At 69.6% G+C, this 54,455-nt stretch carries 57 protein-coding genes and 4 pseudogenes (1 of these 61 running past the window's edge); 35 read left to right on the plus strand and 26 right to left on the minus strand.

Translation table 11 applies throughout. The features are described 5' to 3' along the window. Both ACIBCM_RS18430 and ACIBCM_RS18435 read left to right on the plus strand, forming a co-directional pair. A pseudogene (locus ACIBCM_RS18430) lies at positions 1 to 202 on the plus strand (IS630 family transposase); the annotation flags it as partial. Between the two features lie 25 nt (positions 203 to 227). Further along, positions 228 to 1,178 carry a pentapeptide repeat-containing protein gene (locus ACIBCM_RS18435; RefSeq protein WP_399244434.1) on the plus strand — a complete coding sequence of 317 codons (951 nt, stop codon included), beginning with the start codon at positions 228 to 230 and terminating at the stop codon, positions 1,176 to 1,178. A gap of 1,053 nt (positions 1,179 to 2,231) precedes the next feature. Here the strand turns inward: ACIBCM_RS18435 and ACIBCM_RS18440 are convergent. Both ACIBCM_RS18440 and ACIBCM_RS18445 read right to left on the minus strand, forming a co-directional pair. Next, positions 2,232 to 2,793 (minus strand): annotated as a pseudogene (locus ACIBCM_RS18440) (DUF2637 domain-containing protein); the annotation flags it as partial. A gap of 118 nt (positions 2,794 to 2,911) precedes the next feature. Next, entirely contained in the window at positions 2,912 to 3,742 is an 831-nt protein-coding gene (locus tag ACIBCM_RS18445) for a DUF4231 domain-containing protein (protein ID WP_399244436.1), read from the minus strand. A gap of 278 nt (positions 3,743 to 4,020) precedes the next feature. On the opposite strand from ACIBCM_RS18445, the gene ACIBCM_RS18450 reads away from it, so the two are divergent. After that, the gene (locus ACIBCM_RS18450) at positions 4,021 to 4,485 is read left to right on the plus strand and encodes a hypothetical protein (protein ID WP_399244438.1); all 465 of its coding nucleotides are present in this window, start codon (positions 4,021 to 4,023) and stop codon (positions 4,483 to 4,485) included. A 252-nt stretch (positions 4,486 to 4,737) separates the two neighbouring features. On the opposite strand, the gene ACIBCM_RS18455 is transcribed toward ACIBCM_RS18450, so the two are convergent. The 7 genes and pseudogenes from ACIBCM_RS18455 to ACIBCM_RS18485 all read right to left on the minus strand — a co-directional run bounded on the left by ACIBCM_RS18455 (position 4,738) and on the right by ACIBCM_RS18485 (position 13,080). Further along, positions 4,738 to 5,172: a hypothetical protein gene (locus ACIBCM_RS18455; protein WP_399244440.1), complete on the minus strand. Its 435-nt coding sequence runs from the start codon at positions 5,170 to 5,172 to the stop codon at positions 4,738 to 4,740. Beyond that, the gene (locus tag ACIBCM_RS18460) at positions 5,169 to 7,337 is read right to left on the minus strand and encodes a hypothetical protein (RefSeq protein WP_399244442.1); all 2,169 of its coding nucleotides are present in this window, start codon (positions 7,335 to 7,337) and stop codon (positions 5,169 to 5,171) included. The genes ACIBCM_RS18455 and ACIBCM_RS18460 overlap by 4 nt, the downstream gene beginning before the upstream one ends. Beyond that, a complete protein-coding gene (locus ACIBCM_RS18465; RefSeq protein WP_399244444.1) occupies positions 7,334 to 9,214 on the minus strand; it encodes a hypothetical protein in 1,881 nt (626 codons plus the stop codon). The genes ACIBCM_RS18460 and ACIBCM_RS18465 overlap by 4 nt, the downstream gene beginning before the upstream one ends. After that, entirely contained in the window at positions 9,211 to 10,674 is a 1,464-nt protein-coding gene (locus ACIBCM_RS18470; protein ID WP_399244446.1) for an integrase, read from the minus strand. Before ACIBCM_RS18470 ends, ACIBCM_RS18465 begins: the two co-directional genes overlap by 4 nt. Before the next feature lie 46 nt (positions 10,675 to 10,720). Continuing rightward, positions 10,721 to 10,882 (minus strand): annotated as a pseudogene (locus tag ACIBCM_RS18475) (DUF2637 domain-containing protein); the annotation flags it as partial. 346 nt (positions 10,883 to 11,228) lie between these two features. Continuing rightward, complete coding sequence (locus ACIBCM_RS18480; RefSeq protein ID WP_399244447.1) at positions 11,229 to 12,017, minus strand: DUF3558 domain-containing protein; 789 nt, start codon at positions 12,015 to 12,017, stop codon at positions 11,229 to 11,231. Between the two features lie 190 nt (positions 12,018 to 12,207). Continuing rightward, on the minus strand, positions 12,208 to 13,080 hold the full coding sequence (locus tag ACIBCM_RS18485) for a DUF3558 domain-containing protein (protein WP_399244449.1): 873 nt from the start codon (positions 13,078 to 13,080) through the stop codon (positions 12,208 to 12,210). 399 nt (positions 13,081 to 13,479) lie between these two features. Between ACIBCM_RS18485 and ACIBCM_RS18490 the strand changes: the two genes are divergently transcribed. Then, positions 13,480 to 14,682: an RtcB family protein gene (locus tag ACIBCM_RS18490; RefSeq protein ID WP_399244450.1), complete on the plus strand. Its 1,203-nt coding sequence runs from the start codon at positions 13,480 to 13,482 to the stop codon at positions 14,680 to 14,682. 291 nt (positions 14,683 to 14,973) lie between these two features. Here the strand turns inward: ACIBCM_RS18490 and ACIBCM_RS18495 are convergent, their stop codons facing one another. After that, a complete protein-coding gene (locus tag ACIBCM_RS18495) occupies positions 14,974 to 15,768 on the minus strand; it encodes an SDR family NAD(P)-dependent oxidoreductase (protein ID WP_399244452.1) in 795 nt (264 codons plus the stop codon). A gap of 307 nt (positions 15,769 to 16,075) precedes the next feature. Then, positions 16,076 to 16,411 (minus strand): YnfA family protein, encoded by a 336-nt coding sequence (locus tag ACIBCM_RS18500; protein WP_399244456.1) that lies wholly within the window; start codon positions 16,409 to 16,411, stop codon positions 16,076 to 16,078. A 65-nt stretch (positions 16,412 to 16,476) separates the two neighbouring features. On the opposite strand from ACIBCM_RS18500, the gene ACIBCM_RS18505 reads away from it, so the two are divergent. After that, complete coding sequence (locus tag ACIBCM_RS18505) at positions 16,477 to 17,103, plus strand: hypothetical protein (RefSeq protein ID WP_399244458.1); 627 nt, start codon at positions 16,477 to 16,479, stop codon at positions 17,101 to 17,103. 287 nt (positions 17,104 to 17,390) lie between these two features. Next, positions 17,391 to 17,879: a MarR family winged helix-turn-helix transcriptional regulator gene (locus tag ACIBCM_RS18510; RefSeq protein ID WP_399244460.1), complete on the plus strand. Its 489-nt coding sequence runs from the start codon at positions 17,391 to 17,393 to the stop codon at positions 17,877 to 17,879. Between the two features lie 273 nt (positions 17,880 to 18,152). Here the strand turns inward: ACIBCM_RS18510 and ACIBCM_RS18515 are convergent, their stop codons facing one another. The 4 genes from ACIBCM_RS18515 to ACIBCM_RS18530 form a co-directional block, all read right to left on the minus strand. Further along, positions 18,153 to 18,887 carry a Mut7-C RNAse domain-containing protein gene (locus ACIBCM_RS18515; RefSeq protein WP_399244462.1) on the minus strand — a complete coding sequence of 245 codons (735 nt, stop codon included), beginning with the start codon at positions 18,885 to 18,887 and terminating at the stop codon, positions 18,153 to 18,155. 12 nt (positions 18,888 to 18,899) lie between these two features. Beyond that, the gene (locus ACIBCM_RS18520; RefSeq protein ID WP_399244464.1) at positions 18,900 to 19,745 is read right to left on the minus strand and encodes an NAD(P)H-binding protein; all 846 of its coding nucleotides are present in this window, start codon (positions 19,743 to 19,745) and stop codon (positions 18,900 to 18,902) included. A gap of 748 nt (positions 19,746 to 20,493) precedes the next feature. Next, on the minus strand, positions 20,494 to 21,033 hold the full coding sequence (locus ACIBCM_RS18525) for a GNAT family N-acetyltransferase (protein ID WP_399244466.1): 540 nt from the start codon (positions 21,031 to 21,033) through the stop codon (positions 20,494 to 20,496). A 246-nt stretch (positions 21,034 to 21,279) separates the two neighbouring features. After that, positions 21,280 to 22,191: a DUF6597 domain-containing transcriptional factor gene (locus tag ACIBCM_RS18530; protein WP_399244468.1), complete on the minus strand. Its 912-nt coding sequence runs from the start codon at positions 22,189 to 22,191 to the stop codon at positions 21,280 to 21,282. Positions 22,192 to 22,255: 64 nt separating this feature from the next. Between ACIBCM_RS18530 and ACIBCM_RS18535 the strand changes: the two genes are divergently transcribed. Continuing rightward, positions 22,256 to 22,834 (plus strand): TIGR03086 family metal-binding protein, encoded by a 579-nt coding sequence (locus tag ACIBCM_RS18535; protein WP_399244470.1) that lies wholly within the window; start codon positions 22,256 to 22,258, stop codon positions 22,832 to 22,834. Positions 22,835 to 23,416: 582 nt separating this feature from the next. Here the strand turns inward: ACIBCM_RS18535 and ACIBCM_RS18540 are convergent. Continuing rightward, positions 23,417 to 23,947, minus strand: a complete 531-nt coding sequence (locus tag ACIBCM_RS18540) for a GNAT family N-acetyltransferase (protein ID WP_399244472.1) — start codon at positions 23,945 to 23,947, stop codon at positions 23,417 to 23,419. 367 nt (positions 23,948 to 24,314) lie between these two features. Beyond that, positions 24,315 to 24,884, minus strand: a complete 570-nt coding sequence (locus ACIBCM_RS18545; protein ID WP_389266795.1) for a hypothetical protein — start codon at positions 24,882 to 24,884, stop codon at positions 24,315 to 24,317. Between the two features lie 273 nt (positions 24,885 to 25,157). Between ACIBCM_RS18545 and hemL the strand changes: the two genes are divergently transcribed. The 7 genes from hemL (at position 25,158) to ccsB (ending at position 33,165) form a co-directional block, all read left to right on the plus strand. Further along, complete coding sequence (gene hemL, locus ACIBCM_RS18550; protein ID WP_399244881.1) at positions 25,158 to 26,510, plus strand: glutamate-1-semialdehyde 2,1-aminomutase; 1,353 nt, start codon at positions 25,158 to 25,160, stop codon at positions 26,508 to 26,510. Continuing rightward, a complete protein-coding gene (locus tag ACIBCM_RS18555; RefSeq protein WP_399244474.1) occupies positions 26,507 to 27,193 on the plus strand; it encodes a histidine phosphatase family protein in 687 nt (228 codons plus the stop codon). Before hemL ends, ACIBCM_RS18555 begins: the two co-directional genes overlap by 4 nt. A gap of 301 nt (positions 27,194 to 27,494) precedes the next feature. Continuing rightward, the gene (locus ACIBCM_RS18560) at positions 27,495 to 28,742 is read left to right on the plus strand and encodes a hypothetical protein (RefSeq protein WP_399244476.1); all 1,248 of its coding nucleotides are present in this window, start codon (positions 27,495 to 27,497) and stop codon (positions 28,740 to 28,742) included. A gap of 77 nt (positions 28,743 to 28,819) precedes the next feature. Next, positions 28,820 to 29,425, plus strand: coding sequence for a TlpA family protein disulfide reductase (locus ACIBCM_RS18565; protein WP_399244478.1), 606 nt, complete (start codon positions 28,820 to 28,822; stop codon positions 29,423 to 29,425). A 7-nt stretch (positions 29,426 to 29,432) separates the two neighbouring features. After that, entirely contained in the window at positions 29,433 to 30,209 is a 777-nt protein-coding gene (locus ACIBCM_RS18570; protein WP_399244480.1) for a cytochrome c biogenesis CcdA family protein, read from the plus strand. Positions 30,210 to 30,214: 5 nt separating this feature from the next. Further along, a complete protein-coding gene (locus tag ACIBCM_RS18575; RefSeq protein WP_399244483.1) occupies positions 30,215 to 32,083 on the plus strand; it encodes a cytochrome c biogenesis protein ResB in 1,869 nt (622 codons plus the stop codon). Continuing rightward, positions 32,080 to 33,165 carry a c-type cytochrome biogenesis protein CcsB gene (gene ccsB, locus ACIBCM_RS18580; protein ID WP_399244485.1) on the plus strand — a complete coding sequence of 362 codons (1,086 nt, stop codon included), beginning with the start codon at positions 32,080 to 32,082 and terminating at the stop codon, positions 33,163 to 33,165. Before ACIBCM_RS18575 ends, ccsB begins: the two co-directional genes overlap by 4 nt. Before the next feature lie 75 nt (positions 33,166 to 33,240). Here the strand turns inward: ccsB and ACIBCM_RS18585 are convergent, their stop codons facing one another. Continuing rightward, complete coding sequence (locus ACIBCM_RS18585) at positions 33,241 to 33,450, minus strand: hypothetical protein (protein ID WP_399244488.1); 210 nt, start codon at positions 33,448 to 33,450, stop codon at positions 33,241 to 33,243. Positions 33,451 to 33,712: 262 nt separating this feature from the next. Continuing rightward, positions 33,713 to 34,159 (minus strand): ATP-binding protein, encoded by a 447-nt coding sequence (locus tag ACIBCM_RS18590; protein ID WP_399244490.1) that lies wholly within the window; start codon positions 34,157 to 34,159, stop codon positions 33,713 to 33,715. 154 nt (positions 34,160 to 34,313) lie between these two features. On the opposite strand from ACIBCM_RS18590, the gene ACIBCM_RS18595 reads away from it, so the two are divergent. From ACIBCM_RS18595 to ACIBCM_RS18625, 7 genes and pseudogenes are all read left to right on the plus strand, one after another. Next, positions 34,314 to 35,186, plus strand: coding sequence for a Scr1 family TA system antitoxin-like transcriptional regulator (locus ACIBCM_RS18595; protein WP_399244492.1), 873 nt, complete (start codon positions 34,314 to 34,316; stop codon positions 35,184 to 35,186). Next, positions 35,183 to 35,488, plus strand: coding sequence for a DUF397 domain-containing protein (locus tag ACIBCM_RS18600; RefSeq protein WP_399244494.1), 306 nt, complete (start codon positions 35,183 to 35,185; stop codon positions 35,486 to 35,488). Before ACIBCM_RS18595 ends, ACIBCM_RS18600 begins: the two co-directional genes overlap by 4 nt. Positions 35,489 to 35,643: 155 nt before the next feature. Beyond that, positions 35,644 to 35,784: an albusnodin family lasso peptide gene (locus ACIBCM_RS18605; RefSeq protein WP_399244497.1), complete on the plus strand. Its 141-nt coding sequence runs from the start codon at positions 35,644 to 35,646 to the stop codon at positions 35,782 to 35,784. 354 nt (positions 35,785 to 36,138) lie between these two features. After that, positions 36,139 to 36,882: pseudogene (locus ACIBCM_RS18610) on the plus strand (asparagine synthase-related protein); the annotation flags it as partial. A gap of 154 nt (positions 36,883 to 37,036) precedes the next feature. Continuing rightward, positions 37,037 to 37,498, plus strand: coding sequence for an asparagine synthase-related protein (locus ACIBCM_RS18615; protein WP_399244499.1), 462 nt, complete (start codon positions 37,037 to 37,039; stop codon positions 37,496 to 37,498). Then, positions 37,495 to 38,100: a lasso peptide biosynthesis B2 protein gene (locus ACIBCM_RS18620; protein WP_399244883.1), complete on the plus strand. Its 606-nt coding sequence runs from the start codon at positions 37,495 to 37,497 to the stop codon at positions 38,098 to 38,100. Before ACIBCM_RS18615 ends, ACIBCM_RS18620 begins: the two co-directional genes overlap by 4 nt. A gap of 14 nt (positions 38,101 to 38,114) precedes the next feature. Further along, entirely contained in the window at positions 38,115 to 38,681 is a 567-nt protein-coding gene (locus ACIBCM_RS18625; protein WP_399244501.1) for a GNAT family N-acetyltransferase, read from the plus strand. Between the two features lie 688 nt (positions 38,682 to 39,369). Here the strand turns inward: ACIBCM_RS18625 and ACIBCM_RS18630 are convergent. Next, a complete protein-coding gene (locus tag ACIBCM_RS18630) occupies positions 39,370 to 39,561 on the minus strand; it encodes a hypothetical protein (protein WP_399244503.1) in 192 nt (63 codons plus the stop codon). A gap of 105 nt (positions 39,562 to 39,666) precedes the next feature. On the opposite strand from ACIBCM_RS18630, the gene ACIBCM_RS18635 reads away from it, so the two are divergent. Together ACIBCM_RS18635 and ACIBCM_RS18640 are read left to right on the plus strand one after the other, a co-directional pair. Beyond that, complete coding sequence (locus ACIBCM_RS18635) at positions 39,667 to 40,083, plus strand: hypothetical protein (protein WP_399244505.1); 417 nt, start codon at positions 39,667 to 39,669, stop codon at positions 40,081 to 40,083. Then, on the plus strand, positions 40,080 to 40,274 hold the full coding sequence (locus ACIBCM_RS18640; RefSeq protein ID WP_399244506.1) for a helix-turn-helix transcriptional regulator: 195 nt from the start codon (positions 40,080 to 40,082) through the stop codon (positions 40,272 to 40,274). The genes ACIBCM_RS18635 and ACIBCM_RS18640 overlap by 4 nt, the downstream gene beginning before the upstream one ends. 552 nt (positions 40,275 to 40,826) lie before the next feature. Here ACIBCM_RS18640 and ACIBCM_RS18645 read toward each other — a convergent pair. After that, positions 40,827 to 41,480, minus strand: coding sequence for an NADPH-dependent F420 reductase (locus tag ACIBCM_RS18645; RefSeq protein ID WP_399244508.1), 654 nt, complete (start codon positions 41,478 to 41,480; stop codon positions 40,827 to 40,829). A gap of 89 nt (positions 41,481 to 41,569) precedes the next feature. Between ACIBCM_RS18645 and ACIBCM_RS18650 the strand changes: the two genes are divergently transcribed. Beyond that, positions 41,570 to 41,944, plus strand: coding sequence for a winged helix-turn-helix transcriptional regulator (locus ACIBCM_RS18650; protein ID WP_399244510.1), 375 nt, complete (start codon positions 41,570 to 41,572; stop codon positions 41,942 to 41,944). Between the two features lie 194 nt (positions 41,945 to 42,138). Here the strand turns inward: ACIBCM_RS18650 and ACIBCM_RS18655 are convergent, their stop codons facing one another. Then, on the minus strand, positions 42,139 to 42,573 hold the full coding sequence (locus tag ACIBCM_RS18655; protein WP_399244512.1) for a hypothetical protein: 435 nt from the start codon (positions 42,571 to 42,573) through the stop codon (positions 42,139 to 42,141). A gap of 273 nt (positions 42,574 to 42,846) precedes the next feature. Here ACIBCM_RS18655 and ACIBCM_RS18660 point away from each other — a divergent pair, with 273 nt between their 5' ends. From ACIBCM_RS18660 to ACIBCM_RS18670, 3 genes are all read left to right on the plus strand, one after another. Continuing rightward, positions 42,847 to 43,050 (plus strand): hypothetical protein, encoded by a 204-nt coding sequence (locus ACIBCM_RS18660; RefSeq protein WP_399244514.1) that lies wholly within the window; start codon positions 42,847 to 42,849, stop codon positions 43,048 to 43,050. After that, positions 43,050 to 43,583 carry a GNAT family N-acetyltransferase gene (locus ACIBCM_RS18665; protein ID WP_399244516.1) on the plus strand — a complete coding sequence of 178 codons (534 nt, stop codon included), beginning with the start codon at positions 43,050 to 43,052 and terminating at the stop codon, positions 43,581 to 43,583. The genes ACIBCM_RS18660 and ACIBCM_RS18665 overlap by 1 nt, the downstream gene beginning before the upstream one ends. A 179-nt stretch (positions 43,584 to 43,762) precedes the next feature. Next, positions 43,763 to 44,257, plus strand: coding sequence for a hypothetical protein (locus ACIBCM_RS18670; protein ID WP_399244518.1), 495 nt, complete (start codon positions 43,763 to 43,765; stop codon positions 44,255 to 44,257). Between the two features lie 101 nt (positions 44,258 to 44,358). On the opposite strand, the gene ACIBCM_RS18675 is transcribed toward ACIBCM_RS18670, so the two are convergent. Then, a complete protein-coding gene (locus tag ACIBCM_RS18675) occupies positions 44,359 to 44,643 on the minus strand; it encodes a hypothetical protein (RefSeq protein WP_399244520.1) in 285 nt (94 codons plus the stop codon). Positions 44,644 to 45,100: 457 nt separating this feature from the next. On the opposite strand from ACIBCM_RS18675, the gene ACIBCM_RS18680 reads away from it, so the two are divergent. Then, positions 45,101 to 46,045 (plus strand): DMT family transporter, encoded by a 945-nt coding sequence (locus ACIBCM_RS18680; RefSeq protein ID WP_399244521.1) that lies wholly within the window; start codon positions 45,101 to 45,103, stop codon positions 46,043 to 46,045. On the opposite strand, the gene ACIBCM_RS18685 is transcribed toward ACIBCM_RS18680, so the two are convergent. After that, positions 46,042 to 47,019, minus strand: a complete 978-nt coding sequence (locus ACIBCM_RS18685; RefSeq protein ID WP_399244523.1) for a LysR family transcriptional regulator — start codon at positions 47,017 to 47,019, stop codon at positions 46,042 to 46,044. The genes ACIBCM_RS18680 and ACIBCM_RS18685 overlap by 4 nt on opposite strands. 23 nt (positions 47,020 to 47,042) lie before the next feature. Then, a complete protein-coding gene (locus ACIBCM_RS18690) occupies positions 47,043 to 47,420 on the minus strand; it encodes a PLD nuclease N-terminal domain-containing protein (protein WP_399244525.1) in 378 nt (125 codons plus the stop codon). Positions 47,421 to 47,509: 89 nt separating this feature from the next. On the opposite strand from ACIBCM_RS18690, the gene ACIBCM_RS18695 reads away from it, so the two are divergent. From ACIBCM_RS18695 to ACIBCM_RS18705, 3 genes are all read left to right on the plus strand, one after another. After that, positions 47,510 to 48,961, plus strand: coding sequence for a menaquinone biosynthesis decarboxylase (locus tag ACIBCM_RS18695; RefSeq protein ID WP_399244527.1), 1,452 nt, complete (start codon positions 47,510 to 47,512; stop codon positions 48,959 to 48,961). Between the two features lie 292 nt (positions 48,962 to 49,253). Further along, a complete protein-coding gene (gene mqnP, locus ACIBCM_RS18700; RefSeq protein WP_399244529.1) occupies positions 49,254 to 50,174 on the plus strand; it encodes a menaquinone biosynthesis prenyltransferase MqnP in 921 nt (306 codons plus the stop codon). Positions 50,175 to 50,182: 8 nt separating this feature from the next. Then, the gene (locus tag ACIBCM_RS18705) at positions 50,183 to 50,779 is read left to right on the plus strand and encodes a Uma2 family endonuclease (protein ID WP_399244531.1); all 597 of its coding nucleotides are present in this window, start codon (positions 50,183 to 50,185) and stop codon (positions 50,777 to 50,779) included. 16 nt (positions 50,780 to 50,795) lie between these two features. Here the strand turns inward: ACIBCM_RS18705 and ACIBCM_RS18710 are convergent, their stop codons facing one another. Continuing rightward, a complete protein-coding gene (locus ACIBCM_RS18710; RefSeq protein WP_399244885.1) occupies positions 50,796 to 51,413 on the minus strand; it encodes a rhomboid family intramembrane serine protease in 618 nt (205 codons plus the stop codon). 117 nt (positions 51,414 to 51,530) lie between these two features. On the opposite strand from ACIBCM_RS18710, the gene ACIBCM_RS18715 reads away from it, so the two are divergent. The 4 genes from ACIBCM_RS18715 to ACIBCM_RS18730 form a co-directional block, all read left to right on the plus strand. Beyond that, positions 51,531 to 52,217, plus strand: a complete 687-nt coding sequence (locus tag ACIBCM_RS18715) for a UbiX family flavin prenyltransferase (RefSeq protein WP_399244533.1) — start codon at positions 51,531 to 51,533, stop codon at positions 52,215 to 52,217. A 366-nt stretch (positions 52,218 to 52,583) separates the two neighbouring features. Further along, positions 52,584 to 53,039, plus strand: a complete 456-nt coding sequence (locus tag ACIBCM_RS18720) for an Lrp/AsnC family transcriptional regulator (RefSeq protein ID WP_389266792.1) — start codon at positions 52,584 to 52,586, stop codon at positions 53,037 to 53,039. Positions 53,040 to 53,125: 86 nt separating this feature from the next. Beyond that, positions 53,126 to 54,289 (plus strand): aminofutalosine synthase MqnE, encoded by a 1,164-nt coding sequence (mqnE, locus tag ACIBCM_RS18725; protein ID WP_399244535.1) that lies wholly within the window; start codon positions 53,126 to 53,128, stop codon positions 54,287 to 54,289. After that, positions 54,289 to 54,455, plus strand: partial view of a GNAT family N-acetyltransferase gene (locus ACIBCM_RS18730; protein ID WP_399244537.1) — the 5' portion only. 358 nt of this gene lie beyond the right edge of the window; the window shows 167 of its 525 coding nt (coding positions 1–167); its start codon is at positions 54,289 to 54,291; the stop codon falls past the right edge of the window. Before mqnE ends, ACIBCM_RS18730 begins: the two co-directional genes overlap by 1 nt.

Here is a 54,455-nt window from a genome sequence, read left to right on the forward strand (position 1 = left end):
CGCCTATACGCCGACCAACAGTTCCTGGCTGAACCGGATCGAGGCCCAGTTCACGGCCTTGCGCTACTTCACCCTCGACGGCACCGACCACGCCGGCCACAAGGAACAGGGCAGCATGATCCGCCGCTACATCATCTGGCGAAACCGCCATGCCGACGACCGACGCCTACGCGCCGTCGTCGACAGGGCAAACATTGCCTGACGCGGCACTAGAGAGGAGTAGAACGATGGACGAGGAGGTATGGCGTACTGCCGAGGGCGCCCGGCTGACCCGTGAGGTGTATGCCCGGCTGCTCACCGGGCGGCCGCTGACCGGACTCTCACTGGAGGAACACGGGGGCCGGCTCGATCTGCGCGGCTTTACCTCGCCTCCGGAGCCGGTACGTGCCGAGATGGCCGACGGCGGAGAGATCCCCGCCCGCTGTGTCGATCGGCCGAAGGTCGCGGGCCGCACCCTGGAGGGCCTGGACTTCAGCGACGCAGATCTCACCGGCCTCGCCTTCGTACGCTCCGTGCTTGCCGACTGTGTCTTTGACCGCACCCGGTTCGGCGGTCTGCGGGTGTGGAGCACGGAGGTACGGGACTGTTCCTTCCGCGATACCCCGCTGGCGGACACCATGCCGGGTGCCGTCGATAACGGTGTCCGCACCACCTACACCCGGGTCGATTTCAGCGGCGCCGACCTGCGGAGGATCAACAGCCGGGAGATCACGTTCACCGATGTCGACTTCTCCGGCGCACAATTGACGGACATCGACTTCCACGCGTCGGCGTTCACCCGCTGCACCTTCGCCGGGCCGTTACGAGAGATCATCTTCTGGGAAAGGCCACCCGGTGCTGAGGACACCCCGTCCAACCCCATGGAGGACATCGACTTCACCGGGGCGGAGCTGCGCTGGGTGGAGTTCCGCGGCCTGACACTGGACCGGGTGGCACTGCCCCCGGGCAATGACCATGTGGTGGTCGGCCACTACCGCTGCGTCCTGAAACGTGCCATCGAACGGCTCTCCGGAATCAGCCCCTACGCGGTGGCCTTCAGTCAACTGCTGCACTGGACACATCCGCTGCGCACCACCGGCATCTGGTATCGGGAGGATCTCGGAGACACGGAGGAGGAGCGCGCCGCGATGGTCGCCCTGCTGCGCGAGATCGAGGAGGAATGCGCGGCAGCGGGCTGACGCGAACCCCGCAGACCGGGTCTCCCATTGTGTGCTTCCTGCACCATCCCCTCGCGGCCCACGTCACGATCGAGATCGCCACCCACAACACGTCGAAGGCCCTGGGGCGCCTCGGATTCGGACATATGGATCCTGCTCAGCGCTGCGGAGAACGAAGCCACGATGCTGCGGGGCCTCCAAGTCGGAGCGCTGTACGGCCAACGGGCGGCGGTGCCTGGACTGTGCCACGGCGTCGGGAGAGACCTGGTAGACCGTTCCCTGGGCGAAGGCCACACTGGGGAAGTACAGCCACCCGCCACGATGGTTGATTCGCGAAGAAAGTGTGTGATGTCTGGATCCTTGGAAGTGGGTAAAAACCGGCTCCCCGCCGGATAAACCCGCTGGTCATCTACTGTGCTCCCCGCGCACGCGGGGATGGTCCCGTCTTGTCGGTCACCGTGCCTGTGGTGAGGGGGTGCTCCCCGCGCACGCGGGGTTGGCCTCCGCGTGGCGCGGGTGTCGGTCAGTGGAGGTTTGTCTGGGTGGGGATGCCTGCGTGGTGGTCTTCGAGGATGGCCTGGAGCGCGCCGACGGCGGTGGTTCCGTAGAGGGTGATGGTGGCGTCGTGTCCGGCGATGTGTGCGTAGGCGTGGATGAGTGCGGGGTCGGCTGCGGCATCAGCGCGGACGGTCGCGCGGTCCCAGGGGTTCGTCCGACCGCCCTGCCCGCCCTCCCCGTTTCCTTCCGCCCGGCGCTGATGCTCCTGATGGCGCAGATACTCCTCATACCGCTGACGCTCGTACCGGTCGTACGCCTCCGCGTATGCCTCGCGCTCGTCGGGGTGGCCCTGCCGCGGCCCGTACGCCTGCTCGTTCCCGGGTCCGTAAACCGGTCCTTGCTCCGGCCCTTGTCCCTGTCCGTGTTCCGGGCCTCGCTCCTGTCCGTGCTCGGGGCCGTACTGCGGTATGTGCTGTGGTCCGTGTTCCGGGCCGCGCGGGAGCCGCTCCTGTTCCGCAGCGCGGGGCAGCTGTGCCGGGACGGCCGCCCGGGGGCCCGCCGGCATCTCCAGCGCCGGTTCGGGCTGGGGCGCGGGCGGCAGCAGCACCGGGTCCACCCCCGCGGCGGCCAGCCCCGCCGGGGCCGTGTCCGTGAGCGGAACCCCGTACCTCGCCAGCCGCAGCGGCATCAGCGACTCCACCGGGGCCTTGCGCCGCCATGACCGCCCGTAACGCGCCTGGAGCCGGGCCTGATAGACCAGCCGCTCCTGCTCCAGCTTGATGACCTGGTCGTAACTCCGCAGCTCCCACAGCTTCATCCGCCGCCACAGCTTGAACGTCGGGACGGGCGACAGCAGCCACCGCGTCAGCCGTACGCCCTCCATGTGCTTGTCGGCCGTGATGTCGGCGATCCGGCCGATCGCGTGCCGGGCCGCCTCCACCGTGACGACGAACAGCACCGGAATCACCGCGTGCATGCCCACGCCCAGCGGATCGGGCCAGGAGGCTGCGCCGTTGAAGGCGATCGTGGCCACCGTGAGCAGCCAGGCCGTCTGGCGCAGCAGCGGAAAGGGGATACGCATCCAGGTGAGCAGCAGATCCAGCGCGAGGAGTACGCAGATGCCCGCGTCGATGCCGATGGTTATGTCGCTTGTCTGTCGGGGGTGTTGCTATCTCGTACTGGTGACTTCAGTAGAGGTCAGGCGAGGTCTTGCCCTGTGCTGGCATGCAACGGGCCTGTTGCATGCGAAGGTCCTGTCACTGACCCCGCTGTTGCTCAGGTGACTGTTCCAGTTGCAGTTCCCGCTTGCGCTGCTCTTCCTTGATCTTTTCCACGAGGCGCGCGAACCGCCGCAGTCGTTCCTTCTCGCCCTCCTCGGGCGTGAGGGAGGGATCGACGGACTCGTACTCGTCGAGGTGGAACTGGACCGCGGTGTAGTGCTTCTCGAGTTCGTCCGCGGTGGACTGCAGGTTGAAGCCGCGCTCACGGAACTTGAAGTAGCCCGACAGGCCGGCGCCCACACCGACCATGGCGCTGAGGATGGTGGCTGCCAGGCTCAGCGGCGTGATGTTGTTTTCCATGGCGACCAAGGTTGAAGCGATGATCGACCCGGCGATGATGAGCGCCTGGAGCGCGTTGTTCACACGCCGGTTGCGGGTTGCCCTGACCCGGTATGCGTCCATCAGTTCAAGAGTCGACTCCCGGTAGATCCGCAGTGCGGCCTCGGAGTCGAGGGGAAGCGCCGCTGCGGCGTTCTGCTTCTCCGCGAGTTTCTGGCGCAGTTCAGACGTGTGGTCGACCTTGGTCGTCCGGTTGAACATCAGCATGACGCCCGCGCCGACCCACAGGGCTGCCACGATGATGAGCCCTGCGTACCGAGTGAAGGTTGGTTTCTCTTCCCAGAGCCCGATGACGACCGTATAGCCTAGGAGGCCGGTCAGGACCATGGAGCCGAAGGCGATCAGGTAGTACATCCGCCGCTGAAAGCGCGTGGCCCTCAGATTTTCCAGAGCATGGTCGTAGGCCCTGCTCTTTTCCCGGTAAGCGCTCTCCAGCCTGGTGATTTCGGCTTCGGTCAGTCGGGCCACAGCGCTTCTCCCCCGTGTACGTGCGGACGTAGCCGCTACTTGCGCTGCAGGTGACTTCGGCATGATCCGTGTCGAGCGCGGCAGTCACCCTAAGTAAGGCAGGCAACGCTCGCATACCTCGTTGCGAACACTTGGCTGAAAGTTGCCAGGTGAACGAGTCGATGACGGCTCGGATGGATGTGAGGTGCGCAGCGCCTACCAGTAGCATCGGCTGGTTCGTGCGGCCGGGACGGGTGACCTGTCGGGTCGCCAAGAAAGCGCGTAATGAGGACGGGTGTATGGGGCTGTTGGACCGGTTCTTCAGCAAACCAGAGGAAGAACCGTCGGGGCCGAGCCACGCTGAGAACCTACGGGTCGCCGTCGGTATCGGTACGGCACGGATGCGCTGTCACCAGGACACCTGGACGTACTTTGTCGAAGAGTTCGAGAAGAGTTCCGCCCACCGGGACTCACACGTCTTCCGGCCTGCTGCCGACGAGGAGATCACCCGCGAGGTCGGCGGCATGATCGGGGACCCGATCTCCGGCAGCAGTCTTGCCGCACTGCTGGACCGCTGTTTTGACATCCAGTTCGGGAGCTGGAGCTCCAGCTGGAACTACTCCACACTGGACCAGGCCATTGCTGCGCGCTTGGGTGGGGCGATCACTCGTGCTCTTGCTCATGTGACGTCGGCTGCTGAGGCCGACGGAAGCGAGCTCATGATCGTGCTCGACGATCGTCTCGCGGTCCAGCCCGAGAGCTGAGGTGGGGGCGTCGTGAAGACCAGAAGTGTCCGGTGGCTGCTCGCGCCCGTGACGCAGTGGCGTGTACGTCGCCTGATGGCGGCCCAGGGGCCTTCGATCCCGTACGAGGTGGCTTGGACGCTGGTGCGCCTGGGGCAGAAACCCGAAGAGCTGCCCTTCGCCCAGGCTGCGTGGCGACAGGCGGCTGCGCCAAGCGTGTTGCGCTCGCCCGAGGGAAGACAGTAGCCCTTTCGGCGCCCCGGACCGTCGTGCTCAGGTGCGAGGCGTCCGCCGGGATGGCAGGGGGAGTACGCGTCCTGAATTCGCACCCTGCTCGGTCAGCGCCTCGTACTCCAGCGCCATCAGGTTGATCACGGCGGCGTACGTCTGGACTCGTTCCTCAAGCTCCGAGCAGTAGCGCTGCAGTTCCGTATGCCGTCGGCGCAGGTCGTCCCGTTCCTCGGCCGTCTTCTGGTGTGTGCCGCGGGAGACCTCGGCCTGTCGGACGCGGTCCTGGAAGAGGTCACGCAGGTCGGTGTGCCGGTGGGTCAACTGCCAGCGTCTGACGTCGGCTTCGATGGCGAGTTGGGAGACGCTGAGGCGACCGGTGGAGCGCTTGGGGGAGCCGGAGAGCATTCGGTCCATGGCGGCCAGGATGGCTTCGCGGACCGGGTCGGTCTTGGGAGCGGTGGTGGGGGAGTCATTCATCGGGTCGGCTTCCTGCCCTCGTGGTGAGCGTCGAGGATTGCTTGAAGGCGGGCGAGTTCGTGCTGTTCGCGCGCGTGACGAATGGGCGGGGCGAGGGGATTGGAGACGGTCTCTTCGAGTTCGGTCACCTGTTGTTCGACGTAGGCGATGTCGCGGTCGGTGCGAACGAGGCAGCGGCAGTTGGGCCGGCAATCTTCGATGTCGGGGGTGACCAGGGGATCGTCGGCGGTGCCACGCAGCTGGCAGGCGGCGGTGGCCGGGTTGAGGACGCAGGTCATGCCGGGACCGTGGTGGATCTGGAGCAGGGGGTTGCCGAGCAGGTCGCGGGACTGGGCGGTGCTGGTCAGGACGCGTCCGGCGAAGGTGCGGTGGGCTCCGGTCACGCGGTGTCGGTAGGTGTCGGCGACGGGGCCACTGACGTGTTCGCCGGCGGCCAAGGCGCGTTCGTCCTCGGCCAGGGTCTCCATGCGGTACAGCCAGTCCTCGAAGGCGTATTCGTCAGGAAAGCCGGAGTCGTAGGAGCCGGCGTAGCCCTGGAGCATCTGGACGTGGACGTGACCGTACTGGATGGCGGCGGCGACCAGGCCGCGTGGGCGGCGCCGGATGAACCAGGCCAACGTCCTGCGGAAGCGGGAGGGGGCGAGCGTGCCGTGTCGGTCGTCAGGGATCGCCTCGGCGCGTTCGGAACGGTTGCAGTAGGCGTTGATCCACTGGGTGAAGTCGGTGATGTCCTCGGCGGCACTCTGGACGTCGCGTGCCGTGCCCAGGCGGGTGGTGGGGCGGCGGTAGCTCTCGATGTAGGTGGGGAAGAGCAGCTCGCTGGAGTGCAGCTCTTCCAGGACCTCGATGGCCCGGGCGACGGGTGCCACGACGACCCAGGGGTCGGCGCGTTCCGCGCCCTGGGGGATCTTGTTGCCGTCGGCGTCCACGGCGTTCTTGTAGTAGAGCCCGCCCATCAGCAGCATCCCGGTCTCGGGATCCTTGCGCAGGCAGCTGCGGCGCAAGGAGAGGACCTCCCCGGGGCGTGCGCCGGAGAGGTATGCGATGACGATGAAGCAGGCCGTGCTCAGCAGCCGGGCCAGCCGGGGTGCCTCGTGATATCCGATGGCTGAACTGCGCCAAGGGCTCCCTTCAAGCAGCCCGGTGACGGACACGTCCAGGGGGATGTCGGAGTCGATGGGCAGGCCGGATTCGATGATCAGGCGGCCGGTGCCGTTGCGTCTGATCTCGGCGGAGCAGACGAAGAGGCGCTCGATGTGCCGCCAGTCGATCTGGAGCTTGCCGTCGTTGGAGAGATGCCCAGGCAGGTGGCCCCCGTCGGTGCGCAGCTTGTCGAGGTAGTCGATCACCGCTCGGCGCAGCTGGCCCGGAAGGTAGCCGCCGCGCTTCTGCTGGCCTGCCGGGCGGCGGATGAGTTCGGGGCTCAACGCGTGCAGGCGGGTGTGCTCGGCGTGCGCGGACATGATGTCCGTGGCGAAGTCCTCGACGAACCGCAGCGCCCATACCAGCAGCGTCTGCATCACCCGCTCGTCGATGCGGGGGGTGCGGTTCTCCATCTGTGGGCGGACCTTCTTGAACAGGTCGCGGGGGTCCTCGCCGTTCCACGGAGGGGTGGACGGTAACCGCATGAACGGCGGCAGGATCTCCCGGTGCGCCCACAGCCGCCGGACCTCGCCCACCCGCCGGTATCTGAGACCCAGAGAGATCTTCGCGTCCCTGAGGTCGTCGAGGTAGCGGTCCAGATGGGCCGGGGTGACCTGCGCGAACGACGTCGCCTGCTGCTGGTGCAGCCATCGCACGAAGGCCTTGAGCTGTGGGAACACGATGGAGACCGTGAGCGGGGAGATCCGTTCCCCGCGGGAATTGCGCATGCTCCTGGTCCGGGGGAGATTCAGCAGCTGCCACACGTAGTACTTCACCTCCAGCCGCCAAGGCGCTGGAACGGGCCGGAAGTTCAGGCTTACGGCCTTGGTGTGGGCCTCGAAGACGGCCGGGGTCAAAATCCACCGGTCATCGCCGAACCGCGACAGCGCCCGACGGTCCGTACCCCCTCGGCATTCCCGGCGCAGCAAAACCAGCGTGTCCGGCCCGGGCCACTCCGTGCCCTCGGGCAGCCCGTCGGGAGCGTCGTCCCGGAGAAGCGCGATGGCGGATTGGCTCATCATCGAAGATCGAGCTCCCTGCTGAGGAACCGGGTCACCAGGGCCCGGTCGTCATCGGTGGCACCGGCCCGTGCGTCATCGACCACGGTCTTGGAGTGCTGGCCGAGCAGATCGGCGAGCTGAGCGTGCGGGGCAGCGAACCGCTGCGCCCACTGCAGCGCAGGCATCTGCGCGCGCCGCTCCTCGATCCGGTCGTGCACCAGGACCTGGACGGGGAGATGGCGGGGGAGTGCCCGCGCGCACGGGCAGTCCAGGCACAGCATGAACGACGCCCGGCACGGCTGACCGGCGGGCGCGTACTGGCCGCCGGTGTTGTCCGCACAGGCGTTCATCACGGTGTCGAGCTCCCCGTCGATCATCCGTTGCAGCGTGGCCACGTCCACGCCGTACGCGGCGGCGACCTGCTCCGGTTCCTCCTGCGCCTGCCGCAGGTCCTCCTCGGAAAGGGCGGCCATCGCTCCGCGCGCCTTCGCCTTGGCCACTTCCTGCGCGAGCGCGTCTGCCACCACCTTCTGGTACTCGGCGAGATTGCCCCGGTTGCGTGCCAGATAGGTGGTGGCCAGGGTCCGCTCCGATTGCGCCACCGGCCGCTGATGCAGTTCCAGATGGGTCAGCCGGATGATGCCCAAGGTGACCCGAAGCGGCACCGGCCGCTCCTTGGCATCCTTCTTGTCCGCCTGCAACCCATGTGCGCGGGCCCAGGGTTGGACCATGGTGTCCTCGAAGTTCTCCGACAGGCTCGGCAGATCCGGGCTGGTCAGCGCCTGTCGTACCAACAACCGCCGCGAGCCGAGCAGCTCTCGTGACCTGTCCGTGAGCTCGTGCAGCAGCACGTACAGGCCGAATGCGGTGTGCAGTTCGTCCTTCGTCGACAGACTCTGCGGGTCGGACGGAATGCTGATCCAGTCGGGCACCTGCGACAACACCAGACTCATGTGCTGATGACGGTCACGGCGGGACTTGCGGCCCGCCACGATCGCCGTCCCCAGATCACCTGTGTATCCGTCCGCACGATGATGCGCCGCCAGCATCGCCCACAGCACACTCGCGTTCTCGCCCGTGAGCACCCCCATCAGTACCGCGCCCGCCACCGCCTCGCGCCGCGTCAGATGCAGCGACGACACGATCTCCTCCACCGTGCCGAACCGGTGCACCCATGGCAGTGGGGCTTCCCGGCCATGGCACTGGGCCCACGTGCGCGGCACGTCGCCCACCCGGTCCACGCTCTCCAGCAGCTCCATGCGCCGCTGACCGGCAAGATCCCCGTCATCGGGCAGTTCACCGGCCCGCCAAGCCCGCAGCATCTCCCGGTTACCGCGAATCCGGGCCGCAGCACCCCGCAGGTCCGCTCGCGCCGCCTCGGCGACCCGCCTGAACTCCGCTCGGCTCAGACTCTCCTTCCGCTTCCCTTCCGCCCGGCGCGGGCCCTTCTCACCGAGCTTGGCGCGCAACGCCTCACTGAGCCCCTCCGCGTGCGCCAGCAGCAGCTTGACGTGCTCCAGGTCTCGCGCCGCCGAGACGAACCCGCCCCGGCTCTCCAGCAGGCCGTCCAGATGTTCCGGCAGCAGATGCTCCGGCAGAACAGGGCTCCACACCAGACCGGCCACGTGCTCGGCCAACTGCGTCGCCGCCCGGTACGCCAGATTCATCGCATCCAAGGAGGTCAGCCCACCGCCGGGCGCCGTCCGCGACGCGAACGCGCTGGCCAGCATCTCGTGCAGTTCCCGCGACACCCCCAGATGCGAGAAGCCGTAATCCTTGGACACACCCGTCGTCTCGTCGAAGCAGCGCACCACCAGAGTGCTGCCGACCCGGTGCAGTCCCCAAGCCCGCTCCGCTCCCGCCTGCGGCAGCGCGGCCTCGCGTCCCCGGCGGCTCACCGCACCGCCAGCGGATCCGTACGCACCCGGGGATGGGCTGTGAAGACATCCGCCATGAACCGTTCCACCGGGAACCCGTCGGCGTGGCGCAGTAGCAGCTCCACCTCCAGGTTCCGAAACGGCTCCAGGTAGACGTTCTTGGTCGTCTCCACCTGCCGGTGCCCCAGCATTGTCTGCACCAGATGCCAGTGATCGCCGAACTGCTCTCTGAAGTCGCGGGTCTCCTCCTGCGACAGATGCCCGAGCTGGCGGGCCTGCACCAACTTGGCGACCGAGTACCACTTCAGCGCCAGCGAGTGCCGCAACATGTGCGGCGTACAGCTGAAGTCCTTCAGTCCGAGCACGGCGATCCGCTCGTTCGCGGCCTCGAAGGTGTGATGCCACCCGTGCCCGTCCCGGGGCAGTCCGTCCTCGTTCAGCCAGAGAGCCAGCGGCTCCAGCCCCTGCGGTGTACGCCGAAACAGCAGCTTGCGGTCAGCAGGATCCAGCTCGTTCCACGCCGTCGTCTCCCGCTCCCCGCTCTCCGCCTCGAACGTCACCGCCTGACGCCCCTCGAAACCGACCGCGATCCGCCGCTCAGTCACCCGCTCATAGCGGTCCGCCACTTGGGCCCGCCGCACCGATCGCGCCCGTGCCCCCTCCACGTACGACAACACGTCGGAGAGCACCGCACGCGGCATCCAATACGTGTGCCCGTAACCGCCCTTCGCGCACGCGTCAGCCAGCGCACACGTGTAGTAGCCCCGCCCTCGCGCCTCCTCCGGGAGCTCCGGCAGCACCACGCTCGCCCACTCCGACAGTCGTAGGCCCGTGCCGTACAAGCCGTCGGCAAATACGGCGTCCCGCTGCTCGTTGCGGCCACCCCACGCGGGGTCCTCGCGGCCGTCCAGATCCAGCCCGCGCAGCCCGAGGTCCCGCCACCGCGCGTAGCCGGCCGGGTCGAGCCACTTCACGTCTTCCTGCTTGCGGCCCCGCGAGGTCTCCAACTCCTCGAAGGGGTTGACCACTTGGAAGCGTCCGCCCATCCACCGGTAGAGCGTCTTTAGCCCCGCAGCGTCGCGGTAGAACGAACTACGTTGCACCCGTCGTGGGTTACGCGGATCGGTCACCCGCCAGAACTGGAACTCCCGCGCATCGTCCTCGGACGCCTCCCACCAGCGCCGCCCCAAGGACTCCAGGAAGTTCAACCACAGACACACCGAGTAGGCATAGTCCCGGTTCGTCCGCGCTGCCCGGCCCTTCATCTTCGGCGACCCGAAGAACGAGTTCACCCGCAGGTCGGGACGACCGTCAGGGCCGATCAGGAACCACTGCCCGTGCCTCCCGCCCAGGTCCGTGACCCACGACACGAGATCGGACGCGAACCGGGTGCACGCCTCAGGTAACGGGCCCCGGCTCTGTGTCTTCAGGCTGTACCGGTACGCGCGCCAGCGCCCGCCACCCACATCAACTGTGCTCACTCACGCCATAACGACGAGCCCAGCAACAGGTCACTGGCTACAGAACGATGGGGAAGACGAGGGCGAAGTCGCCGAAGCCCTTGCGTTCGGCGAGGTCGCGCACGGCGGCGTAGGAGCCCGCGAAGCCGATACCGGCGATGATCACCGCACCGGCCACCACGACTCCGATGAGTATCCGGTGCGTGCGTGTCAGCTGCATCGCGGCCACCCGCGATCCCCTCCCGTGTTCGAAACGCGCGTTCCCTTCCGGCCAGGGGGACAGCCTGGCACATGAGCGCGGAGCCCGCTCCCCTTGGGGGAATGCGGGCTCCGCGAACAGGGCGTGGCCTGAATGTAGTTGTCGGTGTTCGAGCGGCCAAGGCGCGGCGGACGGGGTGTCCGGACCGTGTCGGAGGCGGCCTCACCCCAGGGCGGGGCCGCTTCAGCCCCGGCGGAGGCGCCGGGTGACCGGTGCGGCGGGGCGCCGACCGAGCGCCGGGTACCGGGTCCGGGCCGGGCGCCGGGCAGCCGTGCGTGAGGCGGTCGTCAGCAGCCTGGCGGCCACCTGCCGACGGTCAGCCGCCGGCGGCCACCTGCTGGCGGTTGGCGGTGGCGACCGAGGCGATGGCCTCCTTGGCCGCCTTCACGGCGTCGGTCGTGAGCGCGCCCGCCGTCGGGGCCTTCGCGCCCGCGTAGCCCGTGCCGTTGTAGGTCAGCGTGATGACGATGTTGTCCGCACGGGTCACGATCGTGGCGTACGTGAAGTCCGCGTCGGTCTTGCGCAGCTCGTAACCGACGGCCGTCGCCTCCTGGCCCACCCCGGCCGCGGGCGAGCTCCGCAGATTCTTCGCGCCCTTGACGGCCTTCGCCTTGGCGACTTCCTTGGTGTAGCTGTTCTGCGCGCGCTCGGCGCCGCTGACGGCGAGCGCCTCCTCGGAGTCGTACCGCAGGAAGGAGACATCGAGCCAGCGGTACTGCGAGCCCTTGACGCCCTTGTCCTCCAGGCCGTTCCAGGAGCAGCTGCCGCGCGCCAGCAGATCGGTGGAGCGGCCGGCGGTGCCGCCCTTGGTCTTGACCGAGGGCAGCAGCTCCTTGATCGTCTTCTCGGAGAGCGACTTGCAGGCGTCGGGCAACTTGGCGTACTTCGCGGGTTCGACGGCCGGTGTCTGCTTCTTGCCCGAGCCGGAGCCCGAGCCGGAGCCCGAGCCCGACGAGGTCCCGCCGGAGTCGGCGGACGAGGAGGACGGAGACTTGTCCTTCTTGTCGCCGTCGCCTGAGTCCGACGAGCAGCCCGTGACGAGGAGCGTCACCGGGACGGCTGCGCAGACGAGTATGCGGGTGAGTCGCGGGGCTGATCGGTGCATGGTTCCTTCAGTCGGTTGTCGTACGGTCGCTCTCCGCCGTCCGGCCTGTCCGGCTCCCCGGTTCCGCGGTGGCCGGTCTCTCCCGGTCACCGCGTTCTCCGGTCGGCGAGGCCACGGTACGCGCAGTCGGCGCGCGCGTGGGTGTGTCCCCGGATACGTACGGCCGGGTGCGGCCGGTTCCACACGGGTCTCATTCGCTGAATCTGTCGACCAGGCTCCGGGCCACGCTCTGCGCTCTTTCCTGCAGTTCCTTGCTGTCCGGGACCTCCGCGGTGCGCGTCGGCTGCTTCACGTAGACGATCGTCACGATCACGTTCGATGTGCGGAACACCACGCTGACGGTCCGGCGCTGCGCGGTCGATCCGGCGCTGGTGGGGGTGAGGGTGTCGTCGAGGAAGGCCGCGTCCCCGAGGTCGTCGAGAACCCGCGGTTCGAGACCTTCGGGGGTGCTCGTGGACGACCCGGACGCCGTTCCCCCGGCTACGGTTCCTGTTCCTGTTCCGGCTGCGGCTCCTGTTCCAGCTGGGGCTCGGGTGCCGCTCGCGCTCGTCCTCGGGGACGCGGGCCCCGACGGCGGCGTGGTGGTGGTCGACGAGGACCCCGTGGGCGGTACGGCGGGCGGCAGACCGGCGGCGACCTGCTTGCGCGAGAACACCTCCTGGGCCCGGTCGTCGTCGCCCACGGCGTCGTCGTACGAGACGACCCGCTCGAAGTCGACGCTGAAGGCGTGAGAGGCGTCCGGGGCGTCGGCCGCCCAGCCGCAGCCGACACGGCGGTCGGTGTCGTACGTACTGGCGGGCGTGCCCCTGAGAGCCCTCTGCCGCTGGTCGTCGGAGAGCCCGGCCGCGACGGGCAGCAGATCCTTGAGCGTGGAGCTGCCGACGGAGCCGCAGGGTTCGAGCAGGGTGCGGTACTTGCCGGGCTGGGCGACGGGCTGTTTGACGCCCTTGCCCGCCTTGGAATCCATGGCGGTGCCATCGCCGTCGTCGTCGGCGGTGCAGCCGGTGGCGAGCAACGCGAGGAGCGTTGCCACGAGTCCGGAGGCATACGCCTTTCGTTGCACGGTTCCGCGCTCCCTTCGATCGGACGTCAGGCGTCGGGTGGTTGTGGTGTGTCTGTGGTTGCGGTGCCGGGTGGTTGTGGTGTGCCGGTGGTCGTGGTGTTGGACGGTTGGGTGGGGCGGACGGTTGTGTGACGGCGAACGGCGGGCCGTACGGTTCGGCGGCCGTGCGATCCGAGCCCGCCGACCCGTTCGAGTCCTTCAAGCCCTTCAAGCCGGTCGGGCCCGTCGAACCGTTCGAGCCGTTCGAGTGGAAAAGCGGTTGCCGCGCAAATACGGCCGATGGACACAATGTCTATCGCACGCGCTGCTGCAAACGCTGGTCCGCTGGGTCTTTCGCGGGCATTGACGCAAGTTTTGCGCTTCACTGATCTTGAGGGCATTTCTGGGGGATTGGGAACTATGTCGTACGTAGAGGTACCGGGGGCCAAGGTCCCCATCCGGATGTGGGCCGACCCCGCGTCGGTCGAGGACGTCGCCATGCGGCAGCTCCAGAACGTCGCCACCCTGCCCTGGATCAAGGGCCTCGCGGTGATGCCGGACGTCCACTACGGCAAGGGCGCGACCGTCGGCTCCGTCATCGCCATGAGCGGTGCGGTGTGCCCGGCGGCGGTGGGCGTGGACATCGGCTGCGGTATGTCCGCGGTGAAGACCTCCCTGACCGCGAACGACCTCCCGGGCGATCTGTCCCGGCTGCGCTCCAGGATCGAAGCGGCGATTCCGGTGGGTCGCGGGATGCACGGCGAGCCGGTGGATCCGGCGAGGGTGTTCGGATTCGCGAAGGCGTCGGGCGGGGGCTGGGACGACTTCTGGAGCCGGTTCGACACGGTGGCGGACGCGGTGAAGTTCCGCCGGGAGCGGGCAGTCCTCCAGATGGGGACGCTCGGATCGGGGAACCACTTCGCGGAGGTGTGTCTGGACACCTCCGGAGCGGTGTGGCTCATGCTGCACTCCGGATCACGGAACATCGGCAAGGAGCTGGCCGACCACCACATCGGCGAGGCGCAGAAGCTGCCGCACAACCAGGGCCTCGTCGACCGCGATCTCGCCGTCTTCGTCTCCGGAACCGCGGAGATGGACGCGTACCGGAACGACCTGTACTGGGCGCAGGAGTACGCGAAGTACAACCGCGCGATCATGATGGGTCTCTTCCAGGAGGTCCTCCGCCGTGAGTTCCGGGGGGCGAAGGTCACCTTCGACCCGGTCATCTCCTGCCACCACAACTATGTGTCGGAGGAGCGGTACGAGGGCATGGACCTGCTGGTCACCCGCAAGGGCGCGATCCGGGCGGGCAGCGGCGACTACGGGATCATCCCGGGGTCGATGGGTACGGGCTCGTACATCGTGAAGGGCCTCGGCAACGAGATGTCCTTCAACTCGGCCTCCCACGGGGCCGGGCGCAGGATGAGCCGCAACCAGGCGAAGAAGCGCTTCTCGACCCAGGATCTGGAGGAGCAGACGCGGGGCGTGGAGTGCCGTAAGGACTCCGGTGTCGTGGACGAGATCCCGAGCGCGTACAAGCCGATCGAGCAGGTCATCGAGCAGCAGCGGGACCTTGTGGAGGTCGTGGCGAAGCTGAAGCAGGTCGTCTGCGTCAAGGGCTGACCCGGGCCCCGGGGGCGGCCTCGGGGAGGACCGGCTTCCGGGCCCGGTGCGGGGGAGGCCGCGAGGGAGGGCCGCAGGGAAGAGGCCGCGGGGGACGCGGATTCCCCTGCGGCTGAGCGCCCGGTGCGGGGCCGGCGCTGTAGGGGTCTCCGGTGTCAGAGGACCCGGTGCCAGGGCCCTGACCCGGTGCCAGGGCCCGCCGTAGGAGTTTCCGCTGTCCGGGTTCCGCTGTCCGAGACCTCGCGGTCAGGGTTCCCGCTGTCCGGGTTCCGGCTGTCAGAGTTTCGGCTGTCAGAGTTCGCGGTGGACCTTGGCGTTGGATGCCTGCGCGCGGGGGCGGACCAGCATGAGGTCGATATTGACGTGGGGCGGGCGGGTGACCGACCAGGTGATCGTGTCGGCGACGTCCTCCGCGGTCAGCGGCTCGGAAACGCCCGCGTAGACCTTGGCCGCCTTCTCCGTGTCGCCGCGGAAGCGCGTCATGGCGAACTCGTCGGTCTTCACCATCCCGGGCGCGATCTCGATCACCCGGACCGGAGTGCCGACGATCTCCAGCCGGAGGGTCTCGGCGAGGACGTGCTCGCCGTGCTTGGCGGCGACATAGCCCGCACCGCCCTCGTAGGTGGCGTGGCCCGCGGTGGAGGTGAGGACCACCACGGTCCCGTTGCCGCTCGCGGTGAGGGCGGGCAGCAGCGCCTGGGTGGTGTGGAGGGTGCCGATGACATTGACCTCGAACATCCGGCGCCAGTCGGCGGGGTCGCCGGTCGCGACCGGGTCGGCGCCGAGCGCGCCGCCCGCGTTGTTGACCAGCACGTCGCAGCGGTCGAGCGTGGCGGCGAAGGTGTCGACGGCCGGGCGGTCGGTGACATCGAGGGCGTACGCGGTGGCCTGGTGGCCCGCGCCGGTCAGCTCGGCGGCGAGCGTCTCGATCCGGTCCTTGCGGCGTGCCGTGAGGACGACCCGGTACCCGGCTGCGGCGAGCCCGCGCGCCGTGGCCGCGCCGATGCCGCTGCTGGCTCCGGTGACGACGGCGACGGGTGTCCCGGCTGTCCCGGCGGCCTTGGCGTTCCCGGTGGCGGCGGTCATCTCGGGCTCTCCTCACGGGGTGATCGTCGGCAGGCGTACGCGGCCAGGATAAACACGCGCTGTCAGCCGGCGGCCGGGGCGGGGGCCGTATCCGGGTCGTACCGCGGGGCCGTATCCCGGCCGTACCGCTGCGGGGGTCGTGTCCGGGCCGTGCCGCACCGGGTCGTATCCGGGTCGTACCGCGGGGCGGGAAGCCCGGCGGTTTCGCGGGCGTACGGGGCCGGGCCGGGTCCGTCGACCGGACACCGGATGCGGGGACGAGCCGGTGGGGTCCGGCGGCGGGGCGCGAGACGGCCGGGTACGGGGCTCAGCGGCCGCGCGGGGCGTACATGATCAGGGCCATGCCCACCAGGCAGACCAGCGCCCCGGTCACATCCCAGCGGTCGGGGCGGTACCCGTCCGCGACCATGCCCCAGGCGATGGAGCCCGCCACGAACACACCGCCGTACGCGGCGAGGATGCGGCCGAACTCGCCGTCCGGCTGAAGCGTGGCCACCAGGCCGTACGCACCGAGGGCGATCACCCCCGCGCCGATCCAGATCCAGCCGCGGTGCTCCCTGACGCCTTGCCAGACGAGCCAGGCGCCGCCGATCTCGAAGAGGGCGGCGACGGCGAACAGGGCGACTGAACGGGCGACGAGCATGGGCACAGCGTCGCACGCGATCGCGGCCGGAACACGCCGAGGTGACGGGCAATCATCACTATTAAGTGACAAAAGGTATGTTTCTGGTCATGGGCGAGATGCGCAAGACACTGCCGATCGTGTCCGCGGCGGTGGCGATGGTGCTGGTCGGTCTCGGCGCGGGCGCGGTCTCGGCGTACGGGGCTTCCGGCGTACCTTCCGACATTGCTTCCGGCGTTGCTTCAGGCGTCGCTCCCGAAGCGGGTGCGGCTTACACGGCCGCGGGCGGGCAGACGGGTGGTGCGTACGCGGGAGCCGTGGCAATCGTGCCCCAGGCGGATGTCTCGCACCACGGCCGGGTGACGCTGGCCGCCGGACGGCTGGGTGTCGTGCTGGAATCCCGGAGCCACGGCCCGTCGGGCGTGGCCAACGCGACCGTGAAGCTGGCGTTCTCCACCCCGCTGGCGGCGAAGCAGCAACTGCCGTCGGCGTGCCTGCGGGCCTCCGGCCGGGTCGTGCTCTGTACGACGGGACCGCTGCGGGCGGGGGGCGCGGCCCACCGGACCGTCCTCGGTCTGCGGACGGCGGGTGCTCCGGACGAGGTGGTCGTGAAGATCACGACGCCCTGGAAGGGCGGTGCGACCGACCGCAATCCGTCGAACGACCAGCATCAGGTGCTGGCCCTCGCCACGGGTGATCCGTACGCCTTCTGAGGCCGCGGGGGAGTGCGCGCAGACCTGCTGACCCGCTGGTGCGGTACGGAGCGCAGGGTGCGCGGGGCTGTTCCGGAGGCCGGGGTTCGTACGCGGTGACGGGTCGTCCTCGGCTCGTGAGTCCCCGGTCGCGGGCCCGTACCCGGTGGCGCACCTTGGGCGGCGTCCGCCCGCGCCTCCTGCCCGTGCCTTCCGCCCGTGCCTTCCGCCCGCGTGCGAGCCTCTTGCCCGCTTCCGACCCGCTTTCGCCGCCGCTGACCTGCTCGAACCGTCCGTACAATCCCGGCATGACGCAGAAGACGCCCGCTGTACCGGACCGGCAGCGGCGGATGGACGAACTGGCCGAGGTCTCGCGCCGTCATATGGCCGCCTATGTGATGTTCAACCAGGCCCTCGCCGACTATCTGCGGCTTCACCCCACCGACCTGCAGTGTTTCAATCTGCTGGGCCTCGAACCGGGCCCGGTCACCACCGGCCGGATCGCCGAGTTGACCGGGCTGACGACGGGGTCCGCGACCCGGCTCGTCGACCGGCTGGAGCGGGCCGGCTATGTCACGCGGGAGCGCGACACCAAGGACCGCCGACGGGTGCTGGTCGCCCCGGTGCCGGAGCGGATGATGGTGTTCGGCGAGATCTGGCGGCGGCTCGACGGGGACTGGTTCGCCCTCTTCGAGGCGTACGGCGCCGAGGACATCGACCTGATCACCTCCCATATGCGGCGGGCGGTCGAGCTGAGCACCGCCCAGATCGAACGCCTCCGCAGCGGCACCCTCTGAGCCGGGACCGTACGGGCACTCTCTGAGCCGGACCGGTACCGGCACTTCCTGAGCCGGACCGGTACCGGCACTTCCTGAGCCGGACCGGTACCGGCACTTCCTGAGCCGGACCCGTACCGGCACTTCCTGAGCCGTGAGCCGAGCGGAGCCGGGCCGGTCCGAGCGGGTCCGGGCCGGATCGCCGCGCCCGCGCTGACCCGGCTCCGCCCCACAGTGGACACGTCACCGGACCCCTCGACGGACCCCCGGCCGAGCCCGGAGGGGGCGCCGGAGCTACGCCGCCGCCCCGCCGAACTCCCGGAGCGCCCGGTCCACGATCGCCTCCAGCCGGGCATGGTGCGCGCCCCGCCAGTACACCCGGCCGCATGCCTCGCACTGCGCGAACACGTCGTACGTACGCTGTGTCCCGTGCTCCAGCCGGTCCTGGACGGTGTCCTTGTCGGCGTCCGTCAGGCGTCCGTTGCACGCCGTGCAGCGGGTCCACGGCGCCAGCGCGGGCGCGAACCGTCCGAGGACGTCGCGCAGTTGGTCGTCGGGGCGGTCGCTGTAGACGTACGCCCCCGCCCAGATCTCCCGCCGCCGCAGCAGCCCCCGGTCCCGTGAGAGCAGTACGCGCTTCTCGCGGGCGGAGAGCGCGGCGAGGGCGGGGTCCCCGATGTCCTCGTTCTCGTACGCCGCGTCCACACCGAGCAGCCGCAGCCGCCGCGCCAGCGTGCCGAGGTGGACGTCGAGCAGAAAGCGCAGGGGTGCGCCGGGCACCTCCTGGGGCCGCTCGACGCCGTGCACCTCCACCCGCTCGCCCGCGCTCGGAACGTGGGAGACGGCCACCTGCCGGCCGTCGACGAGGAGCCGGCCCGCCTCGGTGAGGGGGACGCCCAGCGACTCGACGACATGGCCGAGCGTCGACGAGCCGTCGGTGACCAGCGCGGTCGGCCCCTGACGGCGGTCCGACGGGACGAAGAGGCGCAGCTCGGGGGCGACGGCGATTTGGATTTCCGGTCCGTTCACGCCGTCAGGATGTCATCGGGCGTCTCGGAAGGCATCCGCGTTGTCCGCCGCCCACTGGGCGAAGGTACGGGCGGGGTGGCCGGTCAGCTGCTCGACCGCGTCGGTCAGCGGGGTGGGCGAACCGTCCGTCGAGGCCCAGTGGTTGAGCAGTCCGTCGGCGAAGGCGCCGGGCAGATAGCCGGTGACGGACGCCTTCCACGCCTCGGGGGTCACGGTGTTGTACGGGACGGGGGTCCCGACGGCCTCCGCCAGGATCGCGGTCTGCTCGGCGAAGGTGAGCGACTCGGGGCCGGTCAGGTGGTACGTGCCGCCGCGCCCCCGGCCGTGCGTGAGCAGCCCGAGGGCGGCTTCGGCGATGTCCAGTTCATGGATCGGGTCGCTGTAACTGCCGGGGTAGGGAAGGTCGATCGCCCCGTCCGAGCCGAGGGCCCAGCGCCACTGGAGCGCGTTGGCGGCGAAGGCGCCGGGGCGCAGGACGGTCGTCGGGACGGAGGAGGCCGCGAGGGCCTGTTCGACCGTGAGATGGAGTGCGGCGACCGGGTTGCCGGCCGCTTCGGGGTCGTTCACGGCGCTGGAGGACAGCAGCACGACATGGGTGACGCCCGCCTTCTCCGCCTCGGCGAGGAAGGCGTCGACGGCGGAGGGTTCGGCGTAGAGGAAGACGGAGGTGACGGAATCGAGGGCCGCGGGGAAGGCGGTGGGGTCGTCGAGCGGGCAGCCGACCGCTCGGACACCGGGCGGGAGGTCGAGCGTCTCGGGGGCGGCGGAGGCCGCGCGGACGGGGGCGCCGGCGCGGTGGAGCAGGGTGACGAGGGCGGAGCCGATTCTTCCGCGGCTTCCGGTGACAAGGGTGGTCATGGCGTTCCGGTCCTTCTGCAGTCCGTTGTCCGTTGTCCGTGTCGCTGCTGCCGGTGCTGGAGGGGGATCTCTCCATGCCTGGTATGTCCGATGCATCCGCCGTGTCGGCGGTTGCCGGGCCTATCGGGCTCTGCGGGCCTTACGGGTCGGGGGCCGGGCGGCCGGGGGCGCGGGTACGGAGGGCCGGAGGTGGACCGGGCGGGAGGGATCACGCCGTGAACGGCGGGGACCGCGCCCGGTTTCGCCCCGGGGTCCGGGGGCACGCGAGGTCGCCGGGGGCTTGGAAGAACCCCCGGACAGGATAGTAGATGCAACGCAGAATCTGTGTCACGCAGATAAAATTCGCATCGCGACGTGAGGACCCCCACTATGGGGCGGGCGGGCCCGGGCCTCACCGGGCGGTGGACCCGGCGGGGGGCCGTGGGCAGTGCGCGGTACGTGGTCGCAACGGGTACGGGTACGGGGGTCACAGCAGCCGCGGCGGGCACGGCTGCCACGGCAGGCACGGGCTGTACCGCGCGCACTGGGGGACACGGCGGACACCGAGACCACGGCGTGCACAGAGCGCCCCGGGGCCACCGAACCATGGCGCCACGAGCCACCGAGTCCCGCCGGTGGCGGGGGCCACCGAGCCGAGCCCATCACGCCACCGACCCGCCGGGCACCGAGCCACGACGACCCGCCGGGTCACCGAACCGCGGGACCAGCACGGAACAACAGGGAGCAGCAGGAAGCGGCAGCGGACCGGTCAGGCGGCGGTCGGCGCGGGTGCGTGGAGGTCCAGCCGCCAGTCGTTCGCCCGGATGGGATTCCCGATCGGATACTCCAGATCGCACTCGCCCATCAACTCGAAGCCCGCCTTCCGGCACACCCCGTTCGACGCGAGGTTCGTCACCTTCGGGAACGCGTGCAGATAGCGGTGCCTGCGTTCGGCGCGGGCCGCGTCCGCCACCGCGAGGGTCGCCGCCGTGGCGAAGCCCCGGCCCTGGAAGTGCGCCAGGATCGCCCAGCCCGTCTCGTACACCTCCTGCTCGTGCCAGGTCTGCTCCCAGAAGCCGACGTTGCCCACGGCCTCCCCGGTGTCCACCGCGACCACGCGGTACATCCGGCCCCGGCCCTCGCGGTCCGCGCTCAGGTCCACATAGCGCCGGTGCCGGTCGATCAGCTTCTCCTCCGATTCGGGGCCGCCGAGGTGTCCCATCATCTCCGGAGCGTTGGCCGCGCGGAGCAGGTCGAAGTCGTCCTCGGACCAGGGCTCGATACGTATCGCCGGTGCTTTGGTCTGCATGCAACGCACTGTAGAACGCGGCACTGACACTGGCGCTTCGGTAAGCCGACGGGCGGGGGACGGGAGGGTACGGGCGCGGTCCGCGCGACCGCACGCCGCTGTGTCCGGGGCCCGGCGGCGGAGGGGCCACCGGGCAAGGCCCGGACCGGCCCGGTGCGTGGGACGATCCGGCCCGGCCGGTCGCAAGGTCCAGCCCGGTGGGTCAGGCAGTCCGGCCCGGTGGGTCAGGCAGTCCGGCCCGGTGGGTCAGCCGGCGCGGGTGGTGTACGCGGCCGGCGGAACACCCACCGTCGCCGTGAAGTCCCGTACGAGATGGGCCTGGTCGCTGTAGCCGAGTTCCGCGGCGAGGGCCGCCCAGTCCGGCGCACCGCCCCCGCTCTTCTCCCCGGCCCCCGGCTCGGCCCGCTCCAGGGTGTCGTGGATGCGGTGGCGCAGGATCACCCACTTCGGGCCCACCCCGACGAACGCGGCGAAGAGCCGCTGGAGCGAACGTACGGACATCCCCTCGGCGTCCGCCAGCTCACCGACGCGCCGGATCGACGGGTCGGCGTGCACCCGGTCGACCAGCTCCATCGCGCGCAGGGCCCGAGGGTCGGGCCGGGGCGCGAGCCGGAGGAGGAAGGCGTCGAGGGCGGCGACGCGGGTGTCCTCGGAGTCGGGGGTGACGATCGTGTCCGCGTCCGCCGCCGCCGCGGCCGCGGCGGCGGCTGCTCGGGCGCCCTCGTCCCTGCCCCCGCCGCCGCTGTCCTCACCCCCGCCCTCGCCGCCCGGGCCGAGCCGGGCGTCCGGGAGGCGTACCCGGTGGCCCGTCCAGTCGGACACCGGAGTCCCCGGTGCGAACGGCGCGAAGCCCCCCGGCCGGAACTTCACCCCGCAGACCCGGCCCCGCCCCTCCAGCCGCTGGGCGAACAGCCCCGGCTGGATACCGGCGATCTCGCCCCACGGGCGTTCGCCGCGGTGCTGCTGGAAGACGATGTGCACCGAGGGGTGCGGTACGACGTGGGAGGTGTACGGCTCCGGGAGATCCCAGTCGATGAGCCAGTAGTGCTCAAGACACGGACGCAGCTCCGGAGCGGGCTCACGGCGGCGGAAGCGTACGCGGGACATCAGCTCGCCGGCTGCGACGATGCCCCGGACGTCCTGGCGAGGGCGGCCCATGCGGATGATCCTATGTCGCGTTTCTTCAAGACGCGGGGAAGGCGGTCCCGCCTACGGTCGGGTCATGACGACAACCATGGGTGAACTTCTCGGCGCGGCGGCGGAACAGGCCGTACCGGTACTGCGCGGTATCTCCGACGACCGGCTCGACGACCCCACGCCTTGTGCGGAGTACGAGGTCAGGGCCCTCGCCGACCATCTGCTCCAGGTGGTGATCAACTTCCAGGCGCTGGCGGAGAAGAAGCCCGCCGACTTCGGGTCGGTGCCCCGCTTCGTCGACGAGGACCCGGCCGGCTGGCGCGACCGGTTCGCCCGGGAGACCGCCAGGCTGGCCGAGGTGTGGGCGGCGCCGGGAGCGGAGGAGGGCACCGCCGGGCAGCTCGGGCTGCCCGCGCGTACCGTCGGCTTCATGGTCCTCGGCGATCTGACCGTCCACGCGTGGGATCTGGCCCGCGCGACGGGCCAGGACTTCACCCCCGACCCGGCGGTCGTCGCGGAACTCGCCCCCGCGCTGGCCGCGATGGCGCCGATGGCGCGGGAGAACGGGGTGTACGGGGAGCCGGTCGAGGTGGGCGCCGACGCGACCGCCTTCGACCACATCCTCGCGGTGACGGGCCGCGACCCGTCCTGGCGTCCCGCGTAGGGGCTGTCCCGTAGCCCGATCCTTGTGTCGAGGGCCGGACGTTCCCAGCCCCCGGGTGCGGTGACCGGAAGCGTCCACGGACCCGGGACGCCCGTACGGCACTCCCCCCGAGCCCGGCCCTTCCCCCTGGGCGTGGCGGCCCGGGCGGTACCCCCACCCCTGGGCCGGGGGCTGCCCCCGGGGGGCCGGACCTCCGCCGTGCCCCGCACCGCCGGACCTGCGGCCTACCCGGACCCCCTTCCGGCCACCGCACGGGCCCGGTCAACCGGCCCCCGGTCAACCGGCCCCAAGGCTCCCGGGCCCCAAGGCCCCCGGGCCCGAGTCCCCGGCCCCCGGGACCCCGAAGCGGGGCCCGCCGACACGGGCGTACGCGCCGTCCGGCCGGCGTTCAGCGCGGAGCCGCCCAGCACCGAGGGACCTCCGGAGCCCTCGGCGGCTGACGGTTCGGGGACGCCCGCCCGGCTCGGACCACGGACCGGGGCGGGGGACACGGCGTCCCGGTCCGACCGCGTCGCGCCAGCCGCCGGACCCGCCCCACCTCAAGGCCCGGCCCGAGGCCCGCCCCCAGGCCCGGCGGGAGGCTCAGCCCCGAAGGTCCTTGACCATGACCGCGTACACCGGAGAGTCGGCGAACGGTTGCTGCTCACCGGTCTTGGCGTACCCCCAGGACTCGTAGAGCGCCCGCACCCTCGGGTGCGTCACATCGACCAGGAGCACGGCCAGATCCTCCGTACGCTCCTTCAGCAGTGCGTCATGGAGCCGTCCGGAGACCCCCTGCTTGCGCCGGTGCGGTCGCACCATCACCTCGGACACGGCGTACGTGGCCGTGGAGCCGCCGCCCGGCTCGTATCCGGTGGCACGCCACCACTCGCGGCCGGGCGACAGCGGGGCCCCGTAGGCGAAACCGACCGGCTCGTCCCCGTCGTACGCCACCACGCAGGAGAAGCCGCCCATGCCCGACCAGTGGTCGACGAACCAGGCGAAGCGCTGGTGGAAGGGATCGTCCAGCTGGTCGGCGTAGGCGTCGGCGTGTACGTCTATGAGCATCTGCCGGAATCCGTCGGGGAGACTCCCGTGCCGGAACTGACGCAGGTCGATCACACTCGACTCCATTCGATTCGCACCACGTCCGGCGTACCGGCCGCACGGCGCCGGGCCATCAGGGGAACAGCCGCCGGATGCGGTCCTGGCGGTTGAGACGGCGAAGGCTGCAACTCCCCACAGGATCCTCCTGGTTGGCGCCTGGTGTGTAGGTGCGCATAACCCCTGGTCCTCGACGGGCGCCCGGGAACCTCGCCCGCACCAGGCAACAAAGTCACCGCCCGGACACACCGCACAGCGAGCCCGCCGGTCTTCCTCCGGCTGAGCCGCAACCCCGGCGCCGGGTCACACCCGTGGGCGGGCCCTCACCGCCCGGGAGAGGGGTCCTCGCCGTCGTGTCTGCCGGGGAGTCGTTGCGAACGCGCCCGCCCGGGTGCCGTCACGGCCACACCAAGCAGTACGGCTGGTGTCCCGCCTCGTGCAGGCGGTGGGAGAAGTCCTGCCACTCGTGGAGCAGCTGGTAGACATTGAACGCGTCCCGTGGTCCGCCCCGGTCCGGGACGGTGGACCAGATGAAGGCCGCTGCGCCGACGGATTCCTCGCCGACGCCGCGGAGGGGGTCGACCACCGTCAGGGGGAGCTTGACCACCGCGTAGTCGGGGTGGAGGACCACCAGTTCGAGGGGCGGAACCTTGTTCAGGGGCATGCCTTGTATACCCGTGAGCACCATCGCGGCTATCGTCTCGGGTTTGATCTTGGTGAACAGGCCGCCCATGCCCAGTTCGTCCCCGCCCAGTTCCTCCGGGCGCATCGAGATGGGCACTCTCGCGGCGGTGGCCCCATCCGGCGCGCCGAAGTACTTGTACGTCACCCCCACCCGGCCGCTCCTGCCTGCCATCGCGTCCGCGTGCGCATGCGCGTCCGCGTCGCTTCGCCGGTGCTTTCCCCGCCCGGCGGGCTCAGGACCCAGGTCGTCGGTCCCCTCGCCCAGTCCGCCACCGCGATACATATCTCCACCCGACCACTCGCAGCCCCCGCCGCGCAACCCGATCATCGTGTCAGTGACCTCCCCCACGGGCGACCGGTGAAACACCTGTCCGTGAGGAACACCGCAAGCCTCTGACACCATGGATTCCATGAGTCTTCCCTGTGTGGCCCCAGTTTCGCAGATGCGAGGAGGCTGACGCCGTTTCGTAATACGAGGAGATCCCTCTCCTTGCTCATCCTGGCCGAGATCCATCGCCCCGGCCGCCCAGACCCCGAATCGCAGATCAGGACCAAAGTGGCGTATTCATACGAAGCCCCAGTTTCGCAGGCGCTGTTCGAGCGCGCGTCCGTCGTGACGCCCGGCGGCGTCAACTCCCCCGTGCGGGCCTTCCGGGCCGTGGGCGGCACGCCCCGGTTCATGGTGTCCGGCACCGGCCCGTATCTCACCGACGCGGACGGACGCTCGTACGTCGATCTCGTCTGCTCGTGGGGACCGATGATTCTCGGACACTCCCACCCGGCCGTCCTGGAGGCGGTGCACGAGGCCGTGGCCCGGGGCACCTCCTTCGGTACGCCCGGTGAGGGCGAGGTCGCGCTCGCCGAGGAGATCGTGGCGCGGGTCGCCCCCGTCGAGCAGGTGCGGCTGGTGTCCAGCGGCACGGAGGCGACGATGTCGGCTATCCGGCTCGCCCGCGGGTTCACCGGCCGGGCCAAGGTGGTGAAGTTCGCCGGCTGCTACCACGGCCATGTGGACGCGCTGCTGGCCGCCGCCGGCTCGGGCGTCGCGACCTTCGGGCTGCCCGACACCCCCGGGGTGACCGGAGCGCAGGCCGGGGAGACGGTCGTGCTGCCGTACAACGACCTCGAAGCGGTACGCGGGGCGTTCGCCGCGCACCCGGGGGAGATCGCCTGTGTGATCACCGAGGCGTCCCCCGGCAACATGGGCGTCGTACCGCCGCTGCCCGGCTTCAACCAGGGACTGAAGGACCTGTGCCGGGAGAACGGCGCGCTGTACATCTCGGACGAGGTGATGACCGGCTTCCGGACGAGCCGCGCCGGCTGGTACGGCGTCGACGGCGTCGAGCCGGATCTGATGACCTTCGGCAAGGTCATGGGTGGCGGGTTCCCGGCCGCCGCGTTCGGCGGACGCCGGGACGTCATGGATCATCTCGCCCCGGCCGGTCCCGTCTACCAGGCGGGCACCCTCTCCGGTAACCCGGTCGCGACCGCCGCGGGCCTCGCGCAGCTGCGGCTGCTGGACGAGGCGGCGTACGAGAAGGTCGACGCGGTCTCCGCCGAGATCCAGGCCCTGGTCACGGAGGCGCTCACCAAGGAAGGTGTGGCGCACCGGCTCCAGACGGCGAGCAATATGTTCTCCGTCTTCTTCACCGGGGACGCGGTCGAGAACTACGCGGACGCCAAGCGCCAGGAGGCGTTCCGCTTCAACGCGTTCTTCCACGCCATGCTGGCCGGGGGCGTCTATCTGCCGCCGTCGGCCTTCGAGTCCTGGTTCGTCTCCACGGCCCATGACGCCGAGGCCGTCGAGCGTATCGCCGCCGCGCTGCCCGCCGCAGCCCGTGCCGCGGCGGAGGCCACTGAGGCCACCGAGGACACGGGGACCACGGGGACCACGGGGGCCGCGACATGAGCGGGGCAGCCGGGGACCGGACCGTCGTCCATCTGCTGCGTCACGGGGAGGTCCACAACCCGGACGGTGTGCTCTACGGCCGGCGCTCCGGCTACCACCTCTCCGAGCTGGGCCGCCGGATGGCCGACCGGGTCGCCGAGCATCTCGCGACCCGTGACATCACCCATGTCGTCTCCTCCCCGCTGGAGCGGGCGCAGGAGACCGCGTCCCCCGTCGCCAAGAGCCACGGCCTGGACATCGCCACCGACGAGCGGCTGATCGAGGCGGGCAACGTCTTCGAGGGCAAGACGTTCGGCGTGGGCGACGGCGCGCTGCGCAAGCCCGCCAACTGGCGGCATCTGACCAATCCGTTCCGGCCCTCCTGGGGCGAGCCGTATATCGAGCAGGTCGTACGGATGATGGGCGCCCTGGACACGGCACGGGACGCGGCCCGGGGGCACGAGGCCGTCTGCGTCAGCCATCAGCTGCCGATCTGGATCGTACGGAGCTTTGTCGAAAAGCGGCGGCTCTGGCACGATCCGCGCCGCCGCCAGTGCACGCTGGCATCGCTGACCACCTTTACCTACGAGGGCGACAAGATCGTATCCGTCGGTTACTCGGAACCGGCCCGTGATCTTGTCCCGGCGCATCTTCTGGCCGGTGCGAAGCCGGTGAAGGGGAAAGCGAAGGCATTCGGCGCCTAAGGGCTGTCCCGTAGTCTCCGGCGGGCGCCCGACGACAGCTACGGCACCTCGCTTCGTTGTCGAAACGCCCAAATACGCCCAGTATGCGGGTGCTCCTCCGCCTTGCGATGCACCGCATCTGACGCCGCGCGCTGATCCACCGCCGATTACGGGACAGCCCTTAGAAAACACCCCGGTCGCGCAGAAAATCGCAGAAAATCATGGATCGTTCCCGGAACCTGTGCGTTCCCTGTGTCATCTCTTTCCGTAGCCGGATGGCGCAGGTGCCTCTCCTCGGGGGAGAGAGTGGGACGGGGGCGACATGGGTGACATCAGCCGCAGGGGCCTGCTCGGCGCCGGCCTCGGGGCCGCGGCGGCGCTGGGGGCCGCCGGTTGCGGCGCTCCGAGCAGGGATAAAGGCGGACGTACCGGGGCAAAAGACAGTGGTGGCACGGAGGTGGCGAGCAAGCCGTCCCCGAGCAGCACCCCGGTCCGGCTCATCGGCGACGGCTCGACCTCGGACACCGGGAAGCAGCCCGGCCAGCCGCCCGCGCCCGTTTCCCTGGAACCCGGCCAGGCGCCCCCGCAATTCGTGGTCTTTTCCTGGGACGGTGCCGGAGAGGTCGGCAACGGCCTCTTCCCGCGCTTTCTCAAGGTCGCGAAGGACCATGGCGCGGCGATGACCTTTTTCCTCTCCGGGATCTATCTGCTGCCCGAGTCGAAAAAGGATCTCTACCGGCCGCCGAACAATCCGGTCGGCGCGTCCGACATCGGCTATCTCACCGACGGCCACATCAAGGACACCCTGAAGTACGTGCATCAGGCATGGCGCGAGGGCCATGAGATAGGCACCCACTTCAACGGGCATTTCTGCGCGGGTTCCGGCTCGGTCGGCAACTGGACGCCCGCCGACTGGGAGAACGAGATCGAGCAGGCTGTGGGCTTCGTCACGAAGTGGCGGACGCACAGCGGCTGGACCGGCATCGATCCGCTCCCCTTCGACTACACCAAGGAACTCGTCGGCGCCCGCACCCCCTGTCTGCTCGGACAGCGCAAGCTGCTGCCGACCGCCCGGAAACTCGGCTGGCGCTACGACTCCAGCTCGCCCGGCGGCCGCCAGGAGTGGCCCGGGAGGCGCCAGGGCCTGTGGGACCTGCCGCTCCAGTCGATCCCGTTCCCCGGCCGCTCCTTCGAAACGCTCTCCATGGACTACAACTTCATGGTCAACCAGTCCGGGAACTCGACGCGGGGCCCGTACGCGAAACGTCCGGGCTGGAAGAGGCAGGCCAGGGACGCGTACCTGGCGGGGTTCCGCCGCGCGTACGAGAGCAACCGCGCGCCCCTGTTCATAGGCAACCACTTCGAGCAGTGGAACGGCGGCATCTATATGGACGCCGTCGAGGAGGCGGTCAAGGGCATGGCCGGGAGGAAGGACGTACGGCTGGTCTCGTTCCGCCAGTTCTGCGACTGGCTCGACGCCCAGCGGCCCCGGGTCCTCGGCCGGCTCCGCACCCTGGGGGTGGGCCAGGCGCCCCCGGGCGGCTGGAACGCTTTCCTCAAGACCGCTTGAGAACGGGTCCCAGGGGGCTCCCCGGACAGTGCGGGGGGTGCGGAAGATCGTGGAATCGGCCATGCGAAACTTTTCACATGAGCCTCAGCCGTGCCCCTCGTACTGCCGTGACGACCGCCCTGTTCGCGGTCGGCGTGCTCACCCTCTCGGCCTGCCTCGGCGACGGGGGCGTGTCCGGCGGCGGCAGCAACACCAACTTCGTCACCGACTCCGGCGGTATCTCCACCGTCGCCAAGGGGGACCGCAAGGCCCCCAACAAGATCGCCGGTGAGACCCTCCACGGGAAGCCGCTCGACATCGCCGCCGACTACAAGGGCAAGGTCGTCGTCCTCAACGTCTGGGGCTCCTGGTGCGCGCCCTGCCGGGCGGAGGCCCCGCACCTCTCCAAGGTCGCGAAGGACCTGAAGCCGAAGGGCGTGGAGTTCGTCGGGCTCAACACCCAGGACAAGACCAAGGGTCTCGGGATCGCGTTCGAGGAGGACTACGGGATCGAGTTCCCGAGCCTGTACGACCCCATCGGCAAGCTGGTCGTCGAAGGCTTCCCCAAGGGCACGCTCAACCCGCAGGCCATTCCCTCCACGGTCGTCCTCGACCGGGACGGCAAGATCGCGGCCCGTGCGCTGATGGCTCTCAACGAGAAGCAACTCCGCAAGATGATCGACCCGTTGGTCGCGGAGAAGTGATCCTGTGATGAATGTGGAGCCGGCGGTCTCCCTCGCCGCGGTGGGGATGAACGAGACCGTGTTCAGCGGGGCCCTCGCCCTCGCCCTCCCGATCGCCGTCCTCGGCGGTCTCGTCTCCTTCTTCTCCCCCTGTGTCCTGCCGCTCGTGCCCGGCTATCTCTCGTACGTCACCGGGGTCAGCGGCACCGACCTCGCCGAGGCCAAGCGCGGCCGGATGATCCTCGGCGCCTCCCTCTTCGTGATCGGCTTCTCCGCCGTCTTCGTCTCCGGCGGTGCGCTCTTCGGCTACTTCGGCGCCACGCTCCAGAGCCACAAGGAACTGCTCAACCAGATCCTCGGTGTGCTCATGCTGCTGATGGGCGCCTTCTTCATGGGGCTGATGCCCTGGATCACCCGGCGCGAGTTCCGTCTCCACAAGCGGCCGGTGGCCGGTCTGGCGGGCGCGCCCCTGCTGGGTGTGCTCTTCGGCGTCGGCTGGACGCCGTGCATCGGCCCGACGCTCGCCGCCGTGCAGATCCTCGCCGCCGACCAGGGCAGCGCGGGCCGCGGGGCCCTGCTGACCGTCGCGTACTGCCTCGGTCTCGGACTGCCGTTCGTCCTCGCCGCCGTGGCCTTCCGCAAGGCTCTCGGCACGTTCGGCTGGGTCAAGCGCCACTACACCTGGGTGCTGCGCATCGGCGGCATCATGATGATCGTGACCGGGATTCTTCTGCTCACAGGCGTCTGGGACACGATGATGCAGCACGTGCAGAGCTGGTCCAGCGACTTCACGGTAGGGATCTGAGTTCCATGAGCAAGACAAGCCCCGCGGCGGAGAAGGGCGCCGGTAAGCGCCGCGACAAGGCCGCCGCCGAAGCGGCCCGGGACCAGGCGGGCCACGACCGGGCGGCCGGGGACCAGGACCGGGCCCCCGAGGACCAGCAGGCCGAGGACCGGGCGGCCGGAGCCCAGAGGCCCGGGGCCCGGGTCACCGCCGACGAGCACCGGGACCAGGCCACCGCCGGAGCGCAGCTCTCCACCGCCCCCCGCGAGGACACCCTCATCGGCGGCCCCACGCTCGGCCTCATCGGCTGGGCCCGCTGGTTCTGGCGCCAGCTCACCTCGATGCGGATCGCGCTGATCCTGCTCTTCCTGCTCTCCCTCGGCGCGATCCCCGGCTCCCTGATCCCCCAGCGCAGCGTCGACGACCTCAAGGTTCAGACCTGGCAGGAGAACAACCCGGGCCTCACCCCGGTCTACGAGAAGCTCCAGCTCTTCGACGTCTACAGCTCGGTGTGGTTCTCCGCGATCTACATCCTGCTGTTCGTCTCCCTGATCGGCTGTATCGTCCCGCGCACCTGGCAGTTCGTCGGCCAGCTCCGCAGCCGCCCGCCGGGCGCGCCGGGCCGGCTGAACCGGATGCCCGCGTACACGACCTGGCGTACGGACGCCGATCCCGAGCGGGTACGCGAGGCCGCGCTCACGATCCTCAAGCGGCGCCGCTTCCGCGCCCACACCGTCGGCACCGCGGTCGCCGCCGAGAAGGGCTATCTCCGCGAGGCCGGGAACCTGATCTTCCACCTCTCGCTGATCGTGATGCTGCTGGCGTTCGCCGCGGGCCAGCTCTTCAAGTCCGAGGGCGGCAAGCTGATCGTCGAGGGCGGCGGATTCGCCAACACCCTCACGCAGTACGACGACTTCAGGTCGGGCTCCCTCTACAGCACCGACGACCTCACCCCGTTCAGCTTCGTCCTGGACAGCTTCACCGGCACCTACGAGAAGGGCGGACCGCAGCGCGGCACCGCCCGCACCTTCGAGGCGGCCGTACGGTGGTCCAGGCCCGGCGGCGAGGAGAAGAAGTCCGTCATCAAGGTGAACAAGCCCCTCGTCGTCGACGGCACCAAGGTCTATCTGCTGGCGCACGGCTACGCGCCCGTCGTCACCGTCCGGGACGGCAGGGGCAAGGTCGTCTACGACAAGGTCCCCGTGCCGCTGCTGCCCCTGGACAACAACATCACCTCCACGGGCGCGATCAAGGTGACGGACGGCTACCGCGACAAGGACGGCAAGAAGACCCAGCTCGGTTTCCAGGCGTTCTTCGTCCCCACCTTCGGCGGCGAGGGCAACGGCGACATGTTCTCGCAGTTCCCCGCACTGGACTTCCCCGTACTCGCGCTCAACGCCTACCACGGCGAACTGGGCCTCGACTCCGGTCTGCCGCAGAACGTCTACCAGCTCGACACCCGTGCGCTGAAGCAGTTCAAGGACAAGAACGGCGACATCCTCAAGGCCCGGCTGCTGCCCGGCGAGAAGATGGAACTGCCGAACGGCGCGGGCTCCATCACCTTCGAGAAGGAGATCAAGGAGTGGGCCAGCTTCCAGATCTCCGAGCAGCCCGGCAACGGCTGGGCCCTGACGGGCGCGATCGCCGCCGTCGCGGGGCTCGCCGCTTCGCTGTTCATCCAGCGGCGCCGGGTCTGGGTCCGCGCCGTGACCGGTGACGACGGGGTGACCGTCGTCGAGATGGCCGGGCTCGGCCGCAGTGAGTCGGCCAGACTGCCCGAGGAACTGTCCAAGCTGGCCACCACGCTCCACGCCGAGGCGCCCAGCGCGCCCCCGCCGGTCACCGAACCGGATTCCGAAGTGTCCGCAGGTACTGCCGAAGGGGCTGAGAAGTGAATCTCGCCGCCGCCACCAACGAGAATCTCGCCGAGATCAGCAATGTGCTGATCTACTCGGCGATGGCCGTCTACACCCTGGCCTTCTTCGCCCACATCGCCGAATGGGTCTTCGGCAGCCGCAGCAAGGTCGGCCGTACGGCCGCGGCGCTGACCGGCTCCGCGGCGGCGGCCCCCGCCGCCGCGCCCACGATCCAGGTCCGCGGCAAGCAGGGCGGCGGCACGGCCGTCCTCGACAAGCCCGAGGTCGTCACCCGCTCCGGCGCCGGCGTCCGCGACGTCCCGGACGGCCCCGGAGCGGCGGGCGGTACGGCCAAGGGCGACCTCTACGGCCGGATCGCCGTCTCGCTCACGGTGCTCGCGTTCCTCGTCCACGTGGGCGGGGTCGCCACCCGCGCCGCGTCGGTGCAGCGGGTGCCGTGGGGCAACATGTACGAGTTCTCCACCACCTTCTCCATGGTGATCGTGGGCGCCTACCTCGGCTTCCTGGTCGCGAAGAAGAACGTGCGCTGGCTGGGCCTGCCGCTCATCGGCACCGTCCTCGCGGATCTGGGCCTCGCCACGACCGTGCTCTACACCGAGAGCGACCAGCTCGTTCCCGCGCTGGACTCGTACTGGCTCGTCATCCACGTCTCCACCGCGATCATCTGCGGCGCGGTCTTCTACCTGGGCGCGGTCGGTACGATCCTCTACCTCTTCCGCGACTTCTACGAGGCCAAGCTCGCGCGCGGCGACAAGCCCAGCGCCTTCGCCACCTCCGTCCTCGAACGCCTCCCGTCGGCGTCCACCCTCGACAAGTTCGCGTACCGCGTCAACGCGGCCGTCTTCCCCCTGTGGACCTTCACGATCATCGCCGGAGCGATCTGGGCGGGCGACGCCTGGGGCCGCTACTGGGGCTGGGACCCCAAGGAGGTCTGGTCCTTCATCACCTGGGTCGCCTACGCCTGCTATCTGCACGCGCGCGCGACGGCGGGCTGGAAGGGCCGCAAGGCGGCGGTGCTGGCGCTGGTGGCGTTCGCCTGCTGGCTGTTCAACTACTACGGAGTCAACATCTTCGTGCAGGGGCTGCACTCGTACGCGTAACGGTTCCCTCGCGGGTACGGGCTCATGGGCAGGGCGCTCATTGGGCACGGGCTTACGGTCCCGGGGCCCCGGGCTTCACGGGCCCGGCCCGCACTCTCCCGGAATCGGTCCGGGATGCAGCAGGACGGCGTCATCCGGACAGGCGTACAGGGTGACGCCGGGAACATCGGCCGAGGCCGACTCGATCCGGCGGACCTCCACGGGCGCGGTGGTGGAGCGCCCGCAGTGACAGCAGGTCTCGGCACCGGCCGGCGGGAGATCGGCGGTCAGGCTCTCGGACGTCATCGGGTCACCTCCGGGCGGCCGGGGGACAGCCGCACGCCCCCGGGAGCGAAGTAGAGGGTCCTCCGCCGTACGCCCGCCCGCTGCCGTAACAGCTCCTGGGCCTCCTCCTTGGTCGGCCCGGGCCACGGTCGGCTCCAAGGACTCGGACGGACGGGGGCGATTACGGGGGCGTGGTGTTCCTGTACGGGCCGGAGAAGACACAGCGCCCGCACCAGGGCACGCGAGAGAAGCTCACGCATGGGTCGGTTCGGCTCCGGGCGTGTCAGCGGGGCAGGTCGAGTTCGGCGCGTACGGTCTTCCCGGCCGGTACGCGATCCAGCACCGCCCACCGGTCGGCCAGCGCCTCCACCAGGATCAGCCCCCGCCCGTCGGTGGCACCGGAAGGCGGGGCGGCCAGCTCACCGGGGCCAGGGGGTCGCCGCTCACCCCGGTCGTCCGACACCTCGATGACGAGTCTGTCCGGGCCGAGGCTGAGCCGCAGTTCGAAATCCCGCCCCGGCACCCGGCCGTGCGTGACGGCGTTCGCGGCCAGCTCGGCGACGAGCAGGGCGGCGGTGTGGACGACGTCGGTGTCGTACGGCAGATCCCAGTCGTGGAGTCGGCGCAGGGTGAGGTGCCGGGCGAGATGGGCGCCGAGCGGGCTGGAGCTGAACTGCTGGGTGAACACACGTACGGTAACCGGGGCTTGCTGGGGCGGACGTTGCGTCATGGGCCCAATGTGGTGCGGATTTCCGGCTGTTCACCAGCTCAGCGACTCGTACGCTGGGTCGGCGTACGGGTCCTGGGGGTGGACGGTAGAGGTAACCGACCGTGAGGATCGACGGGTTGGTGCGGCGAGGTACGTGTGCGGGAGGTGTCCTGGCATGACGGACGGTACGGACGTGACGGGCGGGATCGGCGGTGCGGGCCCCTGCCCCGGTGGCGGGGGTGAACCCGAGACGTCGGACAGCCTCAAGGCGTTCGGTGAAGTCGTCAAGGCATTCCGCAAACGGGCGCGCCTGACACAGGAGCAGTTCGCCCCGAAGGTCCGGTACTCGGTCCCCACGGTCGCCTCGATCGAACAGGGCCGCCGCTTCCCGCCACCGGACTTCGTGGACCGCGCGGAGGACGTACTGGACGCGTTCGGGGCGATCAGGGGAGCGGCGAAGCATCTGTCACGGCGTCCGGGGCTGGCGAGCTGGTTCCGGCAGTGGGCGAAGCTGGAGGAGGAGGCGATCAGTCTCTACACGTACGAATGCCGACTGGTTCCGGGCTTGTTACAGACGGAGTCGTACGTGCGCACGCTGTTTGAGAACCGGCTTCCTCCCTTGGCTGACGACAAGCTCGAAGCGCAGTGGGCTGCGCGGGCGGAGAGGCAGCGGCTCCTACGAGAGCGGCCCAGCACGGCGTTCAGCTTCATCCTGGAGGAGCAGCTTCTGCTGCGAAGGACTGGCGGGGCAGAGGTTACGAAGGGGTTGATCGAGCATCTGTTGGAAATCGCAGGGCTGCGGAACATCGAGCTTCAGATCATGCCGCTGGTACGCGAGAACCACGCAGGCCTGGACGGTTCCATGCGGCTGCTGGAGACCCCACAGAACAAGTGGCTCGGCTACTGCGAGGGGCAGGAGAGCGGCCAGTTCATTTCTGACTCAAAGGTGGTCAGCACCCTCCAGATGCGATATGCCAGGATGCGCTCACAGGCCCTTACCCTGGAAGACTCCCTGGGGCTGTTGCAGCGGATGCGAGGAGCGCTATGAAGACCACAGAACTGTCCTGGTTCAAGAGCAGCTACAGCAGCAGCGATGCCGGAGACTGCGTAGAAGTGGCGCTGTCCTGGCGCAAGTCCAGCTACAGCGGCAGTTCCGGCGACGACTGCGTCGAGGTAGCCATGTCCTGGCACAAGTCCAGCCACAGCGGTACATCTGGCGGCGACTGCGTCGAGGTCGCCGCCTGCCCCACCACCATCCACGTCCGCGACTCCAAGGCCCCCCAGGGCCCCCAACTGGCCCTCGCGCCCGCCACGTGGACGAGCTTCCTGTCCTACGCCACCCGAGCCTGACCTCTCCCGCACACACGAGCACCCTGCCAGGCCGCGCTCAGCTCCCGCCGCGTTGGCCGACGGGGCACCTGCCCTCTTGCGGGAGCGAGTTCCGCCACCGGACCGTTGTCATGACGCTCAAACGGAAGCTAGTTGCTGAGGGGAGGTATCAGGCTATGGAGCAACAGGTCAGTGAGCAGGACGTGGTCGAGGACTTCGAGCCCCCTGCGGTGATTGTTCTCGGTGACGCTGCCACGCTGACGCGCGGAAGCGACCAGTCGGGCAGTGAGAGCAAGCGAACGCCGTACGACTACTGATCGGGCCGGCGGCCTCTGCGCGGGGCCGCCGTCTGGTTCCGGCAGTGATCGGAGGATGACTGTTGCGGTGGTTCGGAGGCTGTGCCCCCGGCGGTCGGCAGACCGTACCCGTGGGAGCTCGCCTGCTCTGGAACAACCCTGCGTTATGGGTGATGGGCACCTGGTCCGCTCACCTGGTGCGCATGGCGAAGGGACTGAACACTCGGCTTGCGGTGCTCGGTCCCTGCCCGGCCACTGAGGCAGATCTCGCTCGCGCTCTCACCGCTCCCGATTTCGGGCATGCCGCGGGGCAGTGGGCAGGCTCATACATTGCCGTGCGTCTCACCGAGCACCGTGTCGTCGAAGTGGTCGCGGATGCCGCTGGGGCCTGCCCCCTCTACACGATCACCACCTCCGAAGGGCCGGTGTGGGGATCCAGTTCCCGCGCACTGGCGGCCCTGGTCGGGGGGAAGTGCGGACAATGACTGGCTCGCCTCGTACCTCTGGGACACAAAGGCTCCTGTTGCCGGTCGCAGCGCCTGGGCCGACGTCTCCCCCGTACCGGCCGGGCACCGGCTGACCCTGAACGCGGTTGGCGTCAGGTCGTCGGCGTGGTGGTCTCCGACCGTTCGCCAACCGGACGAAGCCTTGTCCGCGATCCGCCGAGCGCTGACAGAGGGCGTAAGGGTACGGGTCGAGGGCGTTCCGTCTTCCACGGATCTCGGGGGCATGGACTCCACCACGCTCGCCGTGATTGCTGCACGGTGTCGACCCCTCACCGGGATCACCGCGCATCCCTCCGGCATTACCGAAGGGGGCGATCTACGGTATGCGCGAGCCCTGGAGATACCAGGTCTCACCCGGATCGAGTTCCCACTCGATGAGCGCCATCTGCCGTTCAGCCCGGCCGACACGACCCTGCCTGCGGTTGACGAGCCCCCGCCATCGAATGCTGTCTGGGCCATGCTCTCCGCCCAGTTGCGTACAGCCGCCGCTACGGGTGCCGTTCGGCACCTGACCGGAGACGGCGGTGACGACCTGTTTCTGGCCTCGCCCCGGCACCTCGTGGATCTGGCTCGCGGCAGGCAATGGACGCGTCTCGCCGGAGACGCCCTGGCATGGGCGCGGCTGCGGAGGCAGAATCCCCGTCCTCTGATCTCGGCTGCCCTCCGCGGTGACATGCACGGGGTGGCGCGGCCATGGCTCGCGCGGCCCGCTTGGCTGCCGACCTCAATCCCCCCGCCGACGCGCCAGCCCGAAGATGCCGACTCGGTTGTTGATCTCATCGGTCCGCACGTCGGCACGGACCGCCCATGCCGACACACAGCTTGCCGACACCATCGGCGTCGAGTTGCACAACCCGTACTTCGACGGTGCCGTACTGGACGCGGTGGTGTCGGTATCCGCTCCCCTTCGATTCTCGGTCCATCGGTACAAGCCTCTGCTGCCGGAACTGCACCGCAGCCGCACCACGAAGGGCGTGTTCACCGCCGACTTCCATCGGGGACTGCGGGCGAACCTCCGGCGCGTACTGGAGCACACCGATGGGCGCCTCGCAGCACGTGGGCTGATCGACCCCGCGCCCCTGCGTACAACCGTGCATGCCGCCGCGCTGGGCGCCGAGACCATCTGGGCGATGCTGCTCCCGACACTGGCCGTCGAAGCGTGGCTCGACAGCATCGAGAACACACCGGCCATCCGGTGGCAGGACCTCTCGCCGCGAGGCGCACGATGAGCAAGGTCTCCCGGAGGGTGGTCGCGTTAACCCCTCACGCCTGCGTGATCATCGATTACGACACTTCCAGGACCGAATTGCGCCCCCTCTCCGGACGGCCGTCCACCGGAACTGTCGTACACGTCAAACCTGCGATTCCCACCTGGGGCACTACTGACGTTCCCGCTACCCTTCCCGGCTGGGCTCCGGTGCCGTTCCGGTGGCGCTTGGCCGCTCTTCCCGCCGTGCTTCTCACCGCAGCCGTGCGTGTCTGCGGGCCACGCGGCGGACGGTTCCGCCGTCTTGTACGGCTCGCCTGCTGCGGCCGGCCCTTCACTCCCGCGACGGGGCGTCAGGTCCACTACGCTGTACGCGCTGTCCGTTGGGCGTCGCTTGCGATGCCCACTCGCTGGGCCTGCCTGGAACAGTCAGCGGCCGCCGTGGTGCTGCTGTGCATCGTCGGACGGCGGGGCGAATGGCGACATGGGGTGGCCACCGACCCCATACGCCTGCACGCGTGGCTCGTTGACCGGTCCGGGAGCCCCGTTGAGGAGCCTCCCGACACCTTGCTCTACACCGTGACCTACACACCAGACGGCCCTGGCCCACCTCTTGGGCGCTGAAGGGAGACGCATCCGTGGCCGATCCGCACATTCTGCTGAGCGGTGACCGGCTCGCGCTGGGAATGCCACGCCAGGACATGCTGCCGGAATACCACCAGTGGGAAAGCGACCCGCGCACACTCCTCGGCTACGGAGCCCAGTTCCCGCAGGCGTGGGAGTCCCGCGAATCCGGCTGGGAACGCCAGCGTGGCAACCAGAGCCTTCAGCAGTTCGAAGTCGTACGGACCGTCGATCAGGAAGCGATCGGCTTGACCACCCTGCACGTGAACGGAGTCCTTCACACAGCGGAGTTTGTGATCGTCCTCGCACCGAGTGAACGCGGAAAGGGCTATGCCGCCGATGCCGCCCGGCTCACCCTCGACTGGGCCTTTCACATCAGTGCACTGCGCATGGTCTGGCTGAAGGTACTTGAGCCCAACCGAGCCGGGGTCACCGCGTACGAGAAGGCGGGTTTCCGGGAGGCCGGGCGGCTGCGCCGATCCGGGTACTGGCTCGGGCAGCAGGTTGACGAGATCCTCATGGACGCGCTGCCCGAGGACTTCCCCGGTCCTTCCGCCGTGACAGCCGCCGTCGAAGCCTGAAGCACGTACACCGAACCACCATTTCTGCCCCCGCCCCGGACCCCTCCGGCGCGGGGCGCTCCCGTGCGCCGTGTAGCTCTTGACGGGCCGCAGCCGGACGGACCGGCACTCGTACAACCGTCCGAAAAGCCTGTTACTCGCGCCCTCGCTCGTCCCTAGGGTTGCGGACTGCAAACGTCCGTAGCGAAACGAAGGGGCCTATGCGTAGATTGCGAGCACTTGCCAAGTGAGGAATGGCCTCAGCGGCAGGACTGGCCCTCCTCGCCGTGGGCCTCGCCCCGCAGGCCACAGCTCAAGCCGCGCCCAGGGACGACAGCATCGGCCGGCCTCCGGGAGCGGTCGGGCGACGGGCATCACCGGAAGCAGCCCCTGGCGCGCTCACGGGCCCCTTCGGTCCGTCGCCCCCGCTTCGGACCCGTACGGTATGTGCCGCTTCCGGCCGTCGTGCGATCACCGCTGGTCCCGGCCCGGTCGGCCCCGACAGGGGCTTCGGTGAGGGTGATTCGGGCTGCGACCCGGGGATTCCCTCACCCTGGTCGGCTACACCACTCGGCGGGACGCCGTCGTGCGAGCGACGGCCGCCGGGAAACCCTCATCGCCGGTTTCTGGCCTCTCGACCCACCCGATGCCCGGTCGTCATGCCGGGGGCACTGCACACACGTCCGCGTGAGCCCCGGAAGGTTCGGCGTCAGGCGGGCAGTTGCCAGATGAACACGAGATTGGTGCCCTTTGCCGCGGCCGTGGCCTGGAATGAGTGAAGAACCCAGCCGTTCGCCGTCCCACCGTCCAGGACGGGCTGAATCGTCTCCTCGATCTTGTCCTCGGCATGGTCGAGGAAGCCGTGCTTGATGTACTGGTTCTGCACCTTGTAGCTGGCCATGACGTCTCCCTGAACGGTGGGTCTGTCGGCTGTCGTGTCAAGTGTAGTTGACTCGCCGAATGCGGGTCAAGTGTGCTTGACTCGACGGCGAAAGGAGGTAGCCCGGTGCAGCAGGACGATGAGACCGCGAGCTATCGCGGCTCGACCAAGGCAACCGCTCAGTTCGTGCTCTGGACACTCGCCTGGGTTGCGACACTTGCCGCGGCCAGGTTCGGCCCCGAGTTCGTGTGGGACTCGCGGCAGTTGGCGAGCTGGGTTGCCGTCGCCGTGAACGTTCTCGTTGGCGTCGCCTGGATCGTCGCCTTCTTCCGCTTTCTCCTTGCGGCAGACGACCTTTGGCGCAAGATCATCCAGGATGCGCTGACGGCGACCCTCGGAGTGAGCTGGGTCGCCGGCTTCGGGTACCTCGTCGCGGACGCCGCCGGCCTTGTCGCCTACGACATCGACATCGCGCTGTTCCCCGCCCTCCTGGGAGTCACCTACCTGGTCGCTCTCATCGTCGGCTGGATCAGATACCGATGAAGAACCGTATTGCGGGCCTCCGGGCCGAGCGCGCCTGGACACAAGCCGACCTGGCCCAGCGCATCGGCGTGTCACGACAGTCGATCAACGCGATCGAGACGGGGAGGTTCGACCCGAGCCTGCCCGTCGCATTCCGTCTCGCCAGACTGTTCAACTTGACGATCGAGGAGATCTTCACGGACGACGAATGACGTGGGAGATTGCCTCAGCCCTGCGAGTGGTGTTGAGCACCCTCAGCGGCTCCGCGGGAGGAACCGGCGCCGCCCCTGCTTCGTACGGGCGAGCATCCCGCTCGGGGGTCAACTTCCCGGCCCCCGGCTTTCTGTTCTTGCGGATCTCGAAGTCCATCGCACCTCTTGAACTGGGGTGTTGCAACGACCACTAGAACTCAAGCGCTGCGGGGGACCTTGGCCCGTCGTGGGACCGTCGTCGCCCGGGCGCGCACCGTGAGAGTCCCCGGCGCCTCCGACCCCGGCACGTCCAGCCCCCGCGCATCCACTCGCCCGCGAATCCGTGCGGCTCCTCGGCTCGTGAATCCGCGCTGCCACCCGCCCGTGAATCCGTGCGGCTCGGTTCGCGGAGGCCGACCCGTATCGTTCGTCAGCCGGTCCCCGTCCATCCCGACCGGTGGCTTTCCGTCACGGTGGCGGCCGGGCAGGCGCGCTGCGGCTTGGCACCGGGGTACGGCCATGGGGACGAAGCCCCACGCGTTGCTCATGGAAGCCCTACTCACCCTCCTCCGTCTACTTGCGCCGCGGTCCGGCCGCGTAGGCGAGTGGAGGTGCGATTGCCTGGGCATCGGCTCCCTCGCCGACCCATAGCCCGATGAAGAGCGCGGCGGTGGCCTCCAGAAGTCCCGCTCGTTCGAGACCGCCGCCTGCCACGGGCTCGCAGCCGGCATGCCGTACCAACCGATGTACGAGCGCGAGGGCCGTTTCGTCGTCTCCGCAGACCAGAACGGCCAGTGGGCGCCCGTCGAAGACGGGTGGCGACATGCGCCACACGTCCTCGTGGCAGAGGTTGAACGCCTTGATCACATGGGCGCCCGGCGCCGCCTCGGCCAGTTGCTGTGCGGCCGGGGGGCCGTTCCGTGTGAGCAGCCGGAAGCCCGGGCCGACCGGATTGGAGCAGTCGATCAGCACCTTGCCGTCCAGGACCTCCCGCAGTTCCGTGACCACGCTCACCCCCGCACCGAAGGGCAGTGCGGCCAGGATCACTTGACCGAACTCGGCCGCCGCACGCAGACCGGCAGGCTTCGTTCCGCCCCCGAGGCGCTTCGCGAGCCGCTCCGCCCTGTGCATATCCCGTCCCCCGACGGTCACCTCGTGCCCGGCCCGTACCCAGTGGGTGGCGAGTGCGTCCGCCATGCCGCCCGTGCCCAGTACGCCGATTCTCATCACGCAATCCCTCCCAGGATCCGCTCAGGCTGTCCGCAAGGACGCTAGAGGGGCCGTCGGACACCATCTGGTACGCCACCATCTGGTAGATGACGACCAACGCCTTCCTCGCCGACTGCCGTGCCCGCCTCGCCTTCGACCTCCTCTCCAACACCTGGAACGCCGTCGTACTCTGGGCGCTGCGCGACGGCCCCAGGCGCCCGGTCGAACTCCGTGAGCAGATCGGGGGGATCAGCTCCAAGGTCCTCACCGAGACACTGCGGCGCCTCCGGTCCAACGGGCTCGTGGACCGGCGGAGCCACCCCGGAACAGCGGCGGGGGTCGAGTACCGGCTCACGGAACTGGGCCGGACCTTGCTGGTCCCCATCGGCGCCATCGGAGCATGGGCCTTCGAACACGGCGATGAGGTCATGGCCGCCCGGGAAGCGGAATGCACCGGCACCCTCCAGTCCTCCTCGGAGTGAGCGGAAGCGACGAGCTTCCTGTCCTACGCCACCCGAGCCTGACCCTCCCCGTACGCACGAGCCTCCCGCCCCGGACCTCTCCCGCGCGCGGTCGGCGGCCCGGTAGTGCGCAACGGCCGTCACCGGTCCAGGAGGGTCGCCGCCGCGGCCGGGCCGGAGTTCCTGACGATTACTCATGGCAATGTCCGAAGTGTTCAGGACGGTTGCGGTGCGGGCCGGAGGACCACCTTCGACCAGTGCCAGCAGGACAGGACGACTGCGGTCGTAAGCCACACCACGCCTAACCACGAGTACGCCGCGGCCCCGGCACAGTCGTCCGGATCGACTCCGCCCACGCGGCACTGGCGCGGAATCCCGATCGCCGTCTGCACGGGCCAGGCCAGGATCATCGAGGCAACCAGCCCGCTGACCGCCCCGAAACTCCCCGCTGCCGCGCACCGGTCCCACCGTCTGTCCGGTTCATGACGTGCGGGGCGGTAGAAGGCGGCGATCTGCAGGGCCAGCGCCGTCCCCAGAGCGAAGCTCAGCCAGTCGTAGCGTCCATCGCCCAACGACAGTGTGATCACTGCGGCGAGGGCCGCCGACCACAACGCCGACTGATCGATGGCTCCCCTGTTCAGTGGAGTCACCCAGCCCTCCCCGTGCCCGGTCGTCCTGCCCAGGAAGACTAGGGACGGAGAAGACGCGCAGACCTGGAAAGGCCGGAGAGTACGCCCAATCGGGTACGCCTGCGGCCGACCGGATGGGAACAGTCGATCAGCGCCTTGCCGTTCAGGACCGCCCGCGGTTCCCTTGCCACGCTCACCCCGTGCGCGGAGGCAGTGCGGCCACCTTCAGGGATGATCCTGGGATGGCCAGCGAGCGGGCCCGCGTTCGCCGCGCGGGCCGGGAAGGCACACGCTGTGCTCAACGCAGTCACCAAGGACGGCACCATCGAGACCGGTTCCGCCGACCTGGCGCTGCTGTTCCGGTTCGCCGGGTTCGCCGGGTTCGCCGAGGCCCCATGGCGGGCGGTCGACGGCGCCCACCCGGTCGCACTGCTCGGCGCGGTCGTCGGCCCCGGAAACGGAATCCCGGCCGGGCGCCTCGAAGCGGTGGCGGTGTGATGGCGCCCGCTGACCGTGACGCCTTCGTGGCCCGGACCATCAGCACCGATCGGCTGGAGCTGCTGCCGCTGCGCGTGGGGCACGCCCCGGAGATGGCCCGGGTGCTGTCCGATCCGGCCCTGCACGCCTTCATCGGCGGCACCCCGTACACCCGGCAAGCCCTGCACACGCGTTACGAACGCCTGGTCGCGGGCTCGCCCGATCCAGCCGTCTCCTGGCTGAACTGGGTGATCCGGCTGCGTGCCGAGAACTGTCTGACAGGCACGGTCCAGGCGACGATCAGCCCGTCCGGGAGCGGCACCGCCGCTGAGATCGCCTGGGTGGTGGGGACTCCGTGGCAGGGCCGGGGCATCGCCACCGAAGCGGCTCGCGGGCTCGTCGCCTGGCTCGACCGGACACAGGTGCGGGCCGTCGTCGCCCATATCCACCCGGACCACCACACGTCCGCCGCGGTCGCGTCCGCAGCCGGGCTGAAGCCCACCGGGCGACACCACGACGGCGAGGCCGAGTGGCGCCGGACGAGGACTCACTGAACCAAAGGGCTCGGCGGTTGCTCCAAACTGACCACGGCGACCGGGCACTTCGGCCTTTCGTCAGTACGGTCGTGTCGGTGCGCGATGCGCGCCGGGCTGAGACGGGCGCGGCCGCCGTCCCGGCCTCGTACCGCGTCGCCAGACCCGCAGCCGGACAAACGAGTGGAGGGAAGGCCGTGATGAGAGTGCCGGAGCCGTCGTCGGGCGGACGGCAGATCGACCTGTTCGTGTACTTCGATGACGAACTACTCGTGGGCGTGGAGCTGGATGCCGTACAGGACTCCTTTCCCTGGTACGGCGGAACGGTCGTCGACGGGCCGGCTCTTGAGGGCCGGCGGGACTTCGTCGAGGCGTTCCACGCGGCCGACCTCGAATTCGACTACTGCCCGCACCATCCGGACGAGGGGCCCTACGAGGAGACGGACCTCGCCGGCTATGTCGAGGCTCTGACCAGGCTCCATGGTGCTGAAGACGACGATGACGACGACGCGGACCAGGATGATCCCTGGACGGCTCCGTGGCAGGCCGCCGATCCGGCGCGGCTGGAGGGCTATCTGCGGTTCCTCGACCACCGACGCTGGCGGGTGGTGAACCGGAGCGGGGAGATCGTCGTCGGCGTTCCGCTGCCGCCCGGTATCGACCTCCAGGCCAGGCGCTTCTCCTTCCGGCCATGACCGGGCACCCGTAGAACGTTACGGTGGAAACCGTGACCGGCCGCCCTGCCCGCCCGCGCCCCTGCGCCCTATCGGCGCCACGGGAGCCGGTCCGGGCACGGTTACGCGGACGCCACGACCTGCCCGGCCGTGACCTGGGGAGGGTTGGGGAGCAGCGACGCGAGGTGGTCGCGTACGAAGTCGGCCGCCTTCGAGACCGATTCCTCGGCACCGGCCAGGTCCTGGAAGACACTGGTCGAGATCATCACTCCCTCCCCGGCGTCGACCCAGTAGTAGGCCACGAAGCCGGAGACCTGGCGCATGAGCGGCACGAAGCCCTCGTTCACGAGGCGCCCGGCCGCGGCCGGATCGGTCACCCCTTCGTATCGCCGGACTGCTGCGTACACCGCTGAGCTCCTCACGGGGATGGTGGGTTCGTCCTCTGCGGGGACGTCGTACCCCGGGCCGGCCGCTCGCGCATGAGGCGCCGGCGCAATCACCTGAAGGGCCGCTCCAGATGATCCCAACGGCGGCTCCCGTCCCGGCCCGGGACACGCCCGTCCTCGCCCACGGCAAGGTCCGCCACCACGGCGAGCCGGTCGCCCCGCCGGCCCTGCGCACATCCGCCTCGCCGTTCACTGGACGGTGCACGGCGGTCATGGCCGAGCGGCTGGTATCGGGCGAGTGGTGCGAGCTGTTCGGCAGGTGGTGCTGCCTACGGAGGAGGCACCCACTGTTCTGAAGGTACGCGCCCCTCCCTCATACAGCCGTCGGCGGCACCCATCGGCCCCGCCGATGGGCCCATCGGCAGGACGCCCCAGCAGGTCCTCGCCCCGGGTTCCCGGCCGCTCCTACCGTCGGGGCATGACCGCCGAACGCACGGGAACCGTCCAGCTCACGCTCGCCATGGTCCTCTCCGGGACGCTGGGGGTCTTCGTCGTCGAATCGACCGCGAGTCCGTCCAATGTCGTGTTCTTCCGCTGTGTCTTCGGCGCGGTCGCCCTCGCCGGGTACGCGGCGGCGCGCGGCTACTTCAGGGACCACGGCCTCACCCCCGCCAAACTCGTGCTCGCGGCGCTCGGCGGTGTGTTCATCATCTTCAACTGGGTCTTCCTGTTCGAGGCGTACGAGTCCAGCTCCATCTCCCTCGCGACGGTCGTCTACCACACCCAGCCGTTCTTCCTGGTCCTGCTGGGGGCGGTCGTGCTGCGGGAGCGGCTGACCGGATCGCAGCTGGGGTGGCTCGCCGCCGCCTTCGCCGGGCTGGTGCTGGTGTCCGGGGTGCGGCCGGGGGACGCGGGGTCCCCGGCGGGCATCGGGCTCGCGCTGCTCGCCGCGCTGTTCTACGCCGCGTCCACCCTGATCACCAAGCGGGTCACCGGCGTACGGCCCCATCTGATCGCCCTCGTACAGGTGCTGGTCGGCATTCCGCTTCTGCTGCCGCTCACCGATCTCGCCGAGACCAAGGGGCTCGGCATGGGTTGGGTGTGGCTGGTGGGGCTGGGGTTTATCCACACCGGGCTGATGTATGTGCTGATGTACGCCTCGTACCAGAAGCTGCCGACAGCGAAGATCGCGGTGCTGGTGTTCACCTATCCGGCCGTCGCGATGGTCGCGGACTGGGCGGTGTACGGGCATCACATCGGCGTCGTCCAGGCGCTCGGGCTGCCGCTGATCGTCGCGGCCGGCCTGAAGGTCACCCGGGGCGGGGCACCGCGCCCGGCGGGCCCGGCGGGCCCGGCCTCGGCTGAGAAGCAGGCCGGCGGGAAGGTCCAGGAGCCGGTCGAGCCGGTTGAGGAGGCCCGCTAAGGAGTCGGCCGGGCAGACTCCCCCGGAGCCGGAGCCGGAGCCGGAGCCGGAGCGCCGGGGGCCGGATCGGCGTCCCGGAGGCTCTGCTCCCGGACCGTGCGGATCGTCTCGTCGACGAACAGCCGTACGTGCCGGGGCAGCCGCTTCCCCTCGCGCCACGCCACCTGCGTGTACAGCCGGAACGGCGGCTCCCACGGCAGCTCCACCAGCTCCCCGGAAGCCAGTTCCTCCCGTACGGCCATCCGGGGCAGGAGGGAGACGCCGAGCCCGGCGGCCACCCCCCGCTTGGTCGCCTCCAGCGTGCCGAACTCCCTGAACGGCGGGGGAGCGCCGGTCGCCCCCAGCAGCTCCCGCTCGAACAGATCGCGGTACGGGCAGCCCGGCTCGGTCCCCACGAGCTGGACGCCCGACAGCGCGGCGGTCGTCAGCGGACGGGGTCCGGCGGTCGCGAGCGGATGCCGGGGCGCGCTGACCAGGACCAGCGGCTCGGCCGTGAGCACCTCGGACCGCAGCCCCGGGTGGCTGCGGTCGGGCTCCAGCAGAAACCCGATGTCGTATGTGCCCCGGCGCAGGGCCCGGCGGGTCTCGTCGCCGAGGGTGGGGCGCAGCGAGAGCCGTACGCGCGGATAGCGGTGGTGGAACAGTTCCAGCACGGCGGGCAGCCGGTAGGAGGTCAGCGACTCCATCGTGCCGATGTCGATCGTGCCCTCGGGCTCGTCCGCCCCGGCCACGGCGGCCCGGGCCTCGTCGTGGAGGTCGATGATCCGGCGGGCGTACGGCAGCAGGCGCTCACCCGCCTCGGTGAGCCTGATACGGCTGCCGAGCCGGTCGAACAGCTCGGTGCCGAGGGAGCCCTCCAGGGCGCGGATCTGGCCGGTGACGCTGGACTGGGCGTACTTCAGTTCCGCCGCCGCGCGCGTGAAGCTCAGCACGGAGGCGACCTTCTCGAAGGTGACCAGCAGCCTCAGCTCCACCGTTCCACCCGCTTCCCCGCTCCCTACTTCTCCTCGTCGCCGCTCTCGCGGCGCTTCAGCTCCTCCTCGCGGCGGCGCAGATCCGCCTCCCAGTCCTTGAGGAGGGACTCGTCCTTCTTGTTCTCCTCCTTGAGGGACTTCAGGAAGTCGGGGTTGTCGTCGGGGGCGACCCAGTCGCCGCCGCGCCGGCCCGCGGCCGGCCCGCCCGCCGGGGCCTTGCGGGGCCGGCCCGCGGCGAACCACGCGATCGGGCCGATCAGCACCTCGCCGAAGAGCAGCACGATGATGACCCACACGACCTTCGGCAGATGCCTGACCTCGTTCTCCGGGGTGTTCAGCACATCGATGAAGGCGTAGATCCACAGTGCCAGGACCAGCAGAAAGGGCAGATACCTGAGCATGGTCTTACGGTCCCCCAGGGCGAGACGGCGGGGGCGCGGGCGCCCCCCGGTGACGCCGCCAGGGTATCCGGTAGCAGATACTGGGGCGCATGGCTTATGACGATCTTCGATCCCTGCTCAGGGCCCTGGAACGCGAGGGAGACCTCAAGCGCGTCAAGGCCGAGGTCGATCCCCGTCTGGAGGTCGGGGAGATCGTCGACCGGGTGAACAAGGCGGGCGGACCCGCGCTGCTCTTCGAGAATGTGCGCGGCTCCTCGATGCCCCTCGCCATGAACGTCTTCGGTACGGACCGCCGGCTCCTCAAGGCGCTCGGGCTGAAGTCGTACGAGGAGATCAGCGACAAGATCGGCGGGCTGCTGAAGCCGGAGCTGCCGCACGGGTTCATCGGGGTGCGCGAGGCGTTCGGCAAGCTCGGCTCGATGGTCCACGTACCGCCGAAGAAGGTGAAGGACGCGCCGGTGCAGGAGGTCGTCCTGCACGGCGACGACGTGGACCTGGAGGCGCTGCCCGCGCTGTTCACCTGGCCCAAGGACGGCGGTTCCTTCTTCAATCTGGGTCTGACGCACACCAAGCACCCGGAGACGGGCGTGCGGAACCTCGGTCTGTACCGGCTCCAGCGGCACGACCGGAACACCATCGGCATGCACTGGCAGATCCACAAGGACAGCCGCAACCACTACCAGGTGGCGGCCAAGCGCGGTGAGCGGCTGCCGGTCGCGATCGCGTTCGGCGCGCCGCCGTCGGTGACATACGCGTCCACCGCGCCGCTGCCCGGCGACATCGACGAGTACCTGTTCGCGGGCTTCGTGCAGGGCAAGCGGATCGAGATGGTCGACTGCAAGACGGTCCCGCTCCAGGTGCCCGCGCAGGCGGAGGTCGTACTGGAGGGGTGGCTGGAGCCGGGTGTGATGCTGCCGGAGGGGCCGTTCGGCGACCACACCGGCTTCTACACCCCGCAGGAGCCCTTCCCGGCACTGACCATCGACTGTGTGACGATGCGCAAACGGCCGCTGCTCCAGTCCATCGTCGTGGGCCGTCCGCCGACGGAGGACGGACCGCTGGGCCGGGCGACGGAGCGGTTCTTCCTGCCGCTGCTGAAGATCATCGTGCCGGACATCGTGGACTACCACCTGCCCGAGTCGGGCGGCTTCCACAACTGCGCCATCGTCTCGATCGACAAGAAGTACCCGAAGCACGCGCAGAAGGTCATGTCGGCGATCTGGGGCGCGCACATGATGTCCCTGACGAAGCTGATCGTCGTGGTCGACTCCGACTGTGACGTCCACGATCTGCACGAGGTCGCCTGGCGCGCGCTCGGCAATACCGACTACGCGCGCGATCTGACCCTGACCGAGGGTCCGGTCGACCATCTCGACCACGCGTCCTACCAGCAGTTCTGGGGCGGCAAGGCGGGCATCGACGCGACGGCGAAGTGGCCCGAGGAGGGCTACACCCGTGACGGCGGCTGGCCGGACATGGTCGAGTCGGACCCGGATACGTCGGCACTGGTGGACCGCCGCTGGAAGGAGTACGGGCTGTGAGCACCGCGGCTGTGCCTGTGCCTGTGGCCGCGTTCGTGCCTGTGCCTGTGGCCGCGTTCGTGCCTGTGGCTGTACGAGGTGTCCCGCCCGTGCGGGCCGTCTCCTCCGGGGCGGGTGCCCGGCCGGGCCTGGTTTCGGGCCCGGGGGCGGGTGCCCGATGGGGCACGGGTGGGCTCTCGCCCGTGGGAGACCCTCGCCCGGGAGCCTTGGCGGCTCCGGCGGCCCGCCCGCCCGGTTACGGCCACGCGCCCGCCGCCCGCCGGGGACGGGGCGCGTCACGGAAGGACTCCGTATGACATCGGCCGCCGAGGGTGTGCCCGTACCCGGACCCGCGCGGCCCAACGGCAGGGTCAAGGCGTTTCTGCGGCTGGTGATGATCGAGCACTCGGTCTTCGCGCTGCCTTTCGCGTACATCGCCTCCCTCACCGCGATGTTCCTGCTCGACGGGAACATCCACTGGGGCACGCTGCTGCTCGTCACCGTCGCGATGGTGGGGCTGCGCACCTTCGCGATGGCCTGCAACCGGATCATCGACCGGGAGATCGACGCCCGTAACCCCCGTACGGCGAACAGGGAACTGGTCACCGGCGCGGTCAGCGTGCGCTCGGCGTGGACGGGCGCGCTGGTCGCCCTCGTCGTCTTCCTCGGCGCGGCGGCCCTGCTCAACCCGCTCTGTCTGGCGCTCGCGCCGATCGCCGTGATCCCGATGGTGGTCTATCCGTACGGCAAGCGGTTCACCAACTTCCCGCACGCCATCCTCGGGCTCGCCCAGGCCATGGGTCCCATCGGCGCCTGGCTCGCGGTCACCGGCACCTGGTCGTGGGACGCGGTGATCCTGGGGCTCGCGGTCGGCGTCTGGATCGGCGGCTTCGACCTGATCTTCGGCTCCCAGGACGTCCAGGCGGACCGCGCCGAGGGCGTCATGTCCTTCCCGGCCCGCTTCGGCGTCCCGGCCGCGCTCCACGGCGCGCGGCTGTGCCACGCCGTCACGACCGGTCTCCTCGTCTGGTACGCGCTGGCGACGGACGCGGGGGTGTTCTTCTGGGCCGGGCTGGTCATCGTGGCGGGGGCGTTCCTCTACGAGCACACGATCGTCCGGCCGCATGACCTCTCCCGGCTGAACAGGGCGTTCTTCACCGTCAACGGTTTTATCGGCATCACCCTTTTCGTGTTCGCTCTGCTGGATCTGCTGGTGCGGGGCCTGACGGTGTGACTAGTGCTGTGGCCTACCATCGAGAGCAGGACGGGGAGGCCGATGTGACCGTTCCGGAGACCGGTCGTCTGCGCTCGCGGCTCAGCCGGTTCGAGGACATGTTCCCCGGCTTCCGTGCGGAGATCGTCGAGGGCAATATCGTTCTGGGCCCGCTGCGTCCCTTCCACAATCGGACGATCATGAAGGTTTGGGCGCAATTGGAGCCACAGCTCGGTGCGGAGTGGAGCATCATGAGTGATGTCGCAGTTCCGTTCAGCGAGGACTTTGAGTTCTGCCCCGATCTTGCCGTCATCCCGGCCAAGGAGGAGGCGCGGAACCTCACCTCTTACCCTGCCGACTTGGTCGAATTGGCCATCGAGGTCGTCTCGCCGAGCAGCGTCCGCAATGACTACGAGGTCAAGCACCGGCAGTACGCGGCGCGGGGCATCCCGAACTACCTGATCATCGATCCCAACAAGGGCGAGCTGGTCACCTGCTGGAACCCCGGTCCCACCGGCTATCGGGGCCGTGACACCTTCCCGTACGCGGGCATCGTGACGGTGAAGACCTCGATCGGCACTCTCACGGTCGACACCTCCGCGCTCCCCGTCGACCCCGGCGCCTGACGCCGGCGTCCGCCGTTCACACCACCGCGCCGCCGGGCAGCGCCGCCGGGGTCCTGCGGCGGCGGAAGACGAAGGCCGCGGCTATGCCCGCGAGCAGGCCGAAGAGGTGGCCCTGCCAGCTCACGCCGGTGTTGGTGGGGGAGAGGCCCAGCAGGATGCTGCTGCCCCAGACCGCGCCTATCAGCAGACCGACGCCGACCTCGACCAGCTTGCGGTCGACGAAGCCGCGGACGACCAGATAGCCGAAGAGGCCGAATATCAGGCCGGAGGCCCCGGCGGTGTTGGTGTTGTCCGGTGAGACGAGCCAGACGCCCAGCCCGTCCACCACGATGATCATCAGGGATACGGCAAGGAAGCGCCGGATTCCGCCGAGCGCGGCCAGGAAGCCGAACACCAGCAGAGGAACGCTGTTGGAGGCAAGGTGCCCGAAGCCGAAGTGCATAAAGGCCGAGGGGACGATGTCGGGCAGCTCGGACACCTCGCGGGGGATCACCCCGTACGCGTCCAGGGCGTGGCCGCTCGCCACATCGACGGCCTCCAGCACCCACAGCAGGGCCACCCAGACCGCCATCAGTCCGGCCGCGGCCTTCACACGGTCCGCCGTGCGCCCTCCGGTGACGCCTGTACCAGTCATCACAGCCCCCCGATCCTGATCACTTCCGCGCCCGGCAGAGCCCCGGCACTGTCCCTGAGGAACGTCCGGCACACCGTGTTCAGTTCCTGGTACGCGCCGCCGGATAGGCTCCCCTGTGTGGAGCAAGCAGCAGACAACCCCCGCCGCCCGTGGCTCGTCGGTGTCTCCGGGGCGTCCGGCACGCCCTATGCCGCCGCCGTACTGCGCGGTCTGCTCGACGCGGGCGAGAGCGTCGACCTGGTGGTCTCGCGGGCCTCGCGCCTGACCCTCCTCGACGAGACCGGGATCGCGTTCCGGGACGCGCACTGGCAGGACGATCTGAGGGAGTGGCTGGCGCGCGGGGCGGACGGCAAGCCCGGCACCTTCCGGGTGGACGTCGGCGGTGTACGGAACTGGGCGGCGGGCGATCTGGCGGCCGGGCCGTCCTCGGGGTCGTACCCCGTCAAGGGGATGCTGATCGTGCCCGCGTCCACGGCGTCCGTCGCGGGGGTGGCGCTCGGGCTCTCCAAGGATCTGCTCCAGCGCGCGGCGAGCGTCACGCTCAAGGAGCGGCGGCCCCTGGTCGTCGCCGTGAGGGAGACCCCGCTGAACGGGCAGACGCTGAAGCACCTGGTGGCCCTCGACGAGGCGGGCGCCGTGGTGCTGCCGGCGTCCCCGGCGTTCTACGCGGGCGCCACGCACATCCAGGACCTGGTGGACTTCGTCGCCGGGCGGGTGCTGGACGCGGCGGGGGTGCCGCACGGGCTCTACCGCCGGTGGGAGGGGGAGCTGGGCGGCTCCCGTGGCGCGCGGCCCGGCCGGTGATGGTCTCCTCCGCCGCCGGGTCCGTACCGTTGTCGTCCGTACCGTTGTCGTCCGTGCCGGCGGTCCCGGTGCGCATGTCCTCGGTACCGGTGTCCGTGCGCTCGGTACCGGTATCCGTTCCGGTATCCGCCTCGGTGCCCGTTCCGATACGAGTGCCGGGGCGCGTATCCCGTCCGGGGCCGGGAACCGGTCCCCGGCCCACCGCTCCCGGCCCGGCCGCCGCCCCTGAGGGCGGGCCCTCTCCGGCCGGGTGTCCTGAAAAGATCATCGCTTGAAATGTGTAAGATTCGCAGGGATTTCGCCCTGCATGCCTTAGATTCAATCTAATACTTCGCTGGATTGCTGAATATGGAAGGCTCCAGGCATATGGACGCGGTGGACAGGCAGCTCATCCAGGCCCTCCGGGAGAACGGCAGGGCCTCCTACGCCGAGCTGGGACGGCTCGTCGGCCTCTCCGGGCCGAGCGTCACCGACCGGATCAACCGGCTGGAGGCCGCGGGTGTCATCACCGGCTACCGCGCCACCGTCGACGCGGCCTCCCTCGGCCTCGGCGTCACCGCCCTCATCGGTATCTCGCTCTCCGACGCCGCCGACCACGAGGACGTCGCCCGCAGGCTGCGGGACCTCGCCGAGATCGAGGACTGCTGGTTCATCGCGGGCGACGACTCCTACATGCTCAAGATCCGGGCGAGCGACGTCGACGGTCTGGAGAAGACCATCCGCCGGCTGAGCGGCACGCGCGGAGTCTCCCGTACGCGGACGACGATCGTGCTCTCCACCAAGTGGGAGAACCGGGTCGGGGACCTGCCCGAGCAGGTGTGAGGACCGGTCGGGGGGTACCCGGGGCGCCGAGCGCCGGGGAGTACGGTGGGAAGGCCCGATTGACGGAGATTATGGGAGGCGGGCGCATGGACGCTGGGCTCAAGCGCGAGCTGGAGGAGAAGGTCGCGGCCGGTGAGCGGCTGACCCGTGAGGACGGGATCGCGCTCTACGACTCGGACGACCTCGCCTGGCTCGGCGGCCTCGCCCACGAGGTGCGTACGCGCAAGAACGGTGACGTCGTCCACTTCAACGTCAACCGCCATCTCAATATGACCAATGTGTGCACCGCGTCGTGCGCGTACTGCTCGTTCCAGCGCAAGCCGGGCGAGAAGGACGCGTACACCATGCGCATCGAGGAGGCCGTCCGCCTCGCCAAGGCGATGGAGAACGAGAACCTCACCGAACTGCACATCGTCAACGGGCTCCACCCCAATCTGCCCTGGCGCTACTACCCCCGGTCGCTCTCGGCGCTGAAGGAAGCCCTCCCCGACGTCTCGCTCAAGGCGTTCACCGCCACCGAGATCCACCACTTCGAGACCATCTCCGGGATGTCCGCCTCCGACATCCTCGACGAGCTGATCGAGGCCGGGCTCGAATCCCTCACCGGCGGCGGCGCGGAGATCTTCGACTGGGAGATCCGTCAGCACATCGTCGACCACAAGACCCACTGGGAGGACTGGTCGCGCATCCACCGCCTCGCGCACGGCAAGGGCCTCAAGACCCCGTGCACCATGCTGTACGGGCACATCGAGGAGCCCCGCCACCGCGTGGACCACGTACTGCGGCTGCGTGAACTCCAGGACGAGACCGGCGGCTTCCAGGTCTTCATCCCGCTGCGCTACCAGCACGACTTCGTCGACATGAAGGACGGCAAGGTCCGCAACCGGCTCCAGGCCCGCACCACCATGGCCACCGGCGCCGAGGCGCTGAAGACCTTCGCGGTCTCCCGGCTCCTCTTCGACAACGTCCCCCACGTCAAGGTCTTCTGGGTGATGCACGGGGTGCAGACTGCGCAGCTCGCCCTCCAGCACGGCGCCGACGACATGGACGGCTCGGTCGTCGAGTACAAGATCACCCATGACGCGGACAACTACGGCACGCCCAACAAGCTGACCCGTGAGGATCTGCTGGAGCTGATCCGCGACGCCGGGTTCCGTCCGGTCGAGCGGAACACCCGGTACGAGATCATCCGCGAGTACCCGGGTCCGGAGGCCGACCGCCGGGAGTCCCCGCAGCCCATGCGCGTCTGATGCGCCTGCGCCACACACTCGACCCGTCCGTCGACCCCGCCCTGCGCGACGGCATCGTCCGGCTCTGGACCGATGTCACCAACGCGGGCGGGGCGGTCGGCTTTGTCCCGCCCGTCACGGTCGGCGAGATACGCCCCGAACTGGTCCGCCATCTCGCCGCCATGGC

The organism is Streptomyces sp. NPDC051018, assembly GCF_044456085.1.
Classification (GTDB): domain Bacteria; phylum Actinomycetota; class Actinomycetes; order Streptomycetales; family Streptomycetaceae; genus Streptomyces.

Excerpts from the sequence above, each read along its gene's own strand:
- ACIBCM_RS18605 (WP_399244497.1), top strand. The coding sequence starts at position 35,644 with ATGGAGCAACAGGTCAGTGAGCAGGACGTGGTCGAGGACTTCGAGCCC.
- ACIBCM_RS18565 (WP_399244478.1), top strand. The coding sequence starts at position 28,820 with ATGAGCCTCAGCCGTGCCCCTCGTACTGCCGTGACGACCGCCCTGTTC.
- ACIBCM_RS18585 (WP_399244488.1), bottom strand. The coding sequence starts at position 33,450 with ATGACGTCCGAGAGCCTGACCGCCGATCTCCCGCCGGCCGGTGCCGAG.
- ACIBCM_RS18600 (WP_399244494.1), top strand. The coding sequence starts at position 35,183 with ATGAAGACCACAGAACTGTCCTGGTTCAAGAGCAGCTACAGCAGCAGC.
- ACIBCM_RS18450 (WP_399244438.1), top strand. The coding sequence starts at position 4,021 with ATGGGGCTGTTGGACCGGTTCTTCAGCAAACCAGAGGAAGAACCGTCG.
- ACIBCM_RS18510 (WP_399244460.1), top strand. The coding sequence starts at position 17,391 with ATGACGCAGAAGACGCCCGCTGTACCGGACCGGCAGCGGCGGATGGAC.
- ACIBCM_RS18620 (WP_399244883.1), top strand. The coding sequence starts at position 37,495 with ATGAGCAAGGTCTCCCGGAGGGTGGTCGCGTTAACCCCTCACGCCTGC.
- ACIBCM_RS18695 (WP_399244527.1), top strand. The coding sequence starts at position 47,510 with ATGGCTTATGACGATCTTCGATCCCTGCTCAGGGCCCTGGAACGCGAG.
- ACIBCM_RS18525 (WP_399244466.1), bottom strand. The coding sequence starts at position 21,033 with ATGCAGACCAAAGCACCGGCGATACGTATCGAGCCCTGGTCCGAGGAC.
- ACIBCM_RS18495 (WP_399244452.1), bottom strand. The coding sequence starts at position 15,768 with ATGACCGCCGCCACCGGGAACGCCAAGGCCGCCGGGACAGCCGGGACA.
- ACIBCM_RS18555 (WP_399244474.1), top strand. The coding sequence starts at position 26,507 with ATGAGCGGGGCAGCCGGGGACCGGACCGTCGTCCATCTGCTGCGTCAC.
- mqnE (WP_399244535.1), top strand. The coding sequence starts at position 53,126 with ATGGACGCTGGGCTCAAGCGCGAGCTGGAGGAGAAGGTCGCGGCCGGT.
- ACIBCM_RS18575 (WP_399244483.1), top strand. The coding sequence starts at position 30,215 with ATGAGCAAGACAAGCCCCGCGGCGGAGAAGGGCGCCGGTAAGCGCCGC.
- ACIBCM_RS18540 (WP_399244472.1), bottom strand. The coding sequence starts at position 23,947 with ATGGAGTCGAGTGTGATCGACCTGCGTCAGTTCCGGCACGGGAGTCTC.
- ACIBCM_RS18570 (WP_399244480.1), top strand. The coding sequence starts at position 29,433 with ATGAATGTGGAGCCGGCGGTCTCCCTCGCCGCGGTGGGGATGAACGAG.
- ACIBCM_RS18680 (WP_399244521.1), top strand. The coding sequence starts at position 45,101 with ATGACCGCCGAACGCACGGGAACCGTCCAGCTCACGCTCGCCATGGTC.
- ACIBCM_RS18590 (WP_399244490.1), bottom strand. The coding sequence starts at position 34,159 with ATGACGCAACGTCCGCCCCAGCAAGCCCCGGTTACCGTACGTGTGTTC.
- ACIBCM_RS18545 (WP_389266795.1), bottom strand. The coding sequence starts at position 24,884 with ATGTATCGCGGTGGCGGACTGGGCGAGGGGACCGACGACCTGGGTCCT.
- ACIBCM_RS18460 (WP_399244442.1), bottom strand. The coding sequence starts at position 7,337 with ATGATGAGCCAATCCGCCATCGCGCTTCTCCGGGACGACGCTCCCGAC.
- ACIBCM_RS18560 (WP_399244476.1), top strand. The coding sequence starts at position 27,495 with ATGGGTGACATCAGCCGCAGGGGCCTGCTCGGCGCCGGCCTCGGGGCC.
- ACIBCM_RS18500 (WP_399244456.1), bottom strand. The coding sequence starts at position 16,411 with ATGCTCGTCGCCCGTTCAGTCGCCCTGTTCGCCGTCGCCGCCCTCTTC.
- ACIBCM_RS18595 (WP_399244492.1), top strand. The coding sequence starts at position 34,314 with ATGACGGACGGTACGGACGTGACGGGCGGGATCGGCGGTGCGGGCCCC.
- ACIBCM_RS18535 (WP_399244470.1), top strand. The coding sequence starts at position 22,256 with ATGACGACAACCATGGGTGAACTTCTCGGCGCGGCGGCGGAACAGGCC.
- ACIBCM_RS18650 (WP_399244510.1), top strand. The coding sequence starts at position 41,570 with ATGACGACCAACGCCTTCCTCGCCGACTGCCGTGCCCGCCTCGCCTTC.
- mqnP (WP_399244529.1), top strand. The coding sequence starts at position 49,254 with ATGACATCGGCCGCCGAGGGTGTGCCCGTACCCGGACCCGCGCGGCCC.
- ACIBCM_RS18710 (WP_399244885.1), bottom strand. The coding sequence starts at position 51,413 with ATGACTGGTACAGGCGTCACCGGAGGGCGCACGGCGGACCGTGTGAAG.
- ACIBCM_RS18670 (WP_399244518.1), top strand. The coding sequence starts at position 43,763 with ATGAGAGTGCCGGAGCCGTCGTCGGGCGGACGGCAGATCGACCTGTTC.
- ACIBCM_RS18640 (WP_399244506.1), top strand. The coding sequence starts at position 40,080 with ATGAAGAACCGTATTGCGGGCCTCCGGGCCGAGCGCGCCTGGACACAA.
- ACIBCM_RS18520 (WP_399244464.1), bottom strand. The coding sequence starts at position 19,745 with ATGACCACCCTTGTCACCGGAAGCCGCGGAAGAATCGGCTCCGCCCTC.
- ACIBCM_RS18490 (WP_399244450.1), top strand. The coding sequence starts at position 13,480 with ATGTCGTACGTAGAGGTACCGGGGGCCAAGGTCCCCATCCGGATGTGG.
- ACIBCM_RS18480 (WP_399244447.1), bottom strand. The coding sequence starts at position 12,017 with ATGCACCGATCAGCCCCGCGACTCACCCGCATACTCGTCTGCGCAGCC.
- ACIBCM_RS18665 (WP_399244516.1), top strand. The coding sequence starts at position 43,050 with ATGGCGCCCGCTGACCGTGACGCCTTCGTGGCCCGGACCATCAGCACC.
- ACIBCM_RS18690 (WP_399244525.1), bottom strand. The coding sequence starts at position 47,420 with ATGCTCAGGTATCTGCCCTTTCTGCTGGTCCTGGCACTGTGGATCTAC.
- ACIBCM_RS18455 (WP_399244440.1), bottom strand. The coding sequence starts at position 5,172 with ATGAATGACTCCCCCACCACCGCTCCCAAGACCGACCCGGTCCGCGAA.
- ACIBCM_RS18720 (WP_389266792.1), top strand. The coding sequence starts at position 52,584 with ATGGACGCGGTGGACAGGCAGCTCATCCAGGCCCTCCGGGAGAACGGC.
- ACIBCM_RS18435 (WP_399244434.1), top strand. The coding sequence starts at position 228 with ATGGACGAGGAGGTATGGCGTACTGCCGAGGGCGCCCGGCTGACCCGT.
- ACIBCM_RS18645 (WP_399244508.1), bottom strand. The coding sequence starts at position 41,480 with ATGAGAATCGGCGTACTGGGCACGGGCGGCATGGCGGACGCACTCGCC.
- ACIBCM_RS18530 (WP_399244468.1), bottom strand. The coding sequence starts at position 22,191 with ATGGGCCGCCCTCGCCAGGACGTCCGGGGCATCGTCGCAGCCGGCGAG.
- ACIBCM_RS18630 (WP_399244503.1), bottom strand. The coding sequence starts at position 39,561 with ATGGCCAGCTACAAGGTGCAGAACCAGTACATCAAGCACGGCTTCCTC.